The organism is Actomonas aquatica, assembly GCF_019679435.2.
GTDB classification, from domain to species: domain Bacteria; phylum Verrucomicrobiota; class Verrucomicrobiia; order Opitutales; family Opitutaceae; genus Actomonas; species Actomonas aquatica.
Window position 1 is genome coordinate 345,250 of the sequence record NZ_CP139781.1, and the last position, 57,671, is coordinate 402,920.

Below are 57,671 nucleotides of genomic sequence, written 5' to 3' on the forward strand. Positions count from 1 at the left end.
TCGGTTGGGCACAGATGGCGGAGGCGCAGGCACGTTTGTTGGCCCTGCGCAAAGTGCGGCAGAACACGCTCAAGCGTTTGAAGTAAGCGTTCCCCGTTTCACGTGGCACCGCTCTGCGTTGTGAGGCGGAGGGCGGTGCGCACCATCGCGTTGATGGTGGCGATGCGTTGATCGAGCGCCACCGACGACGGTGTTTCGGTGGTGTAGCACAGCGGCGTGTGGTGGTGACGGAGGTAGATCGCCTCTGGCCAGGTTTCGCGCAGGGCGGGATCGGCTTCCGGGCGGATGATGCCGGGTTCGTCGATGGGACGGCCGTCTATCATTTCGTCGGGATCGATGGGTAACACGGTCTGGCCGGCGTCGCGGAGGGCGCGGGCGATGCCCGGCGTGTCACGGGTGTTCAGCTCGTAGAGGTAGAACCCCTTGGACTCCCAATCCTCGTGGAGGCAGAGGGCGAGATCGAAGCGCGGCTGGGACTGCAGCCAATGCACGTGGGCCTGAACCTCGGGTGAGACCGGGCGGAGGTAATCGCGGTTGAGGTCGATGCCGTCGTGGTTCTCGCGGGTGCTGAGGCGAAAGCCCGTCGGGTTAACCATGGGCACGAGGAACCAAATGGCGGAGTCGTCGAAGATGCCTTCGTCAAGCAGTTGCAACAGGGCGAGCGGCGGGGCGGGTTCGTCGCCGTGCACGCCGGTGGACACGTAGATGCGGGGCAGAGCAGGGACACTGCGCCGGACGGCCGCGGACGGGCGTTTGGTGAAGGCGGCGAGGGGGACGCCGTCGATGGTGGTCCACGGTTCCTCGCGAAAACCCTGGGCGAGGGCACTGGCGCGAAAACGAGCCTGGAAGTCGGCGGGTTCGAATGGGCAGGTTTTGACAGCGCTCACCCGGACGTTCTTGTTGGCGGGTCTCGTCTGCCTCAAGTCGCGTTTTTCTCTCCATCACCATGTCCCAAGTCCGCGTTCGTTTTGCTCCCAGTCCCACGGGGTTCTTCCACATCGGCAGCGCCCGCACGGCGCTGTTCAACTGGCTGTATGCCCGCCACACCGGCGGCACCTTCATTCTGCGAGTGGAGGACACCGACAAAGAGCGCAACAGTGAGGCGTTTCTCAACGTGATCTACGACAGCATGCGCTGGCTCGGGCTCAACTGGGACGAAGGACCTCACGCGGGCGGCGATTGCGGCCCGTATCGCCAGAGCGAGCGTGCGCATATTTATACGGAGTATTTGGAGAAGCTCCGCGCGGCCGGGCGGGTTTACGAGCAGGACGGTGCGACCTGGTTTAAGATTTCCGGTGAGCCGCAGGTGATCGAGGACGCCATCCGCGGACGGGTGGAGCGCACCGAGGAGAAGGACTTCGTGATCATCCGTTCCGACGGCAATCCGGTGTTTCACTTCGTGAACGTGGTCGACGACATTTCGATGGGCGTGACCCACGTCATTCGCGGCGAGGACCACCTTTCCAACACCAGCAAGCACACCGAACTCTTCAAAGCGTTCGGGGCGCCGCTGCCGACCTTTGCCCACATCCCGCTCATCCTGAAGCAGGATGGCCCGGGTAAGATGTCCAAGCGCGACAAGGGCGCGCTGATCGAGGAGTATCAGAATCGCGGATACTTGCCGGAGGCGGTGGTTAATTTCCTCTGTCTGCTGGGGTGGAACCCCAAGGACGACAGCGAGAAGATGCCGATTGCGGAGATCATCGAGCGCTTCGACTTCCCGGGCGTGAATCAAAGCAATGCCCGCTTTGACGAGCGCAAGATGGCGCACATGAACATGCAGTATCTGCTGGAGATGCCCCCGGCGGATTACCTCTCGCTGGCGCAGTCGTATTTCAGTCGCAGCGAGACTCACGCGGCGGTGATGCAGGCGGCGGATGAGGCCTACTTTGCCGAAGTGATCGCGATCAGTCAGCCGAAGGTAAAGGCGATCGATGAGTTGCCGGACTACACCGTCTACTTCTTCACCGAGGAGTTCCCGTGGAACGACAAGGCCATCAAGAAGGTGTTCAAGAAGGGCGAGCCGCTGGAGCGGCTGGCCGAGTTGCGTGAACTCATCGCGGGTGATCTCGATCTGAACGACGAGACCGGCGTGGAGGAAGCGATCAAAACCTTCGCGGAAACCAAGGGCTTCGGGTTTGGCGATTATCAAGCGGTGGCGCGTTTGGCCGTCACGGGCACCAATGCCGGTCCGGGCCTCACGCAGATATTCCGGGTGCTGGGCAAAGACAAGGTGGTGTCGCGGATGGGCCATTTCCTTGCGAACCCGCCGAGTGCCGAGTGATCGTCGAGCCGATGGACGACACTCGCGGCAGGTGGTCGGGACGACTTGGTCTGACGGCGCTCACGTTGGGGGCGGCGCTGGCGCTGGCCCTCGGCGGTTGCGCGAGTCCCGTCGAAAGTCCGTCGACGGTTGCCCCGACAGCGGAGAGCGAGGGCGACGTGGTGCCGGAGTCCGTTCCGGGGCCCGCAGCGGCGCGGGCAGCGATCACCGTGACCGAGGCACCGATCGCGCCTGAGGTCGAAGTGGCGGCGGATGAGGCGACGGTGATGGTGGCAGCACCCGCGGAACCGGCAGAATCGCCGGAACCCAAGGCGCCGATCGTAGCTGAGCGTCTCGCGCGCCGAGGCGACGAAATCATGGTGGCGGGGCAGCTGTTTCACATCGGCACGCCGGTGGTGCTGTGGACGGATCCGGGCGGCTACGATGGCTATCGGGTGGAGCGCCGTTTTGCGCCTTGGGCCGAGGCCGATTGGGACACGAGTCGGGCGGCCAGCAAGGGACTGTCGACGCCGAACCGCTATGGCGTGAGGGCGGCGGTGCTGACGCCGCAGGAAATCGAACAAGTGCGCGGCGGCGGCTGGCCCTTGGAGCTGCTGCAGAAGGTGGTCGATCAATTTGTGCTGCATTATGACGCAGCGGGAACGAGTCGGCGGTGTTTTGCGCGGCTGCACGACGACCGGGGTTTGAGCATCCACTTCATGTTGGATGTGGATGGCACTATCTACCAGACGCTCGATTTGAAGGAGCGGGCTTGGCACGCGACGGTGGCGAACAGCCGCTCCATCGGCATCGAGATCGCCAACGTCGGCGCTTATGCCGACCCGCAGGCCGACGCCCTACAGGGCTGGTATCAGACGGATGCCGAATCGGGGGTGGTGCAGATGCGCATTCCGGGCTATGCCCAGCCGTCTGGACTGCGGGATGAAGCGGCGGACCTCGCGCCGGCGCGCAACGAAATGGTGGCGGGGCCGATTCACGGGGAAGTTTTTCACCAATACGACCTGGCGGAGGCGCAATACGCTGCGCTGGCCAAGTTGACGGCGGCACTTTCGACGGTCTTCCCGCGCATCGCCTGTGATTACCCGCGGGATGAATACGGGCGGCTGATCACGACGACCCTGAGTCCGGACGCGTGGTCGGAATTTAGCGGGGTGCTTGGGCACTACCACATTCAGCGCAACAAGATCGATCCGGGACCGGCCCTGCAGTGGGACCGGGTAATTGGGCCGGCGCGGGAAATGTTGGGATTGGAGCCGCTGCCTGAGCCCACGCAGCCGGTCGAAGCGGCGCCGGAAGTGCAGTCGGATGGCGATGAGGAGGCCTCGCCCGAGGCGTCTACGGAGGTGGAAAAGAAGATTGAGCAAAGTTCATGAAAAAACCCTTGAACTTTGGTCCGTCGCCCGTGAACTACGCCGTTCCCTCACGGTGAGATACTCAAGTGGCCAACGAGGGCAGACTGTAAATCTGCTGAGCTCCGCTCTACGGTGGTTCGAATCCACCTCTCACCACCATTTTTAAACCCTCGGTTATATGACCGGGGGTTTTTGGTATTCAAAGGGCGCGAACTGAGCGTCGAGGAGGTGGGTTTGAACCACGTGGTTCGACGGAGTCCCGGGTTGCGCGGGACCGAGAAGGGGCGCAGCGGAGCTGCGAGGTCGAAACGGGCGAAGGGGGCTATCCGACGTGGCACGGCCGACACACGGCCGTGGCTACAGGAAAGCGTTTCGGTGGTGTAGCAGCAGCCGTGTCGGCCGCTTGGCGTTGCCTCTCGGCCTGGGGCGGTCGGCCCGGCGGTCAGACCCTACCGGCTTACGGGGCCCAGAGGTCGTTCCAGCTGAGGTCGGCGTCGAGGATGGCCTGGAGGCGGGCTTTGAGGCGCTCCGGCGCGAGTCGAGTGGTGCCGCCAGAGCTGAAGGCGATGCGCATGCCGGCGGCTTTAGCGGCTTTCAACTGGGCCACGGTGGGCGGTGCAGTGCGATCGTTGAACAGGGCCAGCGTGCCGCGCGAGGCGAGTTGATCGAGTTTGGCGGCATCGCCGATTGAATAGGACAGGGTGACGCCGAGACGGCGGGCGGCCTCGAGTTGCGCAGTCTCCTGGGCCACCGATTTGGCGGTGATGCCGAAGTCGATGAGCGGGTAGTTGCGGTCGGAGAGTTGGGCGATGAGTTCGTCGAGCTCGAGATCCTGTAGCGGGGTTTCGAGAGAGGCAGCGTTGTCGGGCAGGATGCGGACGCGGAGGTTGCGGTAATGCACGACGCTGTCGGGATCGTGCCCTTGCAGGGCGAAGGTGCCGGCGGAGAGGCGGCGGAGTTTTTTATCGGGGGCGCGCCAGTGTTGGCCGCCTTCGGTGTATTGGCAGATGAGTTCGCCGTTGATGAAGGTCTGGATGGTGCGGCCCATCACCTTGATGCGGTATTCGAACCACTCGTTGTCGCGGGCGGGCGTGCGCCAGGTGTTGCGCACGGCGTAAATGGAGCCGGTCATTTTGCGCTCCACGTAATCGCCGGGTTTGGCTGGAGGGCGGGTGGAGTTAACCACCTGGCATTCGTAGCCGGTGGTGGGCCAGGGATCGGGCGCCAACTTGGTGTGAATGTAGATGCCGGAGTTGGAGCCCAGTGTGGTCAGCACCTCGGCGGAGAACTCGAAGTTCTTGAAGGAATGACCGTTTACTTCACCGACGTAGAACAGGTGCGAACGCGGACCGTGGGCGACGATGGCACCGTCCTGCACGGACCAGGAGCCCGGGCTTTCGTTGGCTTGCCAGCCGGAGAGAGACTCACCGTCGAAGAGGGAGTGCCAGGCGGCGTTTTGGGCCAGGGCGAGGGAGGTGCAGGCGAGCAGGCAGAGCAGGAGTCGAGTGCGCATGGGTGGGGTGTTGGGGGGGGGAGTGGCGAGGCCAGCGGTGGCGCGAGGTCACACCGGATCGGTGCGGGCTAACTGACCGACGACCGGTCCAAGCTGCGGTATTGGATGGCCTCGAGCAAGTGGGGCGACGCGATATGTTCAGCACCGGCGAGATCGGCGATGGTGCGGGCGACTTTGAGGATGCGGTCGTAGGCGCGAGCGGACAGCGAGAGCTGGGTCATGGCGCGTTCGAGCAAGTCGCCCATCTCGCGATCGATGACAGCGAAGCGACGGAGTTGCGCCTGAGTCATGCGGGCGTTGCAGGAGACTCTGGTGGAACTGAAGCGCTGGAGTTGGCGATCGCGGGCGGCGGTGATGCGTGCGCGCATGGCGGCAGAGGGTTCGCCCGGCGCGGCGGAACGCAGGTCGCGCACAGATACCGCGGGAGCCTCGACGTGGAGGTCGATGCGGTCGAGCAGGGGGCCGCTCACGCGGGCCCGGTAGCGCTGGATCTGCGCGGGCGTGCAGCGGCAGGTGTGCTCGTTGTCGCCGAGGTAGCCGCAGGGGCACGGATTCATTGCGCTCACGAGCATGAAGGCGCAGGGCAGGGTGATTTTGCCGGCGCTGCGCGAGATGGTGACGCGGCCGTCTTCGAGCGGTTGGCGGAGAACTTCCAACGCGCTGCGTTTGAACTCGGGCAACTCGTCGAGAAAGAGCACCCCGTGATGGGCGAGAGATACTTCGCCGGGTCCGGGGATGGTGCCGCCGCCAAGGAGTCCCACATCGGAAATGGTGTGATGGGGGCAACGCACGGGGCGCAGGCCGAAGTGCTGCACCTCGGCTTCGCCGCCGGCCGGGTTGGCGACGGATTGGATGCTGAGGATTTCCAAGGCCTCATCCAACGCGGGCGGCGGCATGATCGACGGCACGCGCTTGGCGATCATGGATTTGCCCGAGCCGGGCGGTCCGATCATCAAGATATTGTGGCCGCCGGCGACGGCGACCTCGATGGCCCGGCGCACGGCGGCCTGGCCTTTGACGTCGGCGAAGTCGGGCATGCCGGCAGAGGTGGCGGAAGCGACGGGCAGCGGCGCGGCGGGTGGCAGCTCGATCATGCCGGCGAGGAAGCGAAACGCTTGGTCGAGCGACTCGACGACGTGCACTTCGAGGCCCTCCACGAGGGCGGCCTCGGCGGCGGAACCGGCGGGCAGGAGCAGGCCGCGTTTGCCCAGTTTTTTGGCGAGACGGGCGATGGCGAGGGCGCCGCGGATGGGCCGGGTCGCACCGGAGAGGCTAAGCTCGCCGGCGATGAGGTAGTCCTGCAAACGTTCCCCCGACAGCACCGAGGTGGCGGCGAGCAGACCGAGGGCGATCGGCAGGTCGTAGCAGGGGCCTTCTTTGCGCAAGTGACCCGGGGCGAGGTTAATGGTCACGCGAGTGCGCGGCTTTTCGAAACCACTGTTGGCGAGGGCGGAACCCACGCGGTCGCGGGATTCTTTGACGGCTGCATCGGGCAGGCCGACCAACACGGTTTCGGGCGGGCCGGTTTCGCCGTGGTTGACTTCGACGTGAACCAGTTCGGCGTCGATGCCGCGCAGGGCGGCGGAGTGGATGGTGGCGAGCATGCGAAAGCTGGCGCTCGGAGAGGCCAGCTCCGGCGGGGATCTAATGCGGACGGGGGGAGAGTCTGCCGTGGGCGCGTGCAGGAATCAGGCCGGTTGGCTGCTTTGGGGCAGTTCGGCGATGATAGCGATGTTGCGCTCGATGGCGTCGAGGTAAGCGTTGGGCCCGTCGGGGAACGGGCGGGCCAAGTGTTGGTAAATCGCCCCGAATTCGTTATCGAGCTTCGGTCGCACCACGTGGGACCAGAAGCCGGGGGTCTTCGCAATGAGGTCGGCAGCGGACTTAAAAAGCCGGGATTCGGTCGGCACGCCCAAGTAATCGTCGGATTGCTCGAACTCGCCGTAGAGGATTTCGAGTTCCTCGGGGTAATCGGAGGCCGCCATTTGGCTCAAATAGTCGGCCGTGGCGACACCGGCCCCAAGTATGCGGTCCTGCGGTCGATTGAAGTAGAGTTGGGCGATCTTGGCGTCCGGACCAGTGCAGCGGATGGCGCCCATGACGATCGTGAGCTCTTGATAACGCACACCAAAACGGGGCAGGTGGGACGCGGCGGCGGCACAGCTTCGCAGCACATGAGCGTAGGTGAAGCGGGCGCCCGAGCCCTCGCCGTCGGCAGCGGTTTGGAGGTAACCGGCGTCGTGGAGGAGGACCGCGGCGAGACCGAGTTGGAAGTCACGCTCCGAGAGGTCCGGTTTGGCTCCGTGGGAAACGTAGCCGTGAAGTAACTCCGCCATGCACAGTGAGGCCTGCAGGGTGTGCTGAAAATCGTGATACCGCACATCGATCTCGCGCAGACCGGGGAATCGGCCCTCGAACATGTCCCGCACCATGGCAAAGGTGGCGTCGAAAAGAGCGGCGTCGGATTCCGGGAAGGTGTCGATCAGGAGGCCGCGGATTGCGGTATGAACCGCATTGGCGTCTCGGGTGTCGACATCGGGAAACATGGAGGTATCTAGGGCTTTAAATTTTCCTGTAGCGGGACTTACGTTTGTAAACAAATTGCGAGAATACCGAGCAAGCCCAATTATCGGCGGCCCCGCCGAGCCCTCCACATGACCATCGGCGTAACAGGCGGAATGGGATGCGGCAAATCCACCGTGACCAAACTTTTGGCTGAGTTGGGCTATCCCTTGATTGACTCCGACCAAGTGGTGCGGGACGAGATTTTGACTGATCCCGAGGTGGTGGACTTGGCCCGGCAGCGTTGGGGAGCTGAGGTTTTGACCGCGGAGGGGCTCCTGGATAGAGCGGCGATCGCGCAGCGGGTTTTTGCCGATGCGGAGGAGCTCGAAGCACTGGAGTCCTGGGTTCACCCTCGGTTGTATGCCCGTTGGCGGGAGCGGATGGAGGCCGCCCCGGACCAAAGTTGGGTCATCGAGGTGCCGCTGCTCTTTGAGAAAGGGTTGGAAAATTGGTTTGATTTCATCGTTTGCGTGGCCTCAAGTGCGGACGTTCAGCTCGCTCGGTTGACCCAGCGCGGAGTTCCCCATGCGCTTGCCGAGCAACGAATTTCGAAGCAATTGCCACTGGCGCGTAAAACCGTCTTAGCCGATCTGGTGCTGTGGAACGACGGCACCCTCCCGTTTCTTCGGGAGCAGGTTGACGCTTTGCACGAGGAGCTCGGCTCCCGGCAGGTGAACCCCTGAGGCTCGCGGCGAGTTTCGACTGCCGCCTTTCCCTTCCACTTTCCCAATCTCTTTCCCACACCCATGGAAGATTCCGCAATCCCTGCAGGCGACGACGCCTCCGCCGATGTTCCGGCCAAGAAAAAAACGGTGAAGCGTGCCCGCACGACGACCAAGAAAGCGACTGTGAAGCGGCCGCGTAAGAAGGCCGCGGATTCGGATACGCCGGAATTGGCCTTGGGCGATACTTCGGCTCCGGTCGAGCCAAGTGCCGCGGCGGAGAAACCGGCCCAGCCGACCCGCGCTGAACGCTCGGCCCGCACGCGCACCAGGAAGAAGGACGTGGAGGCTCCGGCTGCTCCGGTGACCAGCGAAGCCCCGGCGCCCACGCCAGCTCCGGCCGCGCCGGTCGAGAAGCCGGCCCCGGCTCCGACCTCCAGCGCCAGCGAGACGTCGCCCACTGTCAAAAGTGAAAGTTCTGCCTCGGCCCCGAAGATCGAATCCGCCGGCGATACCGCTCGTTCCGACGCCAAACCGACTCCCGAAAGCCGCGAGCAAAATGCGGAATCCCGTCGTGGACCGACCAATGACGGTGCCAGCGATGAGCGATCCTCCGGTGGCAATGACGGAAACGAACAAAGTGGCGACGGCGAGGGACGCTGGCGCAACAACCGTAAAGACCGTGACCGTGGAGACCGTGGAGACCGCGGCGACCGTGGCGACCGTGGAGATCGTGGCGACCGTGGAGATCGCGGCGGCGACCGCGGTGACCGCAAGGGTAAGCGCGGCAAGAAGAACAAGTGGAAGAAGGGCGACCCCAAGGATCGTCCGCCGGCACAGCCGCTGCCTCCGGGCATGGAAGAGGTGAAGCTGGGCGACCTGCCGGACCGTGATGCTTTCAACGATCTCGCCGCGCTCGATGCCGCCGCCCAGGCGGTGCGCGATTCAAGCAAGACCCCGATCAATATCGAGTCCCTTTACCCGCTGGGCATTTCCGAGCTCGGCGCTCGTGGTCAGGCCATTGGAGCATCGATCGATGGCGTGCCCAGCCGTCGCCTTTGGTTGGAGGCCATCTTCAAAACGGCGGCGGAAAAAGAGCTGCCGATGTGGGACCACGGTTGGTTGGACATGACCGACGACGGCTACGGTTTTGTGGTGCACCCGCACGTTTCCTACCGCATGTATCCGGAGAACAGCTACGTGCCGGCTTCGCTGGTGAAGCGTTACGGTCTCAAGCGCGGCCATGAGGTCGAGGTGATCGTGCGTCCGCCGGCCGCTGGTGAACGTTGCCCGGTTGTGATCGGCATTGAATCGGTCATGGGGCGCGAACCCGACACTATTGCGGCGGTCACCCCGTTTGAGGAGCTGGAGCCGTATTATCCGCTCAAGCGCATCATGATGGAGGCGACCGGCGTGCATAAGGACATTTCCATGCGTGCGGTCGACCTGCTCACGCCGACTGGCTTTGGTCAGCGTGGCCTCATCGTGGCCCCGCCTCGCACCGGTAAGACGGTGTTGATGCAGAACATGGCCAACTCGATTTCGAACAACCACCCCGATACCAAGCTCATCATGCTGCTGATCGACGAGCGCCCGGAGGAAGTGACCGACTTTAAGCGGCACACCAAGGGCGAGGTGGTTTCCTCCACCTTCGACGAGGCGCCGACCAATCACGTGCATGCCGCGGAAATGGTGATCGAGAAGGCCCGCCGTCTGGTCGAGCTCGGCCAGCACGTGGTGATCCTGCTCGACTCCATTACCCGTCTGGCGCGCGCCTACAACGCGCTCGCCGGCAACAGCGGCAAGATCATGTCGGGCGGTATCGAGGCGACCGCGCTGCAGAAGCCCAAGCGTTTCTTCGGCTCGGCCCGCAATATCGAAGGCGGCGGTTCGCTCACCATTCTCGGCACCGCGCTCATCGATACCAACAGTCGCATGGACGAGGTCATCTTCGAGGAGTTCAAGGGCACCGGTAATATGGAGCTGCATCTCGATCGGGGTCTGTCTGACAAGCGCATCTTCCCGGCGATCAACATCGATCGCTCCGGCACGCGTAAGGAGGAGCTCATCTATCATCCCGAGGAAATGACGCGCGTTTACGGTCTGCGTCGCGCAATGCAGGGCATCCCGCCGGTTGAGGCGATGGAGATGTTCATCACGCGCCTGCGAAAGACGAAGACCAACGCAGAGTTCCTGATGAGTCTGAATCGCTAGAGCGACGACTCACTGGATCGATCTCACGCCATGCACGCCGGCACCGACATCGTTCTCGATATGGCCCGGCGCGCGGGGCGACTCACCGAAGAAGAGTTGGCGCGGATCACCACGCGCCAGCAGGAACTCGCGGCGGAGCAGGAACGAGCCCCCTCCGCGGCGGAGGTGGCTGTTTCGCTCGAGTTGCTCACCGACGAGGAATGTTGCGAGTGGATGGTGGCGGAGTTCGCCCTGCCCCGTGTCTCGCTGACGGGACGCGCGGTTGCGGGGGAGGTTTTGGGACTGCTCGAGGGCGAGCAGGCCCGGCGCTACGATGCGCTGCCGATCGAGTTGCGCGACGATACGCTGGTGCTCGGCATGGCCGATCCGTTGGACGTGGATGCGATCGACGACCTCGCCGCGCTCACCGGTAGGCTGGTCGAGCCGGTGTTGGTGGCGCGCGGTGAATTGCGGGCGGCGTTGGATCGGTTTTACGGGAGCGCCGAGGAACCGGAGATCTCGGTCGAGATGGTGGCCGGTGGAGATGGGGCAGACGGCGAGCTTGCGGGGACGGAAAGCGGGGCTGAGGATGCGCCCATTATCCGGCGGTTGCGTGGGATTATCAGCGACGCTTCGCGACGGCGTGCCTCGGATGTGCATCTGGAACCGTTGGAACGCCGCTTTCGGGTGCGCTATCGCATCGACGGTCGGCTCCTTGAGGTGGAGGGACTGCCCAAGCGGCTGCAGCTTCCGCTGATCTCGCGAGCGAAGATCATGGCGGGCATGTCGATCGCGGAGAAGCGGCTGCCCCAGGACGGACGCATCCAACATCGGGTGGATGGGCGCACGATCGATTTGCGCGTGTCTTCGGTGCCGACGGCGCACGGCGAAAGCATCGTGATGCGGCTGTTGGACACGGAAGGGCTTAACCCGGATTTGGCGGAGTTGGGTTTGTTGTCGGAGGACGAGGCGCAGCTGCGGCGGTTTGTCGGCCAGAGTGACGGCATGGTGCTGGTGACAGGACCGACGGGCTCGGGTAAAACGACCACGCTCTACAGTTGCCTGCATGCGATCAATCGACCCGACCGCAAAATCATCACGGTGGAGGATCCGGTGGAGTATCAGTTGAGCGGCGTAAACCAAGTGCCGGTGCGCAGCGAGGTGGGCCTGAGTTTTGCGGCGGCGTTGCGCGCCATGCTGCGCCAAGCGCCGAATGTGGTGATGGTGGGTGAGGTGCGTGATCGGGAAACGGCGGAGATCGCCATCAATGCCTCGCTGACGGGCCACCTCGTGTTCTCGACGCTGCACACCAACGACGCACCGGGAGCGGTGACGCGTCTGATCGATCTGGGCGTCAAACCGTTCCTGATCGCGAGTGCATTGCGAGCGGTGGTGGCGCAGCGGTTGGTGCGGCGGGTCTGCGAGGGTTGTGCCGAAGTGGAGGCTCCAAGCGAAATGGCGCGGGCGTTGTTTGCCGACGCTGGCTTGGACGCGATGGGCACCCCACAATGCCGCCGCGGAAAGGGCTGCGCCGACTGCAATCAAACCGGCTACCGCGGCCGCCTGGCCATTTTTGAATTCTTCGTCGTCAACGAGACGATCGAACGCATGATCCACGACCATGTTGATTTGCCCACGCTCCGCTCCGCCGCGCTCGCGGCTGGCATGCGCAGTCTCCGGATGGATGGTTTGCGCAAAGTGCAGCTGGGCTTGACCACCCTTGACGAAATCCTCGCCGCCACGGTGTCCGAGGACTCTGCCTAAATTCCCGACTCCGACTCCCTGCCGCTATCATGAGCTACGAAATGAACGACCTGCTCGAACTCGTCGTCGAGCAGAACGCCTCCGACCTTCATTGCCAAGTGGGCCAACCCCCGACACTGCGACTGAGCGGCAGCATGGTGCCGATCGAAGGGCCGAATCTGACACCGGCCGACACCGAGCAATTGATGCTCTCGATCACGCCCGACGCGCATCAGCAAACGGCCAAGCTGGAGGGTGGGGCGGATTTCGGTTTCGCGTTCCTGGACAAGGCGCGATTCCGCGTTTCGGTGCTCAAGGCCAAGGGGAGCTACGGCTTGGTGCTGCGTCAGATTCCCAATCACATGTTTGGTCTGCGGGACATCGGCCTGCCGGACAAAATTCGCGAGCTGCTCTATCGTCCGCGCGGGCTCATCCTCGTGACCGGTCCGACCGGATCGGGCAAGTCCACCACGCTGGCCTCGATGATCAATTACATCAACGAGCACCGCGAAGGTCACATCATCACGATCGAGGACCCGATCGAGTATTACCATGACCACAAGCGCTGCATCGTAACTCAGCGCGAGATCGGTCAGGACGTGCCGTCATTTGCGGAGGCGATCCGGCGCGCGCTGCGTCAGGATCCCGATGTGATTCTGGTGGGTGAAATGCGCGACCTCGAAACCATCGAAGCGGCGATCAGCGCGGCGGAAACGGGCCACTTGGTGTTCGGCACACTGCACACCAACAGTGCGGCCAAGACGATCGACCGTATCGTCGATGCCTTCCCGGCCAACATGAAGGATATGATCCGCACGCAGCTCGCCTCGTCGATCGTGGCGGTGGTGTCCCAGGTGCTGTGCAAGAAGATCGGGGGCGGCCGCGTGGCCGGCTATGAGATCATGGTCACGACGACCTCCATCGCCTCGCTCATTCGCGACAACAAGACCTTCCGGATTCCGTCCGACATCCAAACGGGCGCGGCGCTCGGTATGATCACTATGGATACGCACCTCATGAGCATGGTGAACCGCGAACTCATCACGCCGGACATGGCGGTGGAGAAGGCGCAGGATCCGGAACAGATGCGCAAAAAGCTGCTCGATATGGGCATGCAGTTGAGCGAGGTCTGAGCTCATTTCACGCCTCGCCGCAGCACTGGTCGCGATCTCTTCTCTCTCATGTTTCCGGCGCACCAAGCTTCGGTGGAAACGGCTCTGCGTGAGCAAGGACTCGTCGATGACGAACAGGTGGAAGCCGCCCGGGCGGAGCAGGAGTCGACTGGGCGCACGCTCGTCGAGCTACTGATCGCGCAGGGCGCGGTGACGCTCATGCAGGTGCTCGAAGCGGTGGCGGGTCACCTCCACCTGCGACTCGCAGCGGAGTTGCCCGTGCAGCTCCCGGGCGAAGCCGCGAGTTTGTTGAGCGGCGATCAGGCGCGCACCTATGGGGTCGCGCCGGTGCGTGCCGATGCCCACGCGGTCGAAGTGCTGGCGATGGATCCCTTCAACGCCCGGGTGGTCGAGGAGCTCACGTTTGCATTGGGCCGTGAGGTGGAGGTCCTTGTCGCCGAGCCGGATAAAGTGGAGGCGTTGATCAAGCAGCACTACGGCGAGGACGAGGCGACGCTGGAGGACATGTTGGCCGATGTGGCGGGGCTCGAGGGCGCGAACGACGCGACGTCGTTCAGTGCGGTGGAATTGGAGGAGATGGCCGGGCAGGCACCGCTCATTCGTTTTGTGAATTTGGTGCTGGCCCAGGCGATCAAAGACGGTGCGTCCGACGTGCATTTCGAGCCGTTCGAACACGACTATAAGATTCGGTATCGGGTGGATGGAGCGTTGTTCGAAATGGCTCCGCCGCCCAAACACCTCGCGCTGCCGATCGCGTCGCGGCTGAAGGTGCTGGCCAACCTCAACATCGCCGAGCGTCGGGTGCCGCAGGACGGTCGCATCAAGATCACGCTGAAGGGGCGACCGGTGGACCTGCGCGTCTCGACTCTGCCCACGCAGTTTGGTGAGTCGGTGGTGTTGCGCGTGCTCGATCAGGGTGCGGTGCGCCTGGAGCTGGGCGAGATCGGATTGCCGGCGCACATCGAGAGCGGCGTGCGCGACATCATCAAACGACCCAACGGCATTCTGGTGGTCACCGGTCCGACTGGTTCGGGCAAAACGACGACGCTCTACAGCGCGTTGCGCGAACTCAACGATCCGGAGCGCAAGCTACTCACGGCGGAGGATCCGGTGGAGTATGAAATCGAGGGCGTGATGCAGGTGCCGGTGAACGCGGGCATCGGGCTGAGTTTTGAGCGCGTGCTGCGGAGTTTTCTGCGCCAGGACCCCGACGTGATCATGGTGGGCGAAATCCGTGATGTGGAAACGGCGCGCATTGCGATTCAGGCCTCGCTCACGGGCCACTTGGTGCTGGCGACGTTGCACACCAACGACGCGCCCGGAGCGGTGACGCGGCTTATCGACATGGGCGTCGAGCCGTATCTAATCAGCTCGACCCTCGGGGCGGTGTTGGCGCAGCGATTGGTGCGGCGACTCTGCCCGAGTTGCCGCGAGGCCTACGAACCGAGTGCGAGCGAATTGGCGCAGTTGGAGATGCCGACGGAACTGCGAGCAGGGCGGCCGTTGTATCGACCCTGTGGATGCGACGCGTGTGGCGGCAGCGGCTATCGCGGTCGACGCGGGTTGTTTGAGTGGTTGCCGATCAGCGAAACGATGCGCGGCGAAATCGCCGGCGCGGCGGCGGGCTACGACCTGCGCCGACGCGCCTTGACGGAGGGGATGGTGCCTTTGCGCGAGGCCGGCTGGGCGGCGTTGCTGGAAGGCGAAACTTCGGCAGCAGAAGTGCTACAGTATACCTGACCCTTCTCCGACCATGCCGAGCTACACTTACATCGCCATTGATGCCAACACCGGCAAAGAACGCCGTGGATCCTGCGTGGCAGCGAGTGTAGCGGCGGCGTCGGCCGACCTGAAGTCTCAGGGGCTGTTTCCGACCGACGTGATCGCAGCCGCGGCCACAGCCGCGACGGAAAGCGCGGAAGCGGGGGCGTCGCGAGGAGCCGGGGCGAAGCTGTCAAAAGGACTGCGCAAACCGCGTGGAGCCAGCGGAGCGAAGGCACGCACGTTGTTTACGCGTCAGTTGGCGACGATGCTTAAGGCGGGCATGCCGCTGTTGCGCGCGATCGAGGTGCTGGAACGCCAGCAGCGCCCGGGACCGCTGCGGACAGCGGTGAGCGAGGTGGCGGAGACAATCCGGGGCGGCGGGACCTTGTCGGACGGATTGGCGCGGCACCCGAAACTCTTCAATCGGCTTTATCTCAACATGGTGCGCGCGGGCGAAGCCAGTGGCGCGCTCGATGTGGTGTTGCTGCGACTGGCGGAGTTTTTGGAAAAGGCCCAGCGCGTGCGCGGCAAGATCAAGGCCGCGATGACGTATCCGCTCATCATCATGGGCGTGACCGTTTTGGTGGTGGGGGCGTTGGTGCTGTTTGTGGTGCCGCGCTTTGAGGAGATGTTCACGAGCATGCAGAAAGGCCGGGCGCTGCCGGTGCTGACGCAGGCTGTGCTCTCGCTGAGCGAGTGGGTGCAGCACAACGTATTGTGGTTGGTGCTGGGACTGATCGTGCTGGGAGTGGGCGTTTGGTGGGGCAAACGCACGACGCGGGGCGAACGTCTGGTGGACCGGCTGGCGCTCAGCCTGCCGGTGCTGGGCGAGCTGTCGCTGAAGTCGGCAGTGGCGCGATTTACCCGCACCCTGGGCACTTTGTTGGGCTCGGGCGTGCAGATTCTCGACGCGCTGCAAATTACGCGGGACACGGCGGGCAACGTGCACATCGCGGAGGCGGTGGACGCGGTGCGCCTGCGGGTCAAGGCGGGCGAAGGGGTGGCGCGCCCGTTGGAGGAAACCGGGGTGTTTCCGGGGATGGTGCCGAGCATGATCGAAGTAGGCGAAGAGACCGGACAGCTCCCCGACATGCTGGAACGCGTGGCTGACACCTATGAGGAGGAAGTCGACAATGCGGTGGTGGCACTCACTTCGATTCTGGAACCGGCAATGATCGTGATGATGGCGGTGGTGGTGGGCACGATCGTGTTGGCGCTGTTTTTGCCGCTGATGGGACTGGTGCAGTCGCTGAGTTGATCGCGATGACGCTGGAAATCGAAACCGGAAATCTGGGTGAAGTGCCGACGAGCGGCACCGGTTGGGCCGTCGGTTTCTCGCCGTGGACTGATACGCCGGGCAGCCTGCGTCATGTTCCGGCGGATACGGCGGTGCGGGGCTTGTGCCTCAAATGGAAAACCCATCAAGCGGGCGATCCGCAAGGCATCAACAAGCCGGTGAGCAGCGGGCGCACGCTGTCGGTATTGGTGAGTGCGGAGAGCCGGTTTCGGATCGAGTTTGCGAGTGATGCGGCGTTCACGCAGGACGTGTCTGCGGTCGTGCTGAAGCGGGCGGGCGACTTTGTGGCGTGGGGCGCTGGCGTGCACCACCGCTGGGAGGCGCAGACAGGCTGCACCATGATGACGTTGCGGTGGGAGCCGGACGCCGACGGCGAACGGTGAGGCTGGTGCGGCGCTGCGCGGGAGCGGCCGATTATTCGGCCGGTGGCAGCGGCTCGGTGAGCAAGGCGCCGTTGAGGCCCATGAGTCGCTCGCTGAATTTTTCGGTCGGCGGAGTCGTACGCAGGGCGCGTTGCACCATGCCCATGCGGGCGTCGAGGTTGTCGATCATCGACACGAAGACGGCTTCGGGCGTGGCGGCGTAAACGGCGGCGCCCCAGGCGGGTTCACCCTGGTGACTGAGCACGATGTGTTCGAGGCGCTCCAGGCGATCGGCGTCGAGTTTGGCTTTGAGGCCGGCTTTGCGCACGTAGGCGTAACCGAGCACGACGTGGCCTTGCAGGATGCCTTTGCGGGAGCGTTTGGCGCCGAGGGCCCCCTCGTATTCGGTGACCTTGCCGGTGTCGTGCACGAGGATGCCGGCCATGGCGAGGTCGGCATCGACCTCGCGGTAGAGCGGTAGCAGCGCTTTGCAGGCGCGGGCCATGTGCAGGGTGTGCTCCAGCAACCCATGGCGGTAGGCGTGGTGCATCGAGGTGGCCGCGGGCGAGGTGCGGAAGGCATCGCCGATATCCTCGAACACGCCGCGCACGGTGAGGCGCAGTTCGTCGTGTTTGATGAAGTCGATGAAGGACTCGAACTCGCGCCACATCTCCACCGGATCTTCGGGGGGCACTTCGACGAGGGCGGCGAGCGCGCCGGACGCCTCGAGGGCGGCCTCGTCGAGCTGTTGGAGGGCGCCGAGTTTGGGGGAGAAACGGCCTTGGTAGAAGTCGGTGCGGCCCTCGAGCTGGAAGGCGTTGCCCTCGGCCCCGGAGGCAACGACGTCGTATTGCGGGTGGTCACTCCAGAGATTGGCGGTGAAGCTGCCGGAGCGGTCGCCAAACTCGACCGAGATAAACGGATTGCCGTTGGACGCGGTCTTGATGGTGGCCTTGCGGATAAGCAGGACGGCCGTGAAAGGCTGGCCCGGGCCGAAGGTCTTGAGATCGGAAACGGTGGGGAGGGCGTTGTCGTCAGGCATGGGATTTCACCAGTTGAGTGAAGGACTTGAAGAAGGGATGGGAGGTGTCGTGCAGCAGCGCGTAGAAGACGGATTCGAGGGGCAGCACGTGCACGCCGTGGCCGCGCAGCGCGGTGAGCGCGGTGGCGGCATCGGCGGGGCGACGGGCGCTCACGGCGTCGCTGAGCACGGTGACGGCGAGGTCGCGGTTGAGGGCTTCGAGGGCGGTTTGATACACGCAGATCGACGTCTCGATGCCGCAGATGAGCAGATGCTCGATCTCGAGTTCTTCGATGAGCTCGGCCACGGCTGGCGTGGCGAGAGCGGAGAAGGTGGACTTCGTCAACACGGGCGCGTCGCCGGCGGCGCTGGCAATCTCGGGAATGGTGGGGCCCAGTTTTTCGGGGGCCTGCTCGGTCAAGACGGTGGCGATGCCGACGCCGCGGGCCGCGCGCAGTGCGAGGGCGCAGCGACGAGTGACCTCTGCGGGGCCTTCGACGGCGCCGACGAAGGGGCCTTGCATATCGAGACAGAGCAGCAGGGCTCCGGGAATGGTGGTGGTTTCGGACATGGAAAGGGAAATGGGCGCGACGGCAGCGGAGCGCGGTGGTGGCGGAACTCAACCGTAGTAGCGGCGGGCGGCTTGCACCTGCACAAAACGTCGTTCGGGGAGAACGTAGGCGGTGAGGTGGCCGCCGGCGACACAGGAGGTATCAATGCCGGCGGACCATTTGAGTTTATAGATGTCGGGGCGCGGGGTGTGGCCGTAGACCACGAAGGGCGGTCCGCTCCAGAGGTCGGCCCAGAGCACGCCGTCGGGGCAGGTGGCGCGTTTGTGCGGGAGGCCGGCACGGTCGATGACCTGGATGCGGGTGACGACCTCGGCGGGTTGGCTTTGCCAGGGTTGGCCCGGCAGGAAACCGCCGTGGACGCAGACCACGTTGAGTTCCGGCAGGTGAAGGGTGAGGGGGAGCGATTCGAGCAGGTCCCAGTCGGTCGGGCGGAGCTGGGTGAGGGTGGCGGCGTCGGTTTCCTTGAGCTTGGTTTTGCCGCCGGTGCGACGGTGTTCCAAGAGGCGCAGCTCGTGGTTGCCGAGCAGGATGGTCGCCTGCACCTCGCGGGCGATGTCGAGGACGCGGCACGAATCGGGGCCACGGTTGATCAGATCACCGAGCAGGACCACGCGATCGTCGCTCCGCGGCTGCACACGGTTCAGCAGCGCAGTGAACTCTGCGTGGCAGCCGTGGATATCGCCGATGATGATGGTGCGTCCGGACATACAGTGATGGAAAACGTGGCGGGAGAGTGCGCGGGTTTTTGCTAGCTTCGGCAAGGTCGCGCTCTAGACAAGGGTCCATGGATTTAAATCTGCCCTCCATGGCCACCGCCTGTGCCGTGACCGGTGAAGCGTTTATCGAAGACGAACGCGTGATGAGTCATTTGGTGCGGTCGGCGGAGAATGGCGAGGTGCAGCGCTACGACGTGAAGGAAACGGTGGCGAACGAGTTTACGCCGGAGGGCCGAGTGGCGTGTCGCTGGGTGCATCCCTTCAAGCCGAAGGTGGCCGGAGAGAACCCGGAAAGAGAGCTGAAACTGACGGCCGAAAACCTGTTCATGACCATGGCCGACCCGGGAAATGAACTGGGGGCGGAGGACGGCCGGTTGGTGCAGTTTTTGGCGCTGATGCTTGAGCGCAAACGCGTGATCCGGCCGAAGGGGCGGAACGAGGACGGCACCAAGGACGTTTACGAAATGCGCGGCACGAAGGCGCGTTACGAGGTGCCGATCGGGGATCTGGATCCGGCGTTTTTCATCGCGGTGCAGGAGCAGTTGTCGGTGCTGGTGGGGGGACCGGACGATGAAGGCTCGACGGACGAAGCGCCCAAGGCGGCGGGAGCTCCCGAGAGCTGAAGCGGTCGGCCGGGGCGAGGCCAAGATTGACGAGAATTCGCCTTGCACTTCCGGCGATGGGGCGTTGCCTTCGCTCCCTCGCTACGGAGAGATGGCTGAGTGGTCGAAAGCGGCGCTTTGCTAAAGCGTTGAAGGTGTAACAGCCTTCCGGGGGTTCGAATCCCCCTCTCTCCGCCAGCGTGACTCGCTGGTAATCAGCGACTTAACCCCGCGAAACTTTATTGCAGGGTGAGTGCACTCCCAGATAATTCTGACTGGGTTTTTCACCGGCAATTCCTGTCAACGGTATTCTGGAGCGGGAGAAGCGTTTGGGTTTTGCCTAAAAACCCAAACTCCACCGAAACCAACCACTGGATTGGAATGGCGGAGCGAGCATGGCCGGTGCAACGCAAGGTCGCTCACGACCTAGGCACACGCACAGCGGGAGGGTTCCTCTTCCTCGAGACCGAGGGAGGGGGAAGGGGCGTGGGAGTCATAGCGGAACCTCACCATTCGTTTCTCTGCCAAAGAAAAAACCCACTGATACAGCTCATCTCATCACCGAAGCAACCGAGACCCAGCACACAGCAATTGGGCCCAACGAGGGGAAGTCTCGCACTGGCGTATGCGTATTCGGAGGGATGGTTTGCCGAGTTCGTATGCGGAAGATTTTGGGATGATGAGAATTGCGCGGGATCAGATTTATCAGCTTTGCCCCACTGCCCATCCAGAGTGGGGCAGTGCCGCGATGGTCCACGCATATTCCGACTGCACCATCGCCTCTAAATGGAATCCGTCTATTCCAAATGTCGGGCATGGATAGAAAGAAGATTGCACATAGGGCTATGTTAAAAATGAGGTGCCTTTTCTTTTTAGTTAGCAGTCTTTCATAGGGCCTGTTGCCTTCTTGATGGTAGATGGCACTGATGGTGCAATGGATATGTCCACTACTTTTTGTTGATCTGCTCTCGGATCATACCAAGCCGAATAGAAACTGACGCCGAATAAATCACAGAGCTTCTGAAGTGTTTCATTTATTGCTTGAATGTTTAGAGACACTATTTTTGTCACATCTCCATTCGATCTTTTTTTCTTTTTCTCGACGTGTAGATCTCCAGTCCGCACGTAAAACGCAGACCAGAGTGCGGCCGCATGATCAAATCTAATTTTCTCAGCGGGCGCAGCAAATGAATACATTCCTTTGCTCGTGCCAAACATCGCGGTGGAAGCTATATTGTTTCCTATTTCGCATGCAGACATGAAGAATCTTCTATTTTTCAAGTGGCTCCCGAGTATGCTGCAAAATTCGGACAACGGGATGGTTTCGTAAGTCGTGTAGATTTCAGTGGGGGATGCATGACAGGATAGATGTAGATATCGATAGGATGATTTTTGGAATTCTTTTAAAAGTTCAATAAATTCCAATTTAGTTCGGAAATAGTAATATACGGGTGCCTTTCCGCACATGCGAAGCATCTGCTCAAGAATTTTTCCTTCATACCGGTCTGCTTTCTCGTCGTCGACTGCGAGAGACTCCAAAATGAATACTTCAGTGTCAGATAGGTGGAGTGGTATGGTGACGCTTTCTTTGATGCTTACGGTTGTAGATTTCATTCTATCTTTTTGCTAAGAGTTAAACTAAGTCCCAGCGTTGGCCGCACTAGCTGTATCGGTCTTCCCGTGTGGTTCTGTCCGGGCTCGAGAATGCGTGAAACTTGGGGGGGCTCGGATTGAACTAAACTGCTGAATGAGGGCCGACAATCTTATATTGGGTGGGGTGCAGCAGGATTTTGTTTGCTAATCGGGTTGGGGACGAGCATGCGGTGGGTTTCTGTTGGAGGAATACGAACTAAATCTTGACGGCGTTTGATTAGTATTGGGTGTAGTCAGGCTCGCTCAGGACGCGACCGTCCCTCGCGAACCAGACAATACAAGTTGCATTCCCGGCTCGCCAAATCTCCAAAAGGAGAACCACGCTACAAGACGAAGACTACGCGGGCCAGATGGTTTAGATAGGAGGCAAGTCCGAACAGGCCATTGAGGCTGGGCGCTGATAAAGTTGAGCAAGGCAGCCTACTCGCGACGGCGGACGGGCTGCATGGCTGTCACATCTCAAAGCGGAACATCCACAAACGGCTCTTCAAACGAGAACACCGGTTGATGCACCTCATCCCGCATTGGAAGTATCGGAAGCTGGTCCAACAACCAGGACGGCTGCCACCAAGGCTGATCATTCGACCAATAACTAGAAGACACAAATCGTCCCACGACCGAAAGGATGCAGAATGCCGCGCACGCTTGGGTTTTGGGTAGGGAGTTGAACTTTTTGATCACAACTTGGTAGTCCTCAGGAGCCTGATACGAGTGGGTGCAAAGTGAATGAGGCACCGCAAATGACCCACTTGCGAGGTGGGTAATGCCTTCCACCTTCAGGTCAGCCATCTGCTGCCATTCCGGGGCCGTGAAGAAGGATGCCGCCGCGGCAAAGTCGCCGGGAAACGTCTTCAGCAATCGTTCAAGGATCCTGTTTGCATGCCAGTCGAGGCGGTGTGCCACGAACGAAGCATAGTCCGACTGGGATACAGCGGTGAATCCGTGTTTCTCATCGGCCAACCAGGCTTCAATGGATTGTAGGGACGTGCTCATGAGCGACCCCCTTTGGTTGAATTTTGGTCGAGGATATCATGCGCCACTTCCAGAACCGTAGCCTCAGGAGGATAGCCGTTGGGCCAACTACTCCGTGCGCGGCAGGTGGTTCCCAAGCGGCCCACGGACTTGGCGACGAAGTCGGCATCCAGGCCACATGGCCAAAGGCAGTTTTCGGATACGAGCAACGCGACCGAATGCTGAAACATCCAAGGACGGAGTTGCTCCAGATCGTAATCTTCTGCAAACACGGCTCGGAGACCATTTGGGAAGCGAATCCAGATCGTCGCTCCAAGAACCGGACCACTGGTAAGCTCCGCCATGGAGAAAGTCGCATCCGCCTCATAGGCGACCTCGAAGAGGGCGCCGACAATTGCAGAGTGAATTCGCCGTGAAACGACGATCTGGCCATTCGGCGTATTGCATTCGTCGACGACGATGAAAAGCAGGTGAGAGCCTGCGGGATGAAGAAGCAGTGCACCGGATTCGGTGAACGCGTGAGTATATGTTTTGTTTGAGGTCATAGGATAGGTGCCCGGGAACCAACAACGGCTCCGGACAACACCCCCGACCTCGAGGCTGGGAAAACTCACCGAAGGGGAGGTATCCTAGCGTTACCCGGCGGAAAGGAACACCTGCCTTAACTGAACCATGTCGCTACGGCTATACCGACGATGGGGGCGAGTTCGAGGTGGTCAGGGACCAATTCGCAGCGTTTACTTGGCGGCTGGCAGTTGATCACTGTGTCGAGAAACCCGAGCCAGTGGCTGTCGCTCGCCGCTTTAGAGTCGGGGGCGAACGTCAACGGGTTCTCACGGAGAATCCAGGCTCGGATCTCATGTGCGAATGAGTAGCGACCAAGGGGGTTGTGGATGCTTTGACCCGGCTCTTTGTAAACCCAACCACCACGGGACCTTAATACTCCGGGCAACTAGCAATCTGGAGCGCTGCGGGTTGCGTTGTAGTGCCAGTATGTGTATCGGTTGTTAGTCCCTTTGTGAACCCAGGTCCACTCAGTGTCCCCTTCATCCTTTCGTTTGAAGAACGCCTGACGCCAGTCGTGCGCGTTGGACTTAATAAGTGCGCTCACCCATATCTCGTTAGTGCCAGCCTTGCCCTGGAGTTTTGACGCTATGTTTGCGGCAGGTCCAATTGCCGTGAGAAAATTGCGTTGGTGAGCGGCTGATCCCGACGCCATACCAATACGAGAGAGAAGCAGAGTCCCAGCATCGATCCCTATTCGCGCCTCGACGTCGGGAATCCCAGCGTGTTGCAGGATCGGATTTACCCAATTCTTCAGCGCGTAGAACGAGACCACGGCGGCATCGAGTGCGAAGTTCGAGGACTCGTTGAATTCTTTCCCAACACCGAACACCGCCATGATCCCGTCTCCCGTGTTTTTTTCGATGTAACCACCATGATCATACACGATCTGCATCATCGTGGGTATGACGAGGTTCAGCATGAACAACGTGCGTTTCAATCCGTCGCTGTCGCTGACGCTCGTTCTTTTGGTGAATCCGCGGATATCGAAAAACGAAATAGCAGCTTTGACTTCACGTCCGGTGCCGATGGTCAGATCGTCTAGCGCTGGCGCGACCCTACCGCCGGAAACATTCTCAAGCCGCTCAGCCCCTTGGGTGGCGAAACTCAAGACATTGGCCTTTAGCTTCGCAACGTAAGATTGGTTCCATTTTGGCATAACTAACGGCGATGCCAGAGGACGAACCCGATCAACGCGGCGATCAGCGGTAGCTGGATGAAGACGGTGATTCGGATTGATGCGCGCATAAGCCGGAACTTACTCGACAGGCCTTTTGCAAGGACGTGAGCCTGTCGCGATAGGTCTTCGGACAGCTTCGCCTGATCGTAGGTATCCACCTGCTGCTTGTAATCCTCTGCTGAAGCGTGCTCGGCGACGTCTCCGTAGAATACGATGGAATGGTATAAGCCCGGTTTTCGGGGCGATTTGATATATGGAATAATAACGAGAAGCACGCATGCGAGCGACGCGATGGAGGCAAGGCATGTTGCGCCGACGATGATCAAGAACGCTACTCGAGCATGCAGACCCGCCGCTGATTGCATGATTGCATCGATCGCCCCGAGTTGAAGTAGCACCGCGCCGAGTGCGAACGTGTTGTATGCGATAAGGAACGCAGCCTTGTTGTTGGTGGATCCGAAATAGACGTCGTAGCGTCCAATAATTTTCCAAAGAGAGTCTTCTGGTTTGGTCATGCCGCGAGTGGGCGGTCAGTAACAAAGTCGGCACTGAGCGCTGAGGCTGTCAGGACATTGCAATTTGCAGCGGTAGTCAATGTGCCATCTGACACCGGCACCCGGGTTATGCCCGGCTCCCAGCCTGACGCACTGTATTCATCGAAGCTCGAAGACCTCACAGGCCTCGGCTATACCGACGGCGCCGCCAGTCGCCGTGAGGGCACGACGCCTCCCGAAGGAAAACTGAGCACGAGTGTCACCCGCCCAAACTGTGGCGGAATTGGGTTACCCCCGGATGCTCGCTACGACGATCGGATTGCACCGCACCTGAATAGCTAACCATTCTGTCGCGTGGAGTGGTTCGATTATTCACCAACGCGAAGCTCTATCATCCCGTTCGGCATCGGTCCGAACGGCCTTTCATATTCGGTCGATGAGGTCCCCCGTGGGCACAAGTGCGGATGCGTCTGTCCCGACTGCGGAAACCCGTTGAATGCTCGGCAGGGCGACACCAATCGCCATCACTTCGCGCACCAAAGTATGCTGGAGTGCCGGCACTCGCTGGAGGCGTCGCTGTATCACATGACGCTTCAGTTGATGTGCGCAGCTGGATCTCAACTGCAAATGCCTGGACTCTACCTTCGACACGACTGGTGCGATCAATTCGGCCTGGATCTCAAGAATCCCAACACGAAGAAGTTTCTCGAAAAAACAGATTGGGTGATCGAACCGGAGCAAACAGGACCCAATGAGACCTTCACTAGCTCGAACAAGTCCATCCACGATTCGTCCTGGTCCGCTCCGGATCTGGTGAGCGCCGACGGATCCATTGAGATCCATCTGCTCTCCTACCGAAAACGATGGGATGATCGGCCTCAGATTCCTCCTTCAACGACCAAACGAATCGTCGCCATCAACCTGAACGCCTACGCTCGCAGCTGGTGGGAGACCTGTGACCCAGAGCTATCGGCAAGGATCGATCGGGTGGGAACCAACAAAAAGCAGCTGGCCCGGTGGCTTTCGACCAACCGCTACAGCTACCGCGGATTCCTCCACCATCCAGATAGCGAACTACTCCGGGCGAAATTCGAAGAGTGGGCGCGGAAGAGAAGGGCAGAGGACAAGGCCAAGGAGGATGAGTGGAATCGGCTCCGCAGGGCCGAGCAAAGGGCCCGGTCTATCCAAATAGACGAAGCGTCTGGCCACTGGATATTCCCGCCAGATTCCCACGCCAAATGGCTCTACGCCGCCGCATCAAGCAATGTCGGCTCCTACATGCAGGACAAGGAGCGCCAACATTATGGGCTCCAGCATCTCGGGGGAGGAAGATACGGATGGATCGGTAAACCGGGCGACAAGGTGCCGTGGGAGGTGCGAAAGTTCCTGAAACAGCCGCTCGTTCCTCAAGAACTCCCGCCGGAGGTAGAGATCGATGAGGATGGGATTGTCCAAGACCCGTCTAAACAGCCCAAGATGATTTCCCCGGGAGTTCCGGAGGCAGAGGTTATCCTGGAAAAGAACGTGCGATCTTGTTGTATTTGCGGGGCTCCTGTGGACCGGGTGATCATCGGCCCCGGTGAAGCAATCGCGGGGCGAAAGGCTGAGCGATGTTCCGCCAACAAAAATCACCCGACCACCATGCTCTGATCGAGGCTTTTATGGCTCACTTCATTGATCCGTGAGGTCGCTGAACGACCACCTTGATCGAACGGCCAAGCAGCTCGCACTTTCCGCACGAAACTATCGATTCCACGGCAACGTCTTCGAGTGTATCTTCCAAGTAGGCCGTAAGCAGTTTGATTGAATCCTCCTCAGGTAACACGGCGATGAGACGCCCAATGAGCTTGGGTGTTGACGAGGTATTACCCTGCCAAAGTTGGTTCAGAACTCCGCGGTTGTTGCCGCTAGCAGCCGCAAGGCGGGATTGATTCCAGGTGGCGGTGTCCAAGGAGCGCAGCACTGCGCCAACACGGGGACTAGTCCCACGCGACTTCTTTGGGGGTGTTGAAGAATTCATCACAATTGCTTGACCGGGGGTGGCAATGTTGGAAATTTCAACACTGTCAAAATCAACCTCCCGCGACGCAAATGAATATTACCGATTTTACCCGTTCACTGAACAGTCACCGCACAGCCCAAGCTTTTCTGGGTGTCGCGGCTGATCAAGAACTGACCGCTTCGATTAAACCGAACGCAAATATTCGCCTCATTGCGAAGGACTGTCGGACCGCGGGCCAAGATCTTCATGGGCTGCTCAAGCGCATGGCTGATGATCGGTCGCTTGAACCACACGAGTCCGCCTATTTTGGGTGGATCTCGAAAACCCGCTCCTTGCTGCGAAAACTAGGGGTGGGGGAGATCCAGATGAATGTCCCGCTGGCCGGCAGCTGGATGGGGACTGCGTTGACAGGCGCATGCGATCTGCTCGTGCATGGCGGTCCGAAAGCGATCGGGGTGGTGGAGATCAAAACCATCCTTCGTGGTGAACAGACGCACCCTCGCTCTCGTGATCTGGTGCAACTGGCGAGTTACACGAGTTTGGCTGAACAAGAGTTCGGAGTGTCCGCATGGGCGTCATTGGCCTACTGTCACTTTGAGACCCGAACCGTTCGGATTTTCGTTTTCCGCCGAAGTGACCGGCTACTCGCTCCGATACAGCGCCAACTGGAAATTGCGGCATAGGAGAGTCTGAAATGACCTACGATCTTAACGGGCTTTCAGAAGCATTTGATCACGCCAAATGGCGCGCCCGGGAATTCATTTTGGCTTACAACCGTTGTCTTCCCAGCGAGTCTTGCCCGCACTGCGCGCAATGTGCTCATGTCCCAGGCTTGCCGTGCCCCGAATGTGGTTACGAACACCCGATGTCTTTCCTCATCCTCCTCGATGGCGAGTATGGCTATGAGGCGGTGGAAATTCGCAACCGCCGGCAGGTCGTCGCAACGTTCGAAGTCGGCTCCGAATGGAGATAGCATCCGATCAGGGCGGACTATGCTACTTCAAGTATTTGCTCGATAGCGCTCGCCAGATTGCTCGCTGATGCTCCTTCCATGAACTCTTCCCAAAGATTTCGTGAACTACCATCGAGCAATCGCCCGTCGCCACTGATTGCGATGGCACCCTGAGTCCTCCATTGAGCGTCGATCTCGAAGTAACCAGGGTGTTGACGCATGTCTGCGAGGGGATCGCGCTGCCGACACCATTCCTGGTCCCAGTCCCCGTTCCAAATAGTCATGTCCTGGTGACTACGGCGAAGTGCTAGGATGGTCATGACCTCAAAAAGAAGAACGTAAGAGTCTGACCACCGATGATGGCGGCAACCGGCGTGTGATTTCTCGGGGCGGAGCGGGAGTTCGAAATGCCTGAGAGCAAGTTGTATCAGCTCAGGGGTTGATGTCCCGGAAGCGCACAGGGTTTCCAGATCAACGTCGTGTCCGCCAGGAATGTTCTTGATCCAGTTTTCAACGTTTCCGGCGATGGTGAACCGCCCGAAAGTTTGTGGTGGGTCGGCGTCGGAACAGCTGAGTTCGGCGAGCGCGATTCCATAGTAACCCAGTCCCTCCCGCTGGATAACCACAGGCTTGATTCCATGGGATCTGTAATACCGACGACAGACTTGAAGTGCCAAATACCACGCCAATCCCCATTGGGTTTTTTTACGGCCAGCTTGGCGCCATTTTTCAAATTCGATATCGGCCGTCATCTGGGCAAAGTCTCTTGGAGTGGCGGTAATGGGCAGGCATAGCCCATGGAGGGGTAGATTGTTTCTAGCTAGGACTTTACAACGCCGCTGTCGCTCTGTTGTGTCGCAGCCGTTTTCGACGATTTCTGGCCGAGCGTCGACATTCATCTACTCCAGTTCCGATGCAGCACGCCTCACTGCCAGAAACCTTATCCCCGGATGGTGCACCACCGTCTCGTCGTCATGGATAGTGTCTTCAAATTTCGCGATGAGTTGATCGGGAGCTATGAAAGCTTTTCGCGTAGTTTTACGCGGATTCAAGCCGAGGATATCCGTGAACACGTCGAAGCTGAGTATCAGCGGAAGCGGTATTGGCCTGAGCCGCTCATTCAGATCAACCCCAACTACCTGCGGGCGCGAAACGTTGATCAACTGGTGGAGGAAGGAAGTCTCCATCCAACCTGTAAGACGATTTTTCGCTTCAAGACGGACACGGGCGAGCAACCGCTGCGTTTATTCCAACATCAGCAGGAGGCGCTTTCCAAGGCCGCCGGTTCGTCGAGCCAGAGCTACGTAGTCACGACCGGCACTGGATCCGGTAAGTCTCTTTCTTTCTTCATCCCCATCATAGATCGGATTCTGAAAGCAAAGGACGCCGATTCGACTCCTCGAACGAGAGCGATCATCATCTACCCGATGAATGCGCTGGCAAATAGCCAGTTGGAGGAGGTTCGAAAATTCCTCGGAAACCTCGCCCCAGCAGATTCATCAATTCGAGTCGATCGCTACACTGGTCAGGAAGACGACAAGATCAGGAAAGAGATCGCGGCCAATCCGCCAGACATTCTGCTCACCAACTTCATGATGTTGGAGTTGATCCTGACGCGGTATGAGGAAACCGATCGACTCGTTGTGGATCACTGTCGCGGGCTCGAATACTTGGTGCTCGACGAACTTCATACCTATCGCGGCCGTCAAGGAGCAGACGTTGCGATGTTGGTGCGACGGCTCAGGGAGCGCTTCCATTCCAAAAATCTGATTTGCATCGGCACATCTGCGACAATGTCGAGCACAGGATCGCAACAAGATCGAAAACGCACTGTTGCGGAGGTAGCTTCGAAACTTTTCGGACAAAACATCCCCCCGGAGAACGTGATTGGCGAAACCCTGGAGCGGGTGACGAATCCAAAACTGGGGTTGGATGCGATAAAGCCGCTGTTAAAAGCGAGTCTTTCGCGGAAGGAGTTCGCTTGGCCAACGTTTCAGGCCTTTAGAGATGATCCCGTGTCGGTCTGGGTCGAACTCAAGTTGGGTATCCATTTCCCTAGTGAAGGAAGCCCCGAGCGGGCGAAGCCGATATCGCTCACCGATGCCGCTTCGGAACTAGCGATCGACGCAGGTATCGAGTCTGAAATGGCGCACGAAGCCTTGGAGCGTTTTCTGGTGGCCGCACAGTCAGAGCAGGGACCGGATGGGCGCGCACCGTTTGCCTTTAAACTGCACCAGTTCATCAGTGGTCCCGGTAAGGTTCACTGCACCTTGGAGCCTGAGGGGAAGAGATTGGTCACACTCGATGCACAGCGCTTCGCGCCTAGCCGCCAAGACGAGGCCATATTTCTTTTCCCAACGCATTTCTGTCGTGAGTGTGGCCAAGAATACCATCCGGTTTGGGAGGACACCAAATCTAGCCCGAACTACACCCCCCGTGAGATTGACGACGTGGGAGGAGAGGACCGTGAAGATCGATCTGGATTCCTTGCCGCCTGTCGGGGTGAACAGAACTTCAAGGGAGAGATCACTGACTATCCAGACACTTGGCTCGATTACAGTAAGGATGAGCCGAAGCTTAAGCCTACCTACCGCGCATGTAAGGTGACTGCAGTTAAGGTGGGGGCCAACGGCTGTCTGGGCCAAGGGCAGGATTACTGGTTTATTCCAGGCAAATTCCGCTTCTGCCTAAACTGTAGCCAAGTCCACGAAGCGTATGGTCGGGATATCAATCGCCTTTCCGGTCTGTCGGGTGAGGGGCGTTCATCGGCCACCACGATCATTACTTTGACAGTTCTGCGGCAGTTATACGCGCAGGAGTTCCCGAAGGATTTTGGAGGAAACGATCCCCGCAAGCTCCTTGGATTCTCGGACAATCGTCAGGATGCCGCACTACAGGCCGGACATTTCAACGACTTCGTTTACCTTTTGATCATTCGGGCTGGGTTACTTGGCGCACTGAGAAACAACGATGGGGTTCTGGACGAAGAGCAGCTTCCGGATGCGGTTTTCGAAGCGCTCGGTTTCGGCGACAATGACCCTGGTGTTCTGGCGGAGTATTTGCGCGATCCGACGATACTCGGGCTAGGCCTAAAAACCGCTCAAAAGGCCATCCGATACGTGATCGGTTACCGATTAATCCGGGATCTCCGCAAAGGTTGGAGATTCAATAATCCGAATCTCCACCAGCTCAAACTAATCGAGTTGGGTTATGATTCCCTCGATGAATTTTGCGCCCATCAAGCGTCGTTTGAATCGAACAATATTTTGGCGCGATTGACTCCAGACGAGCGCCATGAATTGGCCAAGCTGGTGTTCGATGAGATGGTGAAGAACCTCTGTGTTGAAACACGCTTCCTCGATGGTGCTGAGCATGAACGGATGGCGAATCCCGTGGGACAATACCTAACCGAACGATGGGCGTTTGGTTGGGATGAGCGCCTGGATACGACACGCTATCTCATCCTCGACAAAAGACCAGACGGGAAAGGCAAAGGCCGGAAGCGGTTGGACTTGATCGGGGGCGGCACCAACTCGCGTTTAGTTCGACTAATCAAGTATGCGAAGTTCTGGGACCGGTCATCGTTCGGGAAACCGACCGCACCGTTTAGCAACCAGGAGTTGGTCGAAATGTGTCAGGCCTTTCTCAAAGCGGCAGCGACGCACGGATACGTGCAAAGCCACGGACTCGACAACAACAAGCTCGTTGGCTGGACGCTGAAATCGTCGGCCCTCCAATGGGTGATGAAGGGGGACGATGCCGACGCGGTGACAGGCTCTCAAAACCGCTTTTTTCGAGAACTCTATCTTACCGTTTCGGAGATCCTGACGAGCAAGTCACACCAGTTGTTCGATTTTCGTGCCCACGAGCATACCGCCCAAGTGGATGCGGAGAAACGGAAGTCGATTGAGCAGTTGTTCAGACGCAGTGAGCGAGATGTCGCAGATTGGAAGTCGGTCGAAGGTAACACAGGGCCAATGCCGCGACTTCCCGTCCTGTTTTGCTCACCGACCATGGAACTCGGCGTCGATATATCTTCGCTCAACACCGTCTATCTGCGGAACATGCCGCCAACTCCGGCAAACTACGCTCAACGCAGCGGACGTGCGGGACGGTCGGGCCAAGCCGCGTTAGTTGTGACCTATTGTGCAGCGATGAGTCCGCACGACCAGTGGTTCTTCAACCATCAGAGCGACATGGTCCATGGCGTCGTGAAAGCCCCGACACTGGAACTTGCGAATCGCGACCTAGTTGAAAGCCACCTCCACGCGGTGTGGCTTGCGACAGTCGAGTATCAGTTAGCGACCAGCATTGCGCCGATGCTGGACTTGGACTCGCCCCTCAAACCTCTCCTGCAAGATATCCAATCCCGACTTGAAAAGCCGGAGGTAACAGCTCGCGCCCTGGCGCAAGCGAGAGAGGTTCTCTTTCACGTTAAAGACGAGCTAAACGCTCATAACGCCTCGTGGTTTACCGACGATTTCGTTGAACAAACCATTCGGAAGAGCGCCCAAACATTTGATGAGGCATTTAGCCGGTGGCGCACGCTCTACGATGGAGTTCAGAAGCAAATGGAGGCCGCGGACAAAGTGGTGCGTAGCCCGGCGACCAGTGCTCGTGACCGTGAGAATGCCAACCGTCGCTATCAGGACGCGAAGAACCAACTCACGCTTTTGCTCAAGAGCGACGGTAGTTCGTTGAACAACGATTTCTACACGTTCCGCTATCTTGCGAGCCAAGGGTTTCTTCCTGGCTACAATTTCCCCCGACTCCCATTGATGGCTTGGATTCCAGCCACTGGAAGAAAGGCGAACGGGAAAGATGATCGTGGTAGTATGGTTAGTCGACCGCGCTTCCTCGCTCTAGCGGAGTTTGGGCCTCGCAGCCTCATTTACCACGAAGGGAAAATGTTCCGCGTCGATCGCACGAAACTCAATATCCAGAGTTCCGATTCGATCTCAGCCAATTCTGAACTAGCCACGGTGAATGCGCTGGTTTGCACCCGTTGCGGTCATGGTCACCTTGGCAATAACGAACAACCGATGCCGTCCGAAAGCACCTGTGACCATTGTGGGCAGGCATTGACCGATGATGGGCTCGTAAAAGGGCTCTTCCGTATCGAGACAGTTGAGACAAAGGTGCAGGAGCGAATTTCCGTCAACGAGGAGGAAAGACAGCGCCAGGGCTTCGAACTCCAGACCACTTATCGCTTCTTGCCCGGTCCCAATGGGGTCCCGGAGGTTAACTATTCCGAAGTTGAGACGGGCGGGGAATCGATCGCTAAGCTCACCTATTCACCGTCCGCTAGGATTTGGCGCATCAACAAGGGTTGGCGTAGGCGGAAGAACAAAAAACAGCTGGGCTTTGCGATTAACCCTATCACGGGTCAATGGAGCAAGCTGGACGATCCGGACACCGACAATGTCGAGGAGAACCCAGATGCCACCGGCGTAGTCAATCAACCAGCACAGCTCGTCGTTCCCTATGTTGAGGACCATCGAAATATCCTCATTTTCTCACCTGAAAAGGTGCTCAGCGAAGCCGCGATGGCGACCCTCCAAGCAGCGCTGAAACGTGGGATTACACAGACCTTTCAGATCGAAGACTCTGAACTTGTAGTCGAGCCTTTACCAGATCGGTCAAACCGACGGAGCATCCTATTCTACGAGGCTGCTGAAGGTGGGGCAGGGGTGCTCAGTCGAATAGCGTCGCCGGACTATCGGGATCAATTGGCTATTGTGGCTCGCACGGCGTTGTCGGTCCTGCATTTCGACCTTCCAGAAACCGGAGTCCTGTCGAGCGACGATCTACCGAAATGCGAGGTATTGACCGAAGCCGGCGAACGAATCTGCGAAGCAGGCTGCTACCAGTGCCTCCTGTCCTACTACAATCAGCCTGATCACGAGCTAATCAACCGACGTGATCCCAGTATCCAGCAACTGTTGGTTCAATTGGCCAATGGAGTGGTTATGCCCAGCACGGTTCCTCTTCCCAAGTCAACCGTCGGTCCCTTGGGGGCGTGGCTTTCGGCCCTCCGCGAAGCGGGTCTTCGGTTGCCGGATGAAACCGAGAAGTCCATCGCCGATGGTCGTGCAGTTGCCGACGCCGTTTATAAATCATCTCGCGCTCTCGTTTTCCTGAACCAACCGGCGGATGAAATCTCAGCGTATGCGAGAGATCGAGGATTCGAGGTCATTGTTTTCCCCACACCGCAGGACGAATGGCCTACGGTTTTTGCTCAACACCCGGCCGTATTTGGCTCCCCCTCGGCCCGCGCATGAGTTTCGCGACTGCCACTGAGTTTTCACCAGGAACCCTCCTGCGCGCCCGTGGGCGCGAGTGGGTCGTTCAGCCTGGGTCGAATGTCGATCTATTGCACCTTCGCCCGTTAGGTGGATCGGATGAAGATATCACAACGCTGATCCCCGAACTTGAGTTTGAGGCTCCGGAGCCAGCCACCTTTCCGGAACCCGATCCAACGAAACGTGGCAACCATACTGCCGCACTCCTCCTTCGTGATGCTCTTCAACTCAAGCTGCGATCGGGTGCTGGTCCTTTCCGGTCTTTCGCCAATATCGCAGTCGAACCCAGGGCTTATCAGCTGGTGCCGCTGCTGATGGCTTTGCGGCAACCTACGGTTAGGTTGCTGATCGCTGACGACGTGGGCATCGGCAAAACGATTGAGGCCGGTCTCATTGTTCGCGAACTCCATGATCGCGGTGAGATTACTCGATTCGCGGTGCTGTGCCCGCCTCATCTCGTCGAGCAGTGGCAAGCCGAGCTAAATCGCCATTTTCATTTTCACGCTGTTGCACTTACTGCCTCCAGCGTCACCCGCTTGGAAAAGTCGCTACCACATGGTGTGTCACTCTTTGAGCAGCACCCGGTCGTGGTGGTGAGTCTCGACTACATCAAGAGCGACCGTCACCGGGCTCATTTTCTATCCATTGCTCCAGAGTGCATCGTGGTTGATGAGGCCCACACGTGTGCGGCGGCTGGCAAGGGCAAGCAATTGCGCTTCGAGTTGCTTCAGCAGCTCACGGAGCAACCCGATCGTCACCTGATTTTACTTACGGCTACGCCACACTCTGGTGACGATGCCGCTTTCCATAATCTTCTCTCTCTGCTTCGTCCCGATTTTGCTGAACTTGCCGAGGCCGATGAAACAACCCGCCGATCCTTACGCGAAGAACTTGCCCGTTACTTTGTGCAGCGACGGCGCAAGGATATCGAGGACAAGGAATGGCAGGATGGGAGTGTTTTCCCACGTCGTCTCACTGCTGAAATCACCTATCGGTTGACCGGTGCGTGGGGTGAGTTCTTCGATGCAGTTCAGGATTATTGTGTGCAGCTGGCCAATAGGGCGGAAGCTAGTGACTCCTCGGGTCGCCACATGATCTGGTATGCGACGCTTGCTCTGCTTCGTTGCGTGTCGTCTTCGCCCGCTTCGGCCGAGCGCGCCCTCACGACCCGCTTGTCAGGAACACAAGAGGAAATGGAGGCACTGGCGGATGAAGAACGGGTGCAAGATGGAGACAGTTCTGAGCTGTCCGTTAACGATCTGGAGCCGGCTGCGGCGCTCGACACGGACGGAACGCTCAAGGGGCTGATTGAGCGGGCTCGCCAACTCTCTGGGCAAAGGGGCGATCCCAAACTCAAAGCCCTTGTCGGTCACTTGAAAGAGCTGATGGAGAAGGGCTCTCGACCGGTTGTTTTCTGCCGTTACATCGCGACCGCTGGCTACGTGGCCGATGAACTTCGGAAGCATTTCAAGAATGCTACCGTCGACGCGGTGACAGGTGAATTTACCTCCGAGGAACGCGAGGAGCGGGTAGGGCACTTGGCGGAAGCGGATAATCCCATCCTAGTGGCCACCGATTGCCTCTCCGAGGGTATCAACCTCCAACACGGTTTCAATGCGGTGATTCATTACGACCTCGCGTGGAATCCCACTCGTCACGAGCAGCGCGAAGGTCGCGTCGACCGCTTCGGCCAAAAGTCCCAGGACGTCCACTGCACAATGCTTTACGGGCAGGACAATCCCGTGGATGGCTTTGTTCTCAACGTCATCCTCCGTAAAGCCGAGACCATTCGGGAGAAGCTCGGCGTCATGGTGCCGCTTCCTTCCGACCAGCAGCGCATCAGCCAAGCCTTGATCAAGGCTACCCTGCTGCGGGGTCGCCAAGCTGAGCTGAATTCCCAGCAATTGGACTTGGGTCTGGAAGCCCAGATCGAGGCCGAGCTAAAGCCTCTCACGACGGCTTGGGAAGACGCCATGGAGAAAGCCAAGGCCAACCGCACCGTCTTCGCCCAACGTCGGATCAAGCCCGAGGATGTGCTTCCTGAGTGGCGTCGCCAGCTCGATCTCATTGGCAACGAGCACGCGATTGCTCGGTTTGTGGCCAACGCCTGCGCCCGTCTCGGTTCCGCCCTCGAACCCTCGCGAGGTATATGGCGTTTTGTTCCGGGGAACCTGCCCGGAACCCTACGTGAGCGCCTGGCTGAGGAGCGACTCGATAAGAGCCACACCATCGACTTCCATTACCCACCCGCTCAAGGCGCGCTGTTCATCCATCGCACCCATCCGCTGGTATCGATTCTCGCGGATTCGCTGCTTGAAGGCGCATTGCAGGATGAAACGCCACTCGCCGCCCGCTGTGCGGTGACGGTCACGCCCGACGTGCCGATCGTCACCACGCTTTTCCTGCTCCGGCTGCGTTACCAGCTCATCCACCAAAAGCGCGATTCCTTCCGCACGCTCATGGCCGAGGAAGCCGTCGCGCTCGCTTGCGAAGGCCGGGAGTCACCCACTTGGCTCGATGATGCCTCGGTGCTTCGACTCATCGAAGTCAAACCCGCCGGCAACCTCGGCTCCGATGCCTCGACGCGAGAGATTTCCCACGCGCTTGGGCTGCTTCGATCCAACACCGCCCGCCTCGAAACCATCGCCAAAGAAAGAGCCGATGCGCTCTTGCAGGATCATCGCCGAGTTCGTGAAGCCGCCCGCGACCAAGGGAGCTACTCCGTGACCGCCTGCCTCCCCGTCGACGTTATTGGCGTCTACGTTCTCCTTCCAGATAATCTCTAAGGGTCAACCGGATCTTAGACTGATGATTCACGTGATTCACCATCTCAAATTTACCGAGACAGCTATTACCCAACGATGGAGGAAGGAAGGAACCTTTTGGAAGAAGGTGAATGGGTTTTCTCACCCACTGACTTCCAAGAGGATCGGGAAAGTATACGTTTTCTCAGACACGGAGTGGCCCTTCTACGTTGGGAAAGCTTGTCAAAGTATAGGAACTCGTTTGGGCGCCGCCTTTCGTGCAACACCCGCCAAGCGTATAAACGGTTTCGCCGGATACCGGTTCAAACGAGATTTGGACCAAGCTTTCTTACACGTCTTTATGGGGTCGGAGGATTCCCCTTGGTCGGACATGGATGCGGAATGCATCGAGGCGGAAGTGGTCTATCGAATTCGCCAACACGGGGAATGGCCTCGTTATCAAACCGAAATTCATTTTTCCGCGCCGCAGTCCGTTCACTCCAGCGCCGCCGATTCAATCATGAATTACTTCATCGGAACTAAGGCAGGCACACCATTAATCGCTCCGAAAATCAGCTAAATATGGCCCGCCGTAGCAACGACTCCCTCGTTTTTGATACCATCCAGTTGGAAGGTGGCCTGCTGGTGCCCGCAGTGCTGGAAAAGGTGGCTCGCGGAGAGCACTCCGATCAATCGGCAGCCGATTATCAGCTCCCCAAAGGGCTGAGCCTAGCCGATGAGCAGGGGCGTGCTTTTCGCATCGCTTCCGCCCTCTGGAAGACCTTTCAGCCCACACGGGATCGCCGCGATATCGATCCACACCGAGCCACCCTGGCTTTTGCGACCGAGTTGTTGCGAGATGCGCTTGGTTACAGCGATTTCGCGCTGGCCCCAGCCTCCGTTGAAATAGCCAATAGAGGTTACCCGGTGACCGGATTCCTTCGCGGTCGGGTGGCGGTCATTGTCGCGCCGCACGACTTGGAACTCGACGCGCCCGATGATCGATTCGCCGTGATCGGATCTGGTCGTCGTCGACTCTCCGCCTACCAACTTGCTCAGCAGTTCCTCAACGCCAGTGAGCCATGCACCTGGGCGCTGCTGACCAACGGCCACCAACTCCGTCTGGTGCGGGATGCCGACACCCTCACTCGTCCCGCGTTTCTGGAATTCGACCTCGATCTCATCCTGCGCGATCAACGCTACGCCGACTTTCGGGCGCTCTGGTTGGTGCTCCACGCCAGCCGTGCTGGGAAATTAGATACACCCGGCACCGATTGCGTGTGGGAGGCGTGGAAGAAAGAAGGAGAGTCCCAGGGTGAACGCGTGCGCGACGGCCTGCGCATTGGCGTGACATCCGCGCTACTGACCCTCGGCACCGGTTTCTTGGCCCACCGACAAAACTCCGCCCTGCGCCAGCGACTCGAAAACGGTTCGCTCACTACCGATGACTACTTTCAACAACTCCTGCGGCTCATCTACCGATTCCTTTTTCTCTTTTGTGCGGAAGAGCGATCTGATCCGAACTCCAGAATTCCCCTGATTCATGAGGCTAGTTCGGATTCCGTGGCTCGCGACCTCTACGCTCGCGGATACGCTCTGCAACGCTTCCGCTCACTTTCACTTCGACGAAGAGCTTACGACCACCATAGCGACTTATGGCTCTCCGTTCGCGTTGTCCTGCGAGCTCTAGAAAGTGGTCAGCCTAAGCTGGCACTCCCCGCCTTGGGCGGTCTTTTCGCAAACTCCCAATGTCCTGATTTAGATTCGGTCGGCTTAACTAACCTCGACCTGTTATCCGCTATGCGTGAGCTGCGTTGGTTCTCCGATCCACGCAGCGGCCAGCGCTCTGCTATCGACTATCGCAACATGGGTCCCGAGGAACTCGGTTCCGTTTACGAGTCGCTCCTCGAACTCATCCCAACGCTCGATCTGCCCGCCCGCAGCTTCGGCTTCGTCGGCATCACGGACGAAGGATCTACCGTCGGCAACACCCGCAAGACCACCGGTTCCTATTACACTCCAGATTCGCTCGTTCAGGAACTCATTAAGTCAGCCCTCGATCCCGTCATTGCTCAAAAGATCGCTAACCACCCCGAAAATCCTTCCGCCGCGCTGCTCACCCTTTCGGTGATTGATCCTGCGTGCGGTTCGGGCCACTTTCTGATTTCCGCTGCTCGGCGTATCGCTGAGAAGCTCGCCGAACTCCGCACCGTCGATGGAGCGGTCACTCCTACAGATTACCGCCACGCATTGCGGGAAGTCATCGGTCATTGCATCTATGGTGTGGACCGCAATCCCATGGCTCTTGAGCTCGCCCGCACAGCTCTTTGGTTGGAAGGTTTCGAGCCCGGAAAACCACTCTCCTTCCTCGACCATCACCTTCAATGCGGTGACGCATTGCTCGGACTCACCTCGTTCGACCAGCTCCGCAAAGGTATTGCCAAGGACGCCTTCACCGTCCTCTCCGGCGACAACAAGGAGGTTTGTAAATCCCTCGCCGCCACCAACCGGGCGGCCATCAAATCTTTCGCAAGACGTCTCAAAGACAAGTCCGCCGAGTTCTTCGACGCCTGCGACCTCGACGACGCCCTCCGGCGCCTCGAAGCCATTGAGGCCATGCCCGACGGAACCACCACCGAGGTGGACGCGAAGAAGATAGCCTTCACCCGCTTTCTTTCTGAAGCGCAGGACAACCAGCTCGCGCATGCTTGTGACCTCCTCGTCGCCGCTTACCTCACGCCTAAAACTCAGGAGAACGAGTCAACCTGCCCAACCACCGCCACTCTGATTGATGTCCTCTTTCCCCAGCAGGTAAGCGCTGTTCCACAAGCTGTCATTGACCACGCTACTTCACGTTGTCGAGAAGCCCGTGTCTTCCACTGGCCTTTGCGGTTCACCCACATCTTTGGGCATGGCGGATTTGATTGCGTGCTCGGAAATCCACCGTGGGAGCGCATCAAGCTACAAGAGCAGGAATTTTTCGCCGCCCGCGAACCCGCTATTGCTGCTGCCAAAAACAAGGCCGAACGCGCCAAGCGCATTCAATGGCTTTCAGAGGGCTGCCTCCACTACCACCTATCAGAGTTTGAGTCCGTCCCGAAGCTCAACCACAGCGAAGTTTCTCTATTCCTCGAGTTCGAAAACGAGAAACGCATTGCCGAGGCCACCAGCGCCTTCGCCCATGTCAACGGCGACGACGGCGGTCGCTTTCCACTCACCGGTGTCGGAGATGTGAACACCTACGCACTCTTCGCCGAAACGATCACCCAACTTACAAACCAAATGGGCCGCGCCGGTTTTATCGTCCCGACCGGCATAGCAACCGATGATTCGACCAAAGCGTTCTTCTCTACCCTGGTCACCAACGAACGGCTTGTCTCACTGCTGGCCTTCGAGAACGAAGAGTTAGTATTCCCCGGCGTTCATCATTTTACGAAGTTCTGTTTGGTCACAATAGGGGGGGCGGGTTCTACGCCATCCGCCGATCTCGCATTTTTCGCCCGACAAGTATCTTGGCTCCGTCAACCCGGTCGAAGATTCAGGCTTAGTGCGACGGACTTCCAGATAATCAATCCAAATACCCGAACGTGTCCGGTATTCCGATCTGAGGCCGACGCGGAACTCACCAAGAGTATCTATCGTCGCATTCCTGTTCTTATTGAGGAGGCTCGTGACTCAGGCTCCGAAGTAAACCCTTGGGCCATTTCATTCGGAACGATGTTTCACATGTCAGGCGATAGCGATCTTTTCAGCGATGCGCCGACGCCCCATTCCCTTCCGCTCTACGAGGCGAAGTTGATCCATCAATTCGACCATCGTTGGGCCCACTTCCGTAATCGGCTAAAGAACAAGAGCGGCACTCTCGTTACAGAGGATTCGTTGATCGAGCAGAAATCTAACCCTGATTATTCGGTCACGCCTCGGTATTGGGTGCCCGAGAGCGAAGTTCTCTCTAAGATCGCCCGTGCCCCCAAATGTGTCCGCGACGCCTTCAAGGATAGAAATACCGAGGCCTTGCTTTCCGCCATCGCTACGTGGATCGAAGCCCGCCACGAACCAGATCTTCTTGATGGCATGGTCCGAGCAACATCAGCCCGTCAACGTGTCATAGATCTTGTAGGCCCCAAATTCGACGATCTCCCCGCTAATGAAAAGGACTGGCTGAGCGACAAATCTCTCGCCGAAGCACGCGAATGGCTGCCTCTAACCAACGAGGAACTCATAGCTATCCGCAACATTTCTGACATCACAACTGGCACCTGGCACCTCCTCGATCAACGCAGCTCCCGTTGGTTTATCGGCTGGCGAGACATAACGAACTCCACAAACGAACGAACCGTCATCTCAAGCGTGATTCCAAGGTCGGCAATTGGACACACAATGCCGACCTTTAGCTCCTCAACCAGCCCAAGCTTACATGCTGCGCTTCTCGCCAACTGGAATTGCTTAGTCCTCGATTTCATTGCCCGTCAAAAGATCGGCAGCACCCATCTTACCTACGGCTACGTTAAACAGCTCCCAATCCTGCCTCCAGCCGCCTATGGGAAAGAGGCTCTCAACTTTATCGTCCCTCGGGTATTGGAACTCACCTATAACGCTGACGATTTGAGTGACTGGGCGAGGGACCTCGGTCACAACGGTCCGCCCTTCCGCTTCGATCCTGATCGCCGCGCCCAGCTCCGCGCCGAACTCGACGCCTACTATGCCCGCCTCTACGGCCTCACCCGCGAGGAACTCCAATACATCCTCGACCCGGCCTCCACCCACGGCCCCGACTACCCGACGGTCACCTTCCCCGGCCTCAAGAAAAACGAAATTGCCCAATTCGGCGAATACCGCACCCAGCGGTTGGTATTGGCTGCGTGGGATGTTCAAGAGGAGAAGCTAAAGGATCGGTATCGGTGTCAGCAGATTGGCGATACCGATTGGATGGATCGGCCGGTGGTGTTCCCTGATCTGCCGCGAGGGGCAATATCCGCATCGATGTATCGGGCCGCCGTTGTTCCCCATTTGGTTCAACAGGCGGGAGGGCGGCTTAGATTCGAGCGATTCCGACGCGCCTTCTGGTTGCTATCCGAACCCGAGATAATGTTGCGTTTTGCAAAAGGCGAAGTCGGTGAGGAAGTTTCCAAGCGAAACCGCAGTCACCATGAATGCCTGAGCAAGGATATGCTAATACCCCATCTTCGGGGAAGCATCCGTGACGATATGAATTTCGTTTCAATCGAAGGAGAGCGCTGGCTTGAGCTTGTTCGCTCCGATCATCTTTCCAGCGACGAACACATTATCTTCGACGCTCGGATTGCATTAATCGTGGCTGATTTGTGGCCCGAGGCCGCACCAATTTCGCCGCTTACTCCTGAGGAAGAGGCAACCATTAGGGAACTCGAATACACGAAATAGTATGGAAACGCAGGCCCACTTTCTCGAACAATTGATCCGATCCATCGCGCCTAAGGCAGGCCGATCCGAACCGGATCTTTGGTTTCGAGAATTGCGTTTGCTCGATCGCCTAGACTTGGATTCCGAACGGCGAAAGATTACGCTGCATCGCGGTTTCAATATTTTATGGGCTGCTCCCGAAGATCCCGATACTGAGCAGGGATTGTATCGAGATGGACTCGCTGGTCATGCCAGCGGGAAAACGCTCTTCTGTCGGATACTTCGCCACCTGCTAGGCGAAGACCCTCTTGGGACTCAAAGTCAGCGAGACGGAATTGCGTCACACTTTCTTTCGCTCTGGGCAGTTGCATCCGTTCGAGTGAATGGGAAAAGCTGGATAGTGGGTCGCCCGTTGGCGACCGATGGAGAGAAGTTTGCGGTAGCAGCAGAAACGTTCGAAGAAGCCATCGCTGGCTCGGTGTCGCCTGTAGGGGGATACGAAACTTTTATTGGAGAAGTTCGATCTCTGGGAAAGTGTGTAGAGCCGCTTTTTCCGGGCCATGGTTGGCGCCACCTTTTACCTTGGCTAGCCCGTGACCAAGAGGCTCGATTTAGCAGCCTAGCCACCTGGCGAGAGGCTTCTAGCCAAGGGGATAATCCGCTGACTAAGGTCGTTGATCGTCACCAAGTCATGCGGGCGGTGCTGGATTTGCTGGATAAAGATGAGCCGGCTTTGCGCCTTCAAATTGATAAAGGTCAACAAGAGTTGGAAAAAGCACGATTCGGGCAGATGGCCTTGGAGGCTCAATTGGAAGCGCGAATCGGTATGGCTAATGAGCAGGCAAAGCGCCTCCTGAGCCAAAGATTCCCTGAGGATGATGATGCGATTGAAGCTCGCCTGCGCGCCTTAGCCGACGTCATCCGTGAAGGCGCAGCAAAGCTGAGTGACCGGCCAATCCCAGCCACCGTAGATTCGGCGCAAAAGCGGCTCGCGGAAGCGAATCGAAAACTAACGTTGGCGGAGAACAAATTGGAGGCGATTGAGGAAGAATTACCTAGGCAGATAGAACGTCGTGACCGAGATCTGACCATCATCCGTAAGTTCAAGAATGGCGATGTCGTAGATCCGGCACGTGCCGATGCAGGTTTTTGCCCACGGACTCTTCAATCGGCTATTAAGCGAGGCTGTCACCAGTCACGTGAGCCTAGCGAAGAGTCACTGGTGGCAATCGACGATCTAGAAGCTCAGGCGAAGGCGGATACCATTGTGATCGAGGCTCGTAAAGAGGAGCAGAGGAAGCTGAATCAGGGTATGGCGAATCTCCGGGAAGCAGTCCGGGATGCAGAGAGACAATTGGGAAAGGCCCAAAAAGAAGCTGACCGGGATCTCGAAGAATTGACTCGAAAGGCGAGCCGAGCCGAGGAAGCGGCTGAACTATACGCGAGCATCGACCAGACCCGTGCGCGGTTCAAGAGTGCCGATGGTGAAGTATCCAAGCAGTCTGAGGAACTCGAGTCCAAGAAGTCATCGCTGGCTCGTCTTAGACGAGAAATGGAGGACCGGGTAGTGGAGCTTTCCAACATCTTTGCTGATGTGGTGCGTGCGGTGATGGGGGCATCAGTCGAAGCTAACATCACCATTACTGCCGAAGGCATAGTTCCGCAAGTGACTCGGAAAAGTGAGTTATCGGGAGCGGCGCTAGATACCATTAAAACCCTAGCTTTTGACCTCGCTGCTGTTGTTGCCTCAATCGAAGGGAAGGGGAGTCACCCGCGTTTCCTGATCCATGATGGTCCTCGGGAAGGGGACATGGCCCGAGTTATTTACGAGCGGTTTTTTCTCTACGCAGCAGGTGTCGAAAAGGCGTTTTCTTCGCCCGACCAAGCCAGCTTCCAATACATCATCACCACCACGACTCCGCCGCCTAAATCGATGCGCGAAGGAACGCGTTGGCTGCTAGATCCAGTCCTCGATTCCCGCGACAAATCCCAACGCCTCCTCAAGGAAGATTTTTAGCACTGATTCGAAAGAAAAGGAATAGAACATGAGCTTACCAATAAACTCAGCGCTTTATTATCCCACGATCGAATTTCAGGACTACCGGTGGCTTTGGACAGCATCCTTAGTCTGGGATAAAATCTATCGAATAGAACCAGAAGATTTTAGAGCCGCCGAGCCCGATAATGTCCGAATTCTCTGCGAAGAAGGTGATATCGGGATTCCACTGCGGCCAGGTAGATATGCGCAGGATGTCGCAGGTGAGTTCATGGATGGAGTTAATAGTCGAAAGTGGGACGCTGCGGCATTTGATGCCAGCTCCCTTCGTGACGAATACGCACGTCTTCATCACGAAAAAATAGACGTTCAGATTAGAAAAATGCTAATCTCGACTGGGCGAGCTGCCAGCCATGAACAATGGCTATACGTCCCCGACGATTTTGCCGCTCTATACATGACCTATTTGGCAACACGAATGGCAGAAAAAAACGACCTCCAGGCCATATCTGATACCAACGTAGCTTGGACTGCCCATACCTATTTTTCGAACGAAGGAATCGACACTGAATGTGTTCCCGATGAATACGAACAAACTTTGGCAGCGCTTTTAATTGGGAACTACGTTCCAGAAAATATCACTGACATCTCACCCAAACAAATACTCGCATTTCGGAAGAGATATCCCGACGAGCGCCGGAATTTCATGAGAGCAGTAAAGGGGGCAGCCGCGCAATTGGCAAACTGCTCAGATCCAACAGTTATTCAGGATGTAGTGCAGACTGTTCAGGGCGATGTTGGTCGGGCGACAAAGGACTTTCAACGAAGTATGGAGGTTTTAGGAGCGAAGACTTTCACCGGCTTTAAGACTATGAGTTTTCCGATGGCTACGGCCGCGCTCGCAACCTTCGCTCCGATCACGTTTGGTCAGAGTGTTGTTATTGGGGCGACAGGGTTCGCGATAGGCGCCCTCGCAAGCTTTGCGACCCGTTCACTCGAAGCTGACCGGCTGAGTAAGAGCCACGAATATTCGTATCTCGTGCACGCCAATAAAGCATTCCCCAAAGCCGCGGACCGAATTGATCTGCCTCGTCGGCTTTATCGTGATCTACACGAGTTTATCAATGACTGAACAGGTTGATTTGGCACCTTGAACAGGCACCATCCTTTGCTGATAAAATCGTGAATTCCCTTGAGCGGACCCTGATTCTGAAGGCCGGTTACGACCACGGCTGGGAAGTGGTGGTTGAGGAGAATCCTGAAGTGGTCGTGCTCGCCTCGTCCTTACATAGCTGCCGAATAAAAATCGAAGCGCGTTCACCAGAGATGCGCTGGTGGGTTTCATTCGCCCCGAGGTTGCTTCATCTAGAGCTAAAACGCCAATCTCGGAACCTTGTGTTGACCGATGAATTTTTCGGTGAAGAGACCGAGCAAGATTTGTCGCTCTTGATGGCAAAGGCGGCGGCAATCGCTCGTGCCCTGCCGAATGCACCGGAACTGAAGTTTGAGCAGTTGGTTGAGGTAGAGCTGAAAAACGCCGAATCGCTAGGCACAACTGAGGTGGAGGCGACGATTCGTCGCAGAGTAGGGCAGGGAATATACCGGGATAGCCTGATGGAGTATTGGGGTGGTTCCTGCGCTGTTACTGGGGTTACGATGCCCGAACTTCTCCGTGCCAGTCATGCGAAGCCGTGGGCGGAATGCGAATCAGACGCGGAGCGGCTGAATGTGTTCAATGGCTTTCTTTTGGTCGCCCACCTTGATGCACTGTTCGACAGGTTTCTTCTTTCGTTCGACGATCACGGTTGCGCACTGATCTCCAACAAGATTGATGAAAAAACCCGGGAGATACTGCTTCTGAACCAACCGCTTCAACTGCGTTGGTTGGCCGATGAGCATCGGGAATTCCTGCTCTGGCATCGGGATCATTTGATCGAGTAGCGCCAAGTATAACCCGAACTCGAAGGGTGAGTGCTAGTCCGAGAATAGGTCCATTTGTTGAGAGGGAAGCTGATCGGGATCGTTCGACTGACCTGCTATTGGATTTTTGTCCGCCGGAATAGCATCCTTGTTCTCGGATGGAGGAGAGGACTGCTCCACTTTTGGGTTTTTAGGGCCGAGGTTTTCCCGGAATTCACCCATTTGGTCGTCAGGCTCCCCCGATTTCGGGGAATCCGAGAGTGTAGTGGATTCAGCTGGCTGATCTGATTGCCCCGTTTTTGAGTTTCCAGTGCCGGAGTTTTCCTGGAATTCACCCTTTTGAGTTTCAGGCACCGGCGATTTCGTTGAATCCATGGGTGTTGCGGATTCAGCCCGCGCAACTTCTCGCTCTTGTTTTGGGTTTTTATGGGTGAGGTGATTCCGGAGATTCCTCGTTTTGTCGTCAGGCTCCCGCGATTTCGCAGTATCCGAGGCTGTAGTGGATGCAGCTGGTGAATCTACTGATTCGTTCTTAAGCAGTGCCGTCTGTATTGCCTTGAGACTATTGTGACCAAAAACCCGTTTGGCGGCTTTATTCCCCAGTCCTTTGAGCATTCCGATTTGCTGAAAGACGGAATACAGATCATTGCCGGTGGCGGAAGCCCTTAGTCCCGTGGTCAGTTGTGCGAGTTCATCCGAAAATTCCAGGACCGCGGCTTGGCACTTTTCTTGATCAAACTCGATCGGCAACTGACCATTGGGGGTCTCTATACCGATCTCGTCGGCAACGGATTGGGCGAGATCTGGTTCAATCATTCCTTCCGAGCCGATACGGTCCATGATCCGGACCATGGCCTCTTGCCATTGGTCAGGTGACGCGTTTTGCAGATTCCTGAAAGCGCCTTCCCGAAACCGACGAGTATTTTCCCCAAATGGGGAATCCCGGAGAAACCTTCCGAAGGCAGCGGATCGGTATGCCTGCGACTGTCCGATCCGCCATCTGAGCCAAGAATAGGCTACGAAGGATTTGTAGTCGGGACGAAACAGCTCATCCACCATCATTTCATCGAGCGCTTCTGCTCTAGCGTGCTCACCTTCCAGCATCTTCGCTTCGCAGCGTCGGCGAGCAATCCGGATAGCTTCAGGGGTTTTGGGGACCGTGCGTTGTTGGGACTTCTTCATCCCTTGATTTGGGAAATTCGGATTCGGAACCAACCCCTTGTTCAGTTTTTTTGAAACTAGCCGGAGATCTGGTCCTCTGTCTGACCGAACCGGATTCCCTCAATCGGCTAAATGGCCCCTGTTCGCTCATCCACTTGGCGCTTGATCAGGACCATCTGGATTTTGCCGACGACCGATGACAGCCGAGGACTGGGTGGGCCGTCACAGACTTCGCGAAGTCTGCCTCAAGAAAGGAATCCCTTCCTGCCACACTTTTATGCACCTCTTCGGGCACGGTATGAGGCAATTGTGCATCAGACGCTCAGATAGGGTCAAATGGGGCTACTGAGCCTGTCCGAAATCGACCTTCGATAACTGCTACAGGTTGAACGTGTGGGCGCGGGAATACGGTAGTCGTCCGCTCCAAAACCTCGGTATGAAGGGGAGTGAACTACACGACCCTCTGCCTGGATTTTGGACCTTATCAAGCAAGGTTCGGTTTTGTTCTCTCAGTGGGCCCCTGTGATTTGAATGTAGCGGCTGTGCTGGTCGATGCCGGTTCCCCATTCGAATTTTTTGGGAACGCGAAACAAGAGATTCCCTGAGGAATCCCTTTCGAGGAACGGTCGAATTTGCCGCCAATATTTCAGGTCCTGTTGAGTATTCGGCAGCTCTGCTTTGAGGGAGAGGATCTTGGCTGTGATTTCTGCCTCCTCTTTTCGAAGTGCATCCAAGGTCGGATGACCATTGAATGGCTCAAGGAGGATTGTGGCCGCCAAGCACATGATCGACAGGGGTGTCAGGACCCATCCGAGTTGTTTGATTTTTGAGCGTTTTGGCGGGGAGGCATGCGTTTTGAACAGATCCTGCAAAACCTGAAGATCGATTTTGTGCTCAGCCATACGGATTCGAATCACCTGCTCTAGGCTGGAGGTGTCTGGCCGGTGCTTACGCAGGTTCTCGATCTGGTCGGTGAGTTGTGTTTCGTTTTCCAAGACGGACAGTAGCGCGCTGGACATCTCTGATTGGTGATCTTCGAGCGCTGAGATCTTGGAAAACTGCGCATGATGGTCTGCGGTTACGGATTCGGAAAAAACCCGAAGGGTCTCGGCAATCTCTTCGAGTTGGTGATTGCTGATGCTGAGCTGGCCGGCTCGTTGGACGTCAGGCATACTGTCCGTGTCTTTGTCCGGTCGGGCGACAAACAACCGATGGAAGTAGTCTGATAGAGATTTGCACCCTGACTTCACGAACTCGTTTGCGAGTGCTTCCTGATCCTTAGGATCTTTGAAGCGGACGGTGACCTGGTGGGGTTTGATGGGTTTTTTGTGCGGTGCCATGGTCACTCTATGGCGCATTCGGCTTTTCCTCCAAGTAGGCCCGGTATCAAAGTGGAATTTTGAGCGCCGACTTTCTCCGCGGGTGTGATCTGTAGTAGGAAAAACCTGAGGGCCTGAATTACGCAGCGAAAACCTCGGCAACATGATGCTCCGGGAGTCGTTCAAACTCATTGCAGAAATCAAAAGTCGGCCACCTTACATTCAATCGGCAAGTTTTAGGGGACTCTGGATCGGTGGAGCAGAGAATACTACGTCACGTAGTAAAATAGCGAAATGGTCAGGCGCTGTGACGGGTTTTCAATACCATAGCAGGTGTCTAGTGCCAGTAGGGGAGGCATTGATGGGCCGGTTTTTCTCCGGATGAGTCACTGGTCGGGTTTAGACCAGCCAGTCGCGGTCGAACCCGACCCAAGGTGGATAAAACAACCCGACCGGTGATACAGGATACCCCCAAACCCAAATTCGGGGGCGAGCTGTGGTTTTCATTGGTCTGGGAGTCGTTCCTCCCAGACCAACTCAGCACGAATCCGCATTCTACTGGCTGTCGGCAGGTTTTTGGGGACTCTCCGAAGGGAAGATCTGCCAGAAGGCATCGGCATCTTCCTTAGTCATCAAATTCACATAGTGTTTTGTCAGGATTTCCTCGGAGTTTCCGTAGAGCATTGCCGCCGTCCCGAAGCTCCCGCCTGAACTGATGTAGGCGGAGGTCGAGGTGTGCCGCAGAGAATTCGGCGGTAGGTCGAACGCTTTCGAGATATTACGTGAATGCCAGGCACGGTGTGGCACCTCCAGCATGTCTGGGTAGGTTTCCAGCCACGCCTTTAGGTTTTCTGGCGTATGAACCGGGCGAGACTCCCCGCCCACCTTGCCAAAGGGAATACGTAGCACCAAGCCGTTATATAGAACCTTCCAACCCTCACGTTTTACGGTGTCGAAGAGACGGATGATTTCACCCGATCCCTCATCATTGGCGGTATCTTTCTTATTTGCGCGGACCCCAGCCAGGAGCGCAATCGCATAGAAGAGAATATATTGCGGTTCGTTAGCCTCGACCCAACGAAGGAGGTTTGCTGCGGTCTTGGGGGAAATAACCTGAGGCAGCTTTCGGCTCTTCTTCCGCATTTTTGGCGTGCGCACACCTTTTCCCAACTCGGGATCGCACCAACGGCGCGGGGGCTGACCGCACCAACGAATCCACTGAGATACCGCGAGTATGTCATTCCGCTTCGCTCGTTGACTCAACTCCGGCCGGGATTTCAGCCATTTAGCGATGTGGTCCGGGGTCAGATCGTGAAGCAATGTGTTTTCACCGACGAAACTCACGAAGTTTAGGAGCCGTCGCCGAAGCCGGGTTTCGTTGGATTGCGAAAGGTCTTCATCGTCTCGTTCCTTCTGAAAGGCCGAAAACCCGGCTCCGAGGGTTTGGGTTTCGATTTTGATGTTGGGGTTTGATAGGTCGCCGCCCCGCGAGAAACCGTTGGCCGCCATTTGGCGCATGATCGCCTTCATCTCGAGGATCTCTGCCTTGAGGCCGACCAGTTCGACACAGACGGTATTGACCGTCTGGACTTCCACCGGGCCGCGCACGACTTCAGAGAATATCTCCGCTGCCCGTTTAAGTGCCTGTTTATAATTAGTTTCGCCTGTTGAGCGGTCGTATTGCCGACCGCCAAAGCGGAAGCGGGCGTGCCAGCGCATCGTCCGCTTGTCTAGGGTTACATTCACTTCGCCCTCCTTGCCGAGGGTTTCCATGAGCAGGTTATTTGGTAATGTTGCCATGGATTTCGTATGATAAGTCCGTGGCTAGGCCAAAGGGCTGGCAGCCCTTTTTTCTTTGGGAGTGCTCTCTCAAACAGCATGCCAAGGATGATTTCTCACCTAGGTAGCAGCTGCAAATTTCGCATTCTGAACGCATTCGAATCCCCCTCTCTCCGCCAGCGAGGGGGAGGCGGAACCCACGTGAAATGGATGGGAGTTGGCGGAGTGACTGGGACCGAGAGGCAACGTTAGCGCGAGCAAGCTCGCTGCCTACATGGCTCGGTTTGGAGCACGTTATTTAGGCCGTTGCTACAGCACTCCGGCGTCGCGGAAGCTGTAGAAACCCAACCCGATTGGGTCGGCGGCGGGCGTGCCGACGACGACGTGGTCGAGCAGATCGATTTCCACGATGTTGGCGGCTTCACGGAGCTGGCGGGTGATGCGCACGTCGGCGGCACTCGGGGCGGGGTCACCGCTGGGATGGTTGTGCACGCAGACGACGGCCGAGGCGGCTTCCTTGATGGCGGCGCGGAAAACTTCGCGGGGATGCACGAGCGTGGCGGTCGCGGTGCCCGAGGTGACTTCGATTTTGCGCAGGAGGCGGTTTTTACGGTTCAGGCACAGGACCCAGAACTTCTCCACGGCGAGGCCCAGCGTGTGGGGGCGGCAGTAATTGGCGATTTCGGCCGGAGTGGTGAGCTGTGGCGTGGTGCTGCCGCTGGCGGCAAGCACGCGGCGGGCGAGCTCCATGACTGTGACCAATTGCAGTGCCTTCACCTTGCCGATGCCGCGTAGGCGCAGAAAATCGTTTTGCGTCCAAGAGAGCAGGTCTGAGAGCGAGCCGGCGGTGGCGAGCAGCTTGTCGGCGACGGCGAGGACGTCGTGTCCCTGCGTGCCGCTGCGCAGGAGCATGGCGAGCAACTCGGAGTCGCTGAGGGCGGTTGGTCCCGAGCGTTGCAGGCGTTCCTGGGGGCGTTCGGTCACCGCCATGTCGCGCAGGCGAGAGTAAGGGAGGGTATCGGCGGTCGTGGCGTTCATGGAGTTGGTTACCCCTGAAACGGAGAATTGGGTGTCATTCTTTCAGCAAAATGCCCGCACGGTTGATCGTGCGGGCATTAGAGTGGTGGCGGTCGGACGACCGGACGGGTGGCCTATTCCTCGATTTCGCCGTGCACGGCGCGGGCGGGGCCTTCGCCTTCGCCGGTTTCCTCGCGCGGCTTGAGGTTGCGCATGAAGGCCATGAGGTCGCGCAGTTCGTCGCGTTGGAGGATCATGCCGAAGATGGGCGGCATGCTGGACGGAGCGGCGCTACGGGCCTCCACGTTGGCCGGGTCGATGACGTAGGTCTCGGCGGCGGCGTCGATGACCACGATGCGCTCGGCGGTTTCCTCCTGAATGATGCCCGCGGTGTAGCCGCCGCCTTTGAGTGAGAAGGCCACGACGTCGAAGCCGGGGGCAATGGCGGCGTTGGGATCGATGATGGACTCGAGGATGTATTCGGTGCTCTGACGGTCGGCGATTTCGGAGAGGTCAGGACCGGCTTCGCCGCCTTCGCCGTTGACCTTGTGGCAGCGGGTGCAGGCCAGCACGGGATGCTCATTAAACAATCGCCAGCCCGCGCGAGGGTCACCACCGGCAAGGGCTCCGCGGAAGGGAGCGAGTTTGTCCCCGGCGGTGTCCCAATGGGCTTTGAGGTCGCCGACGGCGGCCTGCACGGCGGGGGCGTCGGAGGCCTCGGCGGCGTCGAGTAGTTCAAATTGGGCGAGGTAGGGAAGCTCGCCAGCTTGCAGGCGTTTGAGCCCGGCGAGGAGCAGGTCGGCGGCGGCCGGGTCGGCGAGATCGGCGATGGCGGTGAAGGCGGCCTGTTGTTCGCGCGCGGTGCCGGCTGAGGACATCGTCCGCAGGACCGGTAGGGCTTCGGGGGGAGAGAGGCGCGCGAGGATGGGCAAGGTCGCCATGCGCAGCTCGGGGGCGTCGGAGGCGCCGGCGATGGCGACGCTGGCTTGGATCTGATCGTCGCCCAGTTCGTCGAGGAGCGTCAGGGCGTCGGCGCGCACTTCGCCGGCGACCGAGGCGTTGGCCACGAGCTCGCGCAGGTTGGGCAGGGCGGTTTTCAGCTCGAGGGTGCGGATGGCGTCGAGGGTGGCTTGCTTGACGCTGGGTTCCGCGGCAGCGAGCAGCGTCGGAAGCTGTTGTTGGAGGGCGGCCAACGTGGGCGCGGGATCGCGCGACGGGAGCGGACGGTAAACGCCGGCGATGCGATCACGGTGGAAGGGCTCGGGCGTGGCGGCGAGTTGGTAGAGTGCCTCTTCGCGGAGGTCGGCGGGCACATCGGCGCGGGCCGCGTAGGCGGCGAGGGCGACGCTGTCTGCGGGGCGACCGAGGCGGTGGCGGGCGTTGAGGATGCGAAGCTGCAGGGCTTCGTCGTCGAGATCGCGTTCCCCGAGCAAGGCGGCGAGGGCGGGCAACGCCTCGGGGATGGGCGCGTCGTTGATGGCGATGGCGGCTTCGCGCGCGAGGTAGGGATCGGTGTCGTCGAGGAAACCGGCGATACGCGGATCCTGCAGGCGGCGGTAGACGAGGATCACCCCGAGGCGCACGGCGGCGGAAGGGTCGCTCTCGGCGGCGGTCAGGGCGTCGTGGTTGTGCAGTTTTTCCAAGGCATACACGGCGGCGTGGCGCACGTAGGCGTCGGCGTTGTCATTGCGGCGAAGGAGGTCGATGAGCGCGGGGGAGACGTCGGCGTTGCCGAGTTTGCCGAGGGATTGGGCGGCGAAGAACTGCACGCGCGGAGACGCGTCTTCAAGGAGGGCGGTCAGGGTGCGCTCGTGCTCGGTGAGGCGGTGGTCGCCGGCGAGTTTGGCGGCTTGGGCGCGGACTTCCGGGTGGGCGTCGCCGAGCAGGAAGCCGAGACGGGCAAGGGCGTTGTCGTGGTCGGCCTGGAGCATGCCGAGACCCCAAAGGGCGTGGAGGCGGGCGAAGAGATTGGCGCCATCGTGGGCGGCGATTTCGGCGAGGGCGGTGATGTGGGCCGGTCCGCGGGCGACAAATTCAAACTGGGCTTCGGTGCGCACACGTTGATCGGGGTGGGCGAGGAGGTCGGCGAGGCGGGTCGTATTGGCGGATTTGATACCGCCGCGCAGCAGCACCTCGACCTCGTCGCGTTGGGTGCGGTCCGCGGCGGAGAGTTCGCGCGGCGCGAGCGAATAGACGCGGCCCATGTTGGACTTGGGCCAGCCGACGACCCAATCGACAAAGTAGAACTTGCTGTCGGGGCCGAAGGTGACGTCGGTCGGGAGCATGCCCCAGACGAAGGGCTCGCTGGCGGTCACGTCGTAGGTCGCGCCTTGAGGCACCACTTTGTAGGACTGCACACCCGAGCGGGCAATGGAGCCCTTGAAGTGGGTGATGAAGAGGGTCTGGTCGTAGGCGGGGCTGAGGCCGGTGCCGGGGTAATAGACGATGCCGGAGGGGCCGTCCTCGATGTTGGCCATGGGCGGCAGGAGATAGGCCGGGCGCCCCGGGAAGTCGGGTTTCCAGAGGTCCTCGCTCATCCACGGGCCGGCGCGGCCGCGGGGGGCGAATTGGTAACCGACGCTCCAACCGGAGTCGCCGCCTTCTACGACGTGCACGAGGCGTTCGAGGTCGCCGTTGTCGCAGTCGTTGTCGCCGGTGAGGAGGTCGCCGTATTCGTTGAAGGCGAGTTCCTGCGGATTGCGCAGGCCCCAGGCGACGAGTTCGAAGTCGGAGCCATCGGGGTTGCAGCGAAAGACCGCGCCTTGGTCCAGGAGTTTGACGTGGGTGTCGTCGACGGCGGAGGTGGCGTTGGTGGAGCGGTCGCCGATGGAGAAGTAGAGTTTGCCGTCGGGCCCGAAGATGAGGCCGTGCAGGTCGTGGCCGGTGTAGCCGAAACGCACGCCGAACCCGCGAATGAGCTCGTGGCGCGCGGTGGCGGTGGTGCCAGCGGCGTCGGTGTCGAACTGCCAGAGGCTGGGGATGTTGGTGAACCAGACCTTACCGTCGCGGGCGAGCACGCCGGAGGCGATACCATCGAGTTTGGAGTTGAAGCCGTCGGCAAAGACCTTGGAGGAGTCGGCCACGCCATCGCCATCGGTGTCCTCGACGAGGCGCACGACTTCGGTCTCAATGGCGAGGTCGGAGGCCTGTCCGCCGAAGACGTTGTCGATGAGTTTGGTGCGGTCTTCGATGGTCTCGGCGGCGAGTTCGTGTTCGAGGATCGGCATGTAGCCGCGGATATCGAGCACGCTACTGCGGTAGCGATGGGTCTCGGAGACGAAGAGGCGGCCTTGTTCGTCGAAATCGAAGGCGACGGGGTTGGAGAGCATGGGCTCGGCGGCCCAGAGTTTGATCTCAAAGGCGTCGTCGGTGCGGAAGTTGGCGATGGCACGCTCGGCGTCGAGGGAAGCGGGCGTCAGCACCGGCTCAGGCAACCGGGTCTCGGCGGGGTCGAGTTCGAGCTCGGGATAGGGCGGCAGGGCAGCGACGGCGATCGCGGTGCAAGCCACGCCGACAAGGGGTAAGGGGAGGCGGTAGTTCACGGGCAAGAAGGGCAAGGGGACGGCAAACGGAGCCGGAGACAAGGCCGGTTCGGCAATTCACCCCAGCGAAAAGCAGCCGAGGTGGCTTAATGATAAATGCGTCGAGTGGCCGGATCCGAGGTTCCGGCCGGCCGGCGGTGTGGGGGGGGGAGGCGAGGCCGACTCAGACGGTGCAGAGCTTGATGGCGCGGGCGAGCGGAGCGATCGGATCGGCCTCGGTGGGCACAAACTCCTGGCCTACGTAGCCGGTGTAACCGCTCTCTGCGATGGCCCGCATCACGGCCGGGTAGTGGATCTCTTGGAAGGCGCCATCGAGCTCATGGCGCCCCGGGTTGCCTCCGGTGTGGTAGTGAGCGATCCATTGGCCGTGATCCCGGATGGTGCGGATGAGGTCACCCTCCATGATCTGCATGTGGTAGATGTCGTAGAGTAGCTTGAAGTGCTCGGAGCCGACCTTTTCGCAGAGCTGCACACCCCACGGGGTGGTGTCACATTGGTAGTCGATGTGGTTCACCTTGGAGTTGAGCAACTCCATGCAAAGCGTGACGCCGTGCTGGCGGGCGATGGGTTCGATAAGGGCGAGACCCTCGGCGCAGATTTCAAGGCCCTCGGCGGCGGAGAGACCGCGACGATTGCCGGAGAACACGATCATGTTGCGCTGGCCGGCGTCGGCCATGGCCGGGATTTTTTCGGCCATAAAGGCGCGGATGGCCTCGTGGTTGGCGCGATCATTGAGACCGTTGGTGATGCCGCCAGGGACGCCCCAAACCATTGCGCAATCGAGTCCGCGAGCGGCGAGAATCGGTAGCTCTTCCACGGATACGAGTTCGACGGAGTGGAGGCCGGCGTCCTTGCCGCGGTCGCACAGTTCTTCCAGCGACAGGTCCTTGTAGCACCAGCGGCAGGCGGAGTGCTTGTAGCGTCCTTTGGGCTCGTCGGGCAGGTCGTGGGCGAGGGCGCGCGTGCCGGTGAGGGCAGCGGAGGCGGCGGCGAGGGCTGAGCCGGTGGCAAGGTTTTTCAAGGCGGAGCGGCGGGTCATGGGGCTGGGGTAGTGCACGGCCGGACGTTGCTCAGGCCATCGGGCCGAGGCCAGTAAGAAACAAGGCGCACCCGGATAGGGTGCGCCTTGGAAGGTGTTTTCGGATCGGCGAGAGGTTGGCCGAATCAGCTACCGGACAAGGTCGAGATGAGGAAGCCGGCGGCGACCGCGGTGCCGATGACGCCAGCGACGTTGGGTCCCATGGCGTGCATCATCAGGTAGTTGCCCGGATCGGCGCGTTGACCTTCCACGTGGGAGACGCGGGCGGCCATGGGCACGGCGGACACACCGGCGGAACCGATGAGCGGGTTGATCGGGGTCTTGCTGACCATGTTCATCAGCTTGGCCATCAACACGCCGGTGGCGGTCGAGACACAGAAGGCGATGACGCCGAGCACGATGATCTTCAGGGTCGCCGGAGCGAGGAAGCTGTCGGCTCGCATGGTGATACCGACGCTGGTGCCGAGGAAGATCGTCAGCACGTTGATGATCTCGTTCTGGGCGGCCTTCACGAGGCGCTCGGTCACACCGGACTCACGCAGGAAGTTGCCGAGCATGAGCATACCGATGAGAGCGGTGGCATCGGGCACCAGCAGCACGCAGATGACCATCACCCCCATGGCGAAGACGAGTTTCTCGAGCTTTGAGACCTTGCGCAGCGACTTCATGCGGATCTTGCGTTCCTTCTCGGTGGTGAGGAGGCGCATGATTGGTGGCTGGATGAGTGGCACCAGTGACATGTAGCTGTAAGCGGCCACGGCGATCGCTCCGAGCAGCTCGGGGGCGAGCTTGTTGGAGAGGAAGATCGCGGTCGGTCCATCGGCGCCGCCGATGATGCCGATCGAAGCCGCCTGCGCCGGCGAGAAGCCGAGCAGGAACGAGCTGAAGAAGGTGAGGAAGACACCGGCCTGGGCCGCAGCGCCGAGCAGCAAGGTGCGCGGCATGGCGATGAGCGGTCCGAAGTCGGTGAGCGCACCGACGCCGAGGAAGATCAACGGCGGGATGAGCTCGAGTTTGATGCCTTGGGAGATGAAGTCGTAGAGACCACCTTCCATCTTGGTGACGTGCAGCGTCTGGGTGACGGTGCCGTCGGCAGCAGGTTCTCCGGCCACAGCCTCACCGTGCTGTTCCACCCGTGCTTCCAGACGGAAGGTGGCGGGATCGACCGGGTCGATCATGCCACGGGTGGGCAGGTTGGCGAGGACGGCGCCAAAGGCGATGGGCACCAAGAGCAAGGGTTCAAAACCCTTGGCTACAGCCAAATAGAGCAGGACTGCGGCGATGCCCCACATGATGAGCATGCCCACGGAGACCTGGCTGAATCCAGTGGTGCTGAAGAAGTCGATGAGGTTTTGCAGCATGGTAGTGCTTTCTCGTTAGCGCACGCGGTGGGAGGAGAAGTGATCGCGCCGACCCTCGGCAGCCCAGTTGGTCGAGCCTTCGATGGCCTTGATGGAGGCGATCCGGTGGGGACGTCCCTTCAAGGTCACGTGGATGGCTGCGGTGATGGCTGCGAGGAGTTCAGGCGTGGGGCCGGAAGCCGCGACCGGAGCCGCCGCTGCCGGAGCTGCAGCAGGAGCTGCGGCCGGAGCGGGGGTGGTCGGTCGATTGCGGAATATGCGGCCCAGCACCTCCAAAAACACCCAAATCGCGATGAGTGCGGAGAACACAACCACCAAGCCAGTGACTTGAAACTCCACCAAATCGGTGACGGTTGGGTTCTCGGACAGGTTGGCGAGGGGGAGTGTGGTGAGCATGGTGCGAATGTTGGCTGAAGATTTAGCCGAGTTGCAGAATGACGGCACCCTCTTCGACGCCGTCGCCCGGAGCGACCGCCACGGAAGAGACGGTGCCGGCTTGTTCGGCGTAAATGA

General features: G+C 59.2%; 43 protein-coding genes and 2 tRNA genes (2 of these 45 only partly in view). 23 read left to right on the forward strand and 22 right to left on the reverse strand.

Going from position 1 to position 57,671, the window contains the following annotated elements:
• A protein-coding gene (locus K1X11_RS01340) for a S8 family serine peptidase (RefSeq protein WP_221028933.1) crosses the window boundary here: on the forward strand, positions 1 to 86 show its 3' portion. Its footprint begins 3,829 nt before the window's first position; only the last 86 of its 3,915 coding nucleotides appear in the window; its start codon lies off the left edge, out of view; its stop codon occupies positions 84 to 86.
• A 12-nt stretch (positions 87 to 98) separates the two neighbouring features.
• On the opposite strand, the gene K1X11_RS01345 is transcribed toward K1X11_RS01340, so the two are convergent.
• Positions 99 to 887 (reverse strand): M14 family metallopeptidase, encoded by a 789-nt coding sequence (locus K1X11_RS01345; RefSeq protein ID WP_221028932.1) that lies wholly within the window; start codon positions 885 to 887, stop codon positions 99 to 101.
• Between the two features lie 59 nt (positions 888 to 946).
• On the opposite strand from K1X11_RS01345, the gene K1X11_RS01350 reads away from it, so the two are divergent.
• From K1X11_RS01350 to K1X11_RS01360, 3 genes are all read left to right on the forward strand, one after another.
• On the forward strand, positions 947 to 2,284 hold the full coding sequence (locus K1X11_RS01350) for a glutamate--tRNA ligase (protein ID WP_221028931.1): 1,338 nt from the start codon (positions 947 to 949) through the stop codon (positions 2,282 to 2,284).
• An 11-nt stretch (positions 2,285 to 2,295) separates the two neighbouring features.
• On the forward strand, positions 2,296 to 3,657 hold the full coding sequence (locus tag K1X11_RS01355; RefSeq protein ID WP_221028930.1) for a peptidoglycan recognition protein family protein: 1,362 nt from the start codon (positions 2,296 to 2,298) through the stop codon (positions 3,655 to 3,657).
• A gap of 51 nt (positions 3,658 to 3,708) precedes the next feature.
• Positions 3,709 to 3,795 (forward strand) — tRNA-Tyr (locus K1X11_RS01360).
• A gap of 298 nt (positions 3,796 to 4,093) precedes the next feature.
• On the opposite strand, the gene K1X11_RS01365 is transcribed toward K1X11_RS01360, so the two are convergent.
• From K1X11_RS01365 to K1X11_RS01375, 3 genes are all read right to left on the reverse strand, one after another.
• The gene (locus K1X11_RS01365) at positions 4,094 to 5,149 is read right to left on the reverse strand and encodes a 3-keto-disaccharide hydrolase (protein WP_221028929.1); all 1,056 of its coding nucleotides are present in this window, start codon (positions 5,147 to 5,149) and stop codon (positions 4,094 to 4,096) included.
• A 68-nt stretch (positions 5,150 to 5,217) separates the two neighbouring features.
• A complete protein-coding gene (locus tag K1X11_RS01370; protein WP_221028928.1) occupies positions 5,218 to 6,753 on the reverse strand; it encodes a YifB family Mg chelatase-like AAA ATPase in 1,536 nt (511 codons plus the stop codon).
• A gap of 84 nt (positions 6,754 to 6,837) precedes the next feature.
• Positions 6,838 to 7,695 (reverse strand): hypothetical protein, encoded by an 858-nt coding sequence (locus K1X11_RS01375; protein ID WP_221028927.1) that lies wholly within the window; start codon positions 7,693 to 7,695, stop codon positions 6,838 to 6,840.
• Between the two features lie 108 nt (positions 7,696 to 7,803).
• Between K1X11_RS01375 and coaE the strand changes: the two genes are divergently transcribed.
• From coaE to K1X11_RS01410, 7 genes are all read left to right on the forward strand, one after another.
• Positions 7,804 to 8,397: a dephospho-CoA kinase gene (gene coaE, locus K1X11_RS01380; RefSeq protein WP_221028926.1), complete on the forward strand. Its 594-nt coding sequence runs from the start codon at positions 7,804 to 7,806 to the stop codon at positions 8,395 to 8,397.
• A gap of 63 nt (positions 8,398 to 8,460) precedes the next feature.
• Positions 8,461 to 10,590 (forward strand): transcription termination factor Rho, encoded by a 2,130-nt coding sequence (rho, locus tag K1X11_RS01385; RefSeq protein WP_221028925.1) that lies wholly within the window; start codon positions 8,461 to 8,463, stop codon positions 10,588 to 10,590.
• Between the two features lie 30 nt (positions 10,591 to 10,620).
• Positions 10,621 to 12,333 (forward strand): GspE/PulE family protein, encoded by a 1,713-nt coding sequence (locus K1X11_RS01390; protein WP_221028924.1) that lies wholly within the window; start codon positions 10,621 to 10,623, stop codon positions 12,331 to 12,333.
• Between the two features lie 29 nt (positions 12,334 to 12,362).
• Entirely contained in the window at positions 12,363 to 13,445 is a 1,083-nt protein-coding gene (locus K1X11_RS01395) for a type IV pilus twitching motility protein PilT (protein ID WP_221028923.1), read from the forward strand.
• A 48-nt stretch (positions 13,446 to 13,493) separates the two neighbouring features.
• The gene (locus K1X11_RS01400; protein ID WP_221028922.1) at positions 13,494 to 15,185 is read left to right on the forward strand and encodes a GspE/PulE family protein; all 1,692 of its coding nucleotides are present in this window, start codon (positions 13,494 to 13,496) and stop codon (positions 15,183 to 15,185) included.
• Positions 15,186 to 15,198: 13 nt separating this feature from the next.
• The gene (locus K1X11_RS01405) at positions 15,199 to 16,467 is read left to right on the forward strand and encodes a type II secretion system F family protein (protein ID WP_221028921.1); all 1,269 of its coding nucleotides are present in this window, start codon (positions 15,199 to 15,201) and stop codon (positions 16,465 to 16,467) included.
• Between the two features lie 5 nt (positions 16,468 to 16,472).
• Positions 16,473 to 16,889 carry a hypothetical protein gene (locus K1X11_RS01410; protein WP_221028920.1) on the forward strand — a complete coding sequence of 139 codons (417 nt, stop codon included), beginning with the start codon at positions 16,473 to 16,475 and terminating at the stop codon, positions 16,887 to 16,889.
• 31 nt (positions 16,890 to 16,920) lie between these two features.
• On the opposite strand, the gene K1X11_RS01415 is transcribed toward K1X11_RS01410, so the two are convergent.
• The 3 genes from K1X11_RS01415 to K1X11_RS01425 are packed head-to-tail and all read right to left on the reverse strand — an operon-like array spanning position 16,921 to position 19,168.
• Positions 16,921 to 17,910 carry a 3'-5' exoribonuclease YhaM family protein gene (locus K1X11_RS01415; RefSeq protein ID WP_221028919.1) on the reverse strand — a complete coding sequence of 330 codons (990 nt, stop codon included), beginning with the start codon at positions 17,908 to 17,910 and terminating at the stop codon, positions 16,921 to 16,923.
• Positions 17,903 to 18,460, reverse strand: coding sequence for an isochorismatase family protein (locus tag K1X11_RS01420; RefSeq protein WP_221028918.1), 558 nt, complete (start codon positions 18,458 to 18,460; stop codon positions 17,903 to 17,905). The genes K1X11_RS01415 and K1X11_RS01420 overlap by 8 nt, the downstream gene beginning before the upstream one ends.
• A gap of 48 nt (positions 18,461 to 18,508) precedes the next feature.
• Positions 18,509 to 19,168 (reverse strand): metallophosphoesterase, encoded by a 660-nt coding sequence (locus K1X11_RS01425; protein WP_221028917.1) that lies wholly within the window; start codon positions 19,166 to 19,168, stop codon positions 18,509 to 18,511.
• Positions 19,169 to 19,266: 98 nt separating this feature from the next.
• On the opposite strand from K1X11_RS01425, the gene K1X11_RS01430 reads away from it, so the two are divergent.
• Both K1X11_RS01430 and K1X11_RS01435 read left to right on the forward strand, forming a co-directional pair.
• Entirely contained in the window at positions 19,267 to 19,800 is a 534-nt protein-coding gene (locus tag K1X11_RS01430) for a hypothetical protein (protein ID WP_225919204.1), read from the forward strand.
• A gap of 85 nt (positions 19,801 to 19,885) precedes the next feature.
• Positions 19,886 to 19,977, forward strand: a tRNA-Ser gene (locus tag K1X11_RS01435).
• Between the two features lie 678 nt (positions 19,978 to 20,655).
• On the opposite strand, the gene K1X11_RS01440 is transcribed toward K1X11_RS01435, so the two are convergent.
• The 5 genes from K1X11_RS01440 to K1X11_RS01460 form a co-directional block, all read right to left on the reverse strand.
• Positions 20,656 to 21,393, reverse strand: a complete 738-nt coding sequence (locus K1X11_RS01440) for a hypothetical protein (protein ID WP_221028915.1) — start codon at positions 21,391 to 21,393, stop codon at positions 20,656 to 20,658.
• Between the two features lie 498 nt (positions 21,394 to 21,891).
• Positions 21,892 to 22,425 carry a hypothetical protein gene (locus K1X11_RS01445; protein ID WP_221028914.1) on the reverse strand — a complete coding sequence of 178 codons (534 nt, stop codon included), beginning with the start codon at positions 22,423 to 22,425 and terminating at the stop codon, positions 21,892 to 21,894.
• The gene (locus K1X11_RS01450) at positions 22,422 to 22,949 is read right to left on the reverse strand and encodes a hypothetical protein (protein ID WP_221028913.1); all 528 of its coding nucleotides are present in this window, start codon (positions 22,947 to 22,949) and stop codon (positions 22,422 to 22,424) included. Before K1X11_RS01450 ends, K1X11_RS01445 begins: the two co-directional genes overlap by 4 nt.
• A 407-nt stretch (positions 22,950 to 23,356) precedes the next feature.
• Positions 23,357 to 24,079, reverse strand: a complete 723-nt coding sequence (locus K1X11_RS01455) for an adenylate/guanylate cyclase domain-containing protein (protein WP_221028912.1) — start codon at positions 24,077 to 24,079, stop codon at positions 23,357 to 23,359.
• Positions 24,080 to 24,129: 50 nt separating this feature from the next.
• The gene (locus K1X11_RS01460; protein WP_221028911.1) at positions 24,130 to 24,663 is read right to left on the reverse strand and encodes a Pycsar system effector family protein; all 534 of its coding nucleotides are present in this window, start codon (positions 24,661 to 24,663) and stop codon (positions 24,130 to 24,132) included.
• A 333-nt stretch (positions 24,664 to 24,996) separates the two neighbouring features.
• Here K1X11_RS01460 and K1X11_RS01465 point away from each other — a divergent pair, with 333 nt between their 5' ends.
• From K1X11_RS01465 to K1X11_RS01475, 3 genes are all read left to right on the forward strand, one after another.
• On the forward strand, positions 24,997 to 26,292 hold the full coding sequence (locus K1X11_RS01465) for a competence protein CoiA family protein (RefSeq protein WP_221028910.1): 1,296 nt from the start codon (positions 24,997 to 24,999) through the stop codon (positions 26,290 to 26,292).
• A 441-nt stretch (positions 26,293 to 26,733) separates the two neighbouring features.
• Positions 26,734 to 27,327, forward strand: coding sequence for a hypothetical protein (locus K1X11_RS01470; protein ID WP_221028909.1), 594 nt, complete (start codon positions 26,734 to 26,736; stop codon positions 27,325 to 27,327).
• 11 nt (positions 27,328 to 27,338) lie between these two features.
• Entirely contained in the window at positions 27,339 to 27,617 is a 279-nt protein-coding gene (locus tag K1X11_RS01475) for a hypothetical protein (protein ID WP_324726053.1), read from the forward strand.
• Positions 27,618 to 27,634: 17 nt separating this feature from the next.
• On the opposite strand, the gene K1X11_RS01480 is transcribed toward K1X11_RS01475, so the two are convergent.
• A complete protein-coding gene (locus K1X11_RS01480) occupies positions 27,635 to 28,348 on the reverse strand; it encodes a hypothetical protein (protein WP_221028908.1) in 714 nt (237 codons plus the stop codon).
• 222 nt (positions 28,349 to 28,570) lie between these two features.
• Between K1X11_RS01480 and K1X11_RS01485 the strand changes: the two genes are divergently transcribed.
• From K1X11_RS01485 to K1X11_RS01515, 7 genes are all read left to right on the forward strand, one after another.
• Positions 28,571 to 33,877 carry a DEAD/DEAH box helicase gene (locus K1X11_RS01485; protein ID WP_221028907.1) on the forward strand — a complete coding sequence of 1,769 codons (5,307 nt, stop codon included), beginning with the start codon at positions 28,571 to 28,573 and terminating at the stop codon, positions 33,875 to 33,877.
• The gene (locus K1X11_RS01490; protein WP_221028906.1) at positions 33,874 to 36,684 is read left to right on the forward strand and encodes an SNF2-related protein; all 2,811 of its coding nucleotides are present in this window, start codon (positions 33,874 to 33,876) and stop codon (positions 36,682 to 36,684) included. The genes K1X11_RS01485 and K1X11_RS01490 overlap by 4 nt, the downstream gene beginning before the upstream one ends.
• A gap of 220 nt (positions 36,685 to 36,904) precedes the next feature.
• Positions 36,905 to 37,222, forward strand: a complete 318-nt coding sequence (locus K1X11_RS01495; RefSeq protein ID WP_324726054.1) for a hypothetical protein — start codon at positions 36,905 to 36,907, stop codon at positions 37,220 to 37,222.
• Positions 37,223 to 37,224: 2 nt separating this feature from the next.
• Complete coding sequence (locus K1X11_RS01500; RefSeq protein ID WP_221028904.1) at positions 37,225 to 42,045, forward strand: Eco57I restriction-modification methylase domain-containing protein; 4,821 nt, start codon at positions 37,225 to 37,227, stop codon at positions 42,043 to 42,045.
• Between the two features lies 1 nt (position 42,046).
• Entirely contained in the window at positions 42,047 to 44,041 is a 1,995-nt protein-coding gene (locus K1X11_RS01505) for a coiled-coil domain-containing protein (protein ID WP_221028903.1), read from the forward strand.
• Positions 44,042 to 44,069: 28 nt separating this feature from the next.
• Positions 44,070 to 45,152, forward strand: coding sequence for a DUF6236 family protein (locus tag K1X11_RS01510; protein WP_221028902.1), 1,083 nt, complete (start codon positions 44,070 to 44,072; stop codon positions 45,150 to 45,152).
• 50 nt (positions 45,153 to 45,202) lie between these two features.
• Positions 45,203 to 45,961: an HNH endonuclease gene (locus tag K1X11_RS01515; RefSeq protein WP_221028901.1), complete on the forward strand. Its 759-nt coding sequence runs from the start codon at positions 45,203 to 45,205 to the stop codon at positions 45,959 to 45,961.
• Positions 45,962 to 45,994: 33 nt separating this feature from the next.
• Here the strand turns inward: K1X11_RS01515 and K1X11_RS01520 are convergent, their stop codons facing one another.
• The 9 genes from K1X11_RS01520 to K1X11_RS01560 form a co-directional block, all read right to left on the reverse strand.
• Positions 45,995 to 47,122 (reverse strand): hypothetical protein, encoded by a 1,128-nt coding sequence (locus tag K1X11_RS01520; protein WP_221028900.1) that lies wholly within the window; start codon positions 47,120 to 47,122, stop codon positions 45,995 to 45,997.
• A 488-nt stretch (positions 47,123 to 47,610) separates the two neighbouring features.
• Entirely contained in the window at positions 47,611 to 48,441 is an 831-nt protein-coding gene (locus K1X11_RS01525) for a hypothetical protein (RefSeq protein ID WP_221028899.1), read from the reverse strand.
• Between the two features lie 534 nt (positions 48,442 to 48,975).
• The gene (locus K1X11_RS01530; RefSeq protein WP_324726055.1) at positions 48,976 to 50,193 is read right to left on the reverse strand and encodes a hypothetical protein; all 1,218 of its coding nucleotides are present in this window, start codon (positions 50,191 to 50,193) and stop codon (positions 48,976 to 48,978) included.
• Positions 50,194 to 50,508: 315 nt separating this feature from the next.
• A complete protein-coding gene (gene radC / locus K1X11_RS01535) occupies positions 50,509 to 51,237 on the reverse strand; it encodes a RadC family protein (protein ID WP_221028897.1) in 729 nt (242 codons plus the stop codon).
• Between the two features lie 113 nt (positions 51,238 to 51,350).
• Positions 51,351 to 54,758 carry a DUF7133 domain-containing protein gene (locus K1X11_RS01540; protein ID WP_221028896.1) on the reverse strand — a complete coding sequence of 1,136 codons (3,408 nt, stop codon included), beginning with the start codon at positions 54,756 to 54,758 and terminating at the stop codon, positions 51,351 to 51,353.
• A gap of 163 nt (positions 54,759 to 54,921) precedes the next feature.
• Positions 54,922 to 55,797, reverse strand: a complete 876-nt coding sequence (locus K1X11_RS01545) for a hydroxypyruvate isomerase family protein (RefSeq protein ID WP_221028895.1) — start codon at positions 55,795 to 55,797, stop codon at positions 54,922 to 54,924.
• Positions 55,798 to 55,922: 125 nt separating this feature from the next.
• On the reverse strand, positions 55,923 to 57,158 hold the full coding sequence (locus tag K1X11_RS01550) for a sodium ion-translocating decarboxylase subunit beta (RefSeq protein ID WP_221028894.1): 1,236 nt from the start codon (positions 57,156 to 57,158) through the stop codon (positions 55,923 to 55,925).
• Between the two features lie 15 nt (positions 57,159 to 57,173).
• Positions 57,174 to 57,554, reverse strand: coding sequence for an OadG family protein (locus K1X11_RS01555; RefSeq protein WP_221028893.1), 381 nt, complete (start codon positions 57,552 to 57,554; stop codon positions 57,174 to 57,176).
• Between the two features lie 22 nt (positions 57,555 to 57,576).
• Positions 57,577 to 57,671 carry the 3' portion of a biotin/lipoyl-containing protein gene (locus K1X11_RS01560; protein WP_221028892.1) on the reverse strand. The gene runs 292 nt beyond the window's last position, so the window shows 95 of its 387 coding nt (coding positions 293-387); its start codon lies beyond the right edge, outside the window; it ends in the stop codon at positions 57,577 to 57,579.

Bases quoted from the DNA above. Each gene is read 5' to 3' on its own strand.
- K1X11_RS01350 (WP_221028931.1), top strand. From the start codon at position 947: ATGTCCCAAGTCCGCGTTCGTTTTGCTCCCAGTCCCACGGGGTTCTTC.
- K1X11_RS01355 (WP_221028930.1), top strand. From the start codon at position 2,296: ATGGACGACACTCGCGGCAGGTGGTCGGGACGACTTGGTCTGACGGCG.
- K1X11_RS01365 (WP_221028929.1), bottom strand. From the start codon at position 5,149: ATGCGCACTCGACTCCTGCTCTGCCTGCTCGCCTGCACCTCCCTCGCC.
- K1X11_RS01370 (WP_221028928.1), bottom strand. From the start codon at position 6,753: ATGCTCGCCACCATCCACTCCGCCGCCCTGCGCGGCATCGACGCCGAA.
- K1X11_RS01375 (WP_221028927.1), bottom strand. From the start codon at position 7,695: ATGTTTCCCGATGTCGACACCCGAGACGCCAATGCGGTTCATACCGCA.
- coaE (WP_221028926.1), top strand. From the start codon at position 7,804: ATGACCATCGGCGTAACAGGCGGAATGGGATGCGGCAAATCCACCGTG.
- rho (WP_221028925.1), top strand. From the start codon at position 8,461: ATGGAAGATTCCGCAATCCCTGCAGGCGACGACGCCTCCGCCGATGTT.
- K1X11_RS01390 (WP_221028924.1), top strand. From the start codon at position 10,621: ATGCACGCCGGCACCGACATCGTTCTCGATATGGCCCGGCGCGCGGGG.
- K1X11_RS01395 (WP_221028923.1), top strand. From the start codon at position 12,363: ATGAGCTACGAAATGAACGACCTGCTCGAACTCGTCGTCGAGCAGAAC.
- K1X11_RS01400 (WP_221028922.1), top strand. From the start codon at position 13,494: ATGTTTCCGGCGCACCAAGCTTCGGTGGAAACGGCTCTGCGTGAGCAA.
- K1X11_RS01405 (WP_221028921.1), top strand. From the start codon at position 15,199: ATGCCGAGCTACACTTACATCGCCATTGATGCCAACACCGGCAAAGAA.
- K1X11_RS01410 (WP_221028920.1), top strand. From the start codon at position 16,473: ATGACGCTGGAAATCGAAACCGGAAATCTGGGTGAAGTGCCGACGAGC.
- K1X11_RS01415 (WP_221028919.1), bottom strand. From the start codon at position 17,910: ATGCCTGACGACAACGCCCTCCCCACCGTTTCCGATCTCAAGACCTTC.
- K1X11_RS01420 (WP_221028918.1), bottom strand. From the start codon at position 18,460: ATGTCCGAAACCACCACCATTCCCGGAGCCCTGCTGCTCTGTCTCGAT.
- K1X11_RS01425 (WP_221028917.1), bottom strand. From the start codon at position 19,168: ATGTCCGGACGCACCATCATCATCGGCGATATCCACGGCTGCCACGCA.
- K1X11_RS01430 (WP_225919204.1), top strand. From the start codon at position 19,267: ATGGCCACCGCCTGTGCCGTGACCGGTGAAGCGTTTATCGAAGACGAA.
- K1X11_RS01440 (WP_221028915.1), bottom strand. From the start codon at position 21,393: ATGAAATCTACAACCGTAAGCATCAAAGAAAGCGTCACCATACCACTC.
- K1X11_RS01445 (WP_221028914.1), bottom strand. From the start codon at position 22,425: ATGAGCACGTCCCTACAATCCATTGAAGCCTGGTTGGCCGATGAGAAA.
- K1X11_RS01450 (WP_221028913.1), bottom strand. From the start codon at position 22,949: ATGACCTCAAACAAAACATATACTCACGCGTTCACCGAATCCGGTGCA.
- K1X11_RS01460 (WP_221028911.1), bottom strand. From the start codon at position 24,663: ATGACCAAACCAGAAGACTCTCTTTGGAAAATTATTGGACGCTACGAC.
- K1X11_RS01470 (WP_221028909.1), top strand. From the start codon at position 26,734: ATGAATATTACCGATTTTACCCGTTCACTGAACAGTCACCGCACAGCC.
- K1X11_RS01475 (WP_324726053.1), top strand. From the start codon at position 27,339: ATGACCTACGATCTTAACGGGCTTTCAGAAGCATTTGATCACGCCAAA.
- K1X11_RS01480 (WP_221028908.1), bottom strand. From the start codon at position 28,348: ATGACGGCCGATATCGAATTTGAAAAATGGCGCCAAGCTGGCCGTAAA.
- K1X11_RS01485 (WP_221028907.1), top strand. From the start codon at position 28,571: ATGGATAGTGTCTTCAAATTTCGCGATGAGTTGATCGGGAGCTATGAA.
- K1X11_RS01490 (WP_221028906.1), top strand. From the start codon at position 33,874: ATGAGTTTCGCGACTGCCACTGAGTTTTCACCAGGAACCCTCCTGCGC.
- K1X11_RS01500 (WP_221028904.1), top strand. From the start codon at position 37,225: ATGGCCCGCCGTAGCAACGACTCCCTCGTTTTTGATACCATCCAGTTG.
- K1X11_RS01505 (WP_221028903.1), top strand. From the start codon at position 42,047: ATGGAAACGCAGGCCCACTTTCTCGAACAATTGATCCGATCCATCGCG.
- K1X11_RS01510 (WP_221028902.1), top strand. From the start codon at position 44,070: ATGAGCTTACCAATAAACTCAGCGCTTTATTATCCCACGATCGAATTT.
- K1X11_RS01520 (WP_221028900.1), bottom strand. From the start codon at position 47,122: ATGAAGAAGTCCCAACAACGCACGGTCCCCAAAACCCCTGAAGCTATC.
- K1X11_RS01525 (WP_221028899.1), bottom strand. From the start codon at position 48,441: ATGGCACCGCACAAAAAACCCATCAAACCCCACCAGGTCACCGTCCGC.
- K1X11_RS01530 (WP_324726055.1), bottom strand. From the start codon at position 50,193: ATGGAAACCCTCGGCAAGGAGGGCGAAGTGAATGTAACCCTAGACAAG.
- radC (WP_221028897.1), bottom strand. From the start codon at position 51,237: ATGAACGCCACGACCGCCGATACCCTCCCTTACTCTCGCCTGCGCGAC.
- K1X11_RS01545 (WP_221028895.1), bottom strand. From the start codon at position 55,797: ATGACCCGCCGCTCCGCCTTGAAAAACCTTGCCACCGGCTCAGCCCTC.
- K1X11_RS01550 (WP_221028894.1), bottom strand. From the start codon at position 57,158: ATGCTGCAAAACCTCATCGACTTCTTCAGCACCACTGGATTCAGCCAG.
- K1X11_RS01555 (WP_221028893.1), bottom strand. From the start codon at position 57,554: ATGCTCACCACACTCCCCCTCGCCAACCTGTCCGAGAACCCAACCGTC.